Raw genomic sequence first — 50,223 nt, forward strand, 5'->3', positions numbered from 1 at the left:
ATCATAAAAAATGATAATCAAAAAACCGCTCACGGATGTGTGAGCGGTTTTGCTTTTCCTAGATGGCGCTAGAATGTCCACGACAGCGTGAGCGCTAGCCGCTAGCTTGAAGCTAGTGGCGGATACGAGTAAGCAATAAAATTTAAAAGCTATTCACCGCAGCAAATAGGTCTAAAACAAAATCTTTAACTAAAAGGATACAAAAGGAATTCCCTTTTTATAATCCTGATCCAAAAAAGTTTGAAAATGCACGAAACTAAAATGAAATTATTAAGGTGTCTTAAGAGTTTATTTCTATTACTTATTTTTACTATCATTTTTAATTGTGAAGATTCACAAAAAGACAAGTATATAAATATTCATTTCATACAATCTGGTACTAGTTTTCCAGTTTCAATGGATTGTACTTTTAGTGGTAATGAAAATGAACAAATAGGTGATTTATTTTATAAAAAAATTACTGATGTTTTATTTATTGATAAGTTCTATAATGAATATAAAAATTTAGAAGCTGATAGTGAGAATAAAAATCATCCAGATAATAGAATAATGGCATTTGTTCACATAGATGGAAAAAAAACGGATACATTATGTTTTGGAGAAAATCATGGATTAATGATAAACGGAATTAGGGTAAATGATTCTGAGAAACTATTAAAAATGTTGAAAGATAAAATTGAATACAAAACAACTTATAAGTCCTTAGATGAAGCCCCTCGCTCCCGCTAGCTTGTAGCTAGTGGCGGATACGAGTAAGCAATAAGATTTAAAAGCTATTCATATAAAAATGCTCATAAATAAAATGAAATTATCAAAACTTTTTAGAATTTTCCCCCACGCTAGCGCTAGAATGTCCACGTCAGAGTGATCGCTACCGCTAGTTTTCAAAACTAGTGGCGGTAATAGTAAGCAAATTATTAATTTTAATATAGCGTAAAGACAACCATAGTTTAGTTACTGTGGTTGTTTTTTTATAGAATAAAAGAATTTAAAATGTTTAACTTATTGATAAGATAGGTGAAGGCTTACCCTTTTTTGTAAAAATTATAGCGATGTATTAATCTGTTTATTGAGTATTATTTGTTTTCATTTTTAAGATCCTATTAATGAGCAAGTCGCTATCATATCTTCTACCAAAAATTTCGATTTCTAAAAATTTAGGTTTTAAATCTATCGTTACTACTTAAAATTATACATTCAGTAGCTTGTCATAAAACTTCACCAAAGTCTAAACTGTAAAAATAAACGCCCTATCTTCTTCTCAAAACTCCCCATGTTTAGGTATTTCACAACATTGTGAATTGGTTACTTTTAGGTTACCTAATCGAAACACTTTTTACATGAAATTTTCAATCATTTTAGAATACTTTATCTATACCTCTGTATTTCTTTTACTCATCTATAATTTTTTGGTTATGATCTTTTTGACTTTTAAAAATGAATTCATAAGTGAGGCTAAAGAAGTATTTATTCAAAAGAAAAGTATTTTAAAAATACAACAGGTATTGGTAGTTTTGATTTTTATAGGAATGCTAATGTATTATAACTCCAAAGGATATACTGCATCTTTGTCAATTATTCCTTGGATTTGGGGTTTTCTTGCTGGGTACATTTTTAAAATTTCAAGAAAACGTTGGCTAAATGAATTTATAGGTCTGGGAATTTTACTGGCGATTACTATTATCTTATTTTTTAAACAAACAGAACTTATTCAACTTGTAACAAATCTTGGAGTTTTAACTATTAGTTCAACTGTACATATAATATACATCGTTACTGGATTTATCTTAGGTGTGTTTCTTTGGTATAACGCTTCAGACACATAAGAAGAAGTTTTGTGTAATAAGGGTACTAAGCCGCTGATGTAACTTTCGCAAGCTCCTTTTGAAACCAGAGTACAAATTATATGGAAAAGAAATTAATTCCCCAAGGAATAAAAAAATAAGGAAAATCAATTATGATCATCGGGCTTGTTGATATAGAAGGACATAAAAATACTACTATTTTTTCCCACTGTCGCCTGTAATCATAAATGGTAAGATATATTGTATATGGCAACAAACTAACTGTTACCTTAGCAGCTAATAAGTTATACATCATTTACATATAAGCTTTGAATTGGATTCGGGAGAACAACGATTGTTAATTGATGTGTACGCATTAGCAGCATTCCTGTTGCTTTATTCTTGTAGAAAATACTTTAGAAAGAAAACTGTGATTGATGAAATAGATAAGATTTCTGAAAATGAAGATTAAAACAAAAACTGTCACAACAAATATGCTGCAACAGTTTTTAGTACTATTATATATAAGCTGATAAATTATTGAACATAAATAGCTGTTTGTCCATATTGGAAATGAATTGGAACATGTCCAGGATCTGCTTTAAACATGTATAAATCTTCTACTGGTTTTTCAAAGACCATAATGATATCCGATCCACCGAATCTGAATTTACCAAACTCACGTCCTTTGACAACAGTATCCCCCGTAGCAATCAATTTTTCGGCTGAAACTCCATTTGGCGGATTGTCTTTAGCGTACATCATTACACCAGAAACTTGTGCCATTCCAATAGGAATTATGGCAACTTTCCCTACTTTTTCGCCGCCGTTTACTATGATCAATCCACGTGATTGGTTAAATTCATAACCATCTTTAGCACCATCTGGTGTGTCCCATTGTCCTTCTACCATTTCTACATTTAAAAATACTTTTCCTGGAATATCTTTAATTTCTAATACTTCTCCACTTACTGGTGTATGGAAACGGTGATAATCGTAAGGTCCTAAGAAATAATGTACAAATGTTCCTCCGTAAAAATCTTTAGCATGCTCACTTCCATTTAACAATTCATCAATTGTACCAATGGTATGTGTGTGTTTTAAGCGATCTTGTGTAATTTGACCATTTTTTCCCAAGACATTCCCTTGATCGTCTATTTTATAATCTTTTTTAAAGGTACAATCTGCTGGTGCTACTATGGTTGTATTATCGTCTGGTGCTGCAATTGGGCGCAATGGCGAAATTCCTGTTACAGGATCAGCATTGTTAAATTCTCTGTAAAAGAACTCATTAAACGTTGTCCAACTCTCAGAATTATCACTATATAAAGGGTAATTATACATTGGATTATGTCTAAACGAATAATAACTTTCTTTTGTTAATGAAGCTGTAGTTTCTAGGAAACTTCCCCAAGCATTGGCAAAAGCTACTAACCAAGCTGCAAACTCTGGATAACTTTGTAATGAAAGTCCAGACTGTTCTACTTTTTGATCTACCAACCAATAAAATTGACATAATAAATCGTATACTTTTTGATTATATCCATTGGAAGAATCTGTACTTTTCCATGCATTTAGATAGTTTGGATCATCACTTTCATCTGGCACCAAACATACGTACATATCTAAATAATCATAATAATCTTCGATAGTTGTTGGCCAGGCATTTCCATTAAACTCATCATTATACGCATTATATAAATCTGAGTTTAAACTCTCTTTAGCCGAAATATTGGCGGCTTGTAATGATAGTAATAAAGCAGATGCTATTTCTGTCTTTTTTTTTAATAAGGTTTGTAATTCTAATACAATCGGGCTATGCTTTAAGTGTGTGGGGTTTTTCATTGTAAAAAGATTTAATTTTATTTTACTCAAATATAGAAGCAAAATAACTCTGATATACGCGTAGTATTGTCCTAATTAAAAAAGCAAGTAGATTTGCGTACTTTTGAAACTACAAATTTTAAAGATGATTCAGATACGAGAAGCAACATTTAATGACATCACAGCTATTTCCAAATTAGGAAGTACTACTTTTTTAGATACATACTTACCAAATACGCCCAAAGAAGCTGTAGAATCTTTTGTAGAAACTGCATTTGCTACAGATACACTTCGTTCAGAATTTGACAATACAAATATTCACTATTTCTTAATCTTTTCAGACGAAACACTTGCTGGATATGCTAAAATTGTATGCAATGTGTCTACTAATATGGTTGAAGAAACGCAGCTTACCAAACTTGATCGTTTTTATGTTTTAAAAGAGTTTCACGGACAAAAACTCGGTGCACAACTCTTTAATTATATCATAAATTTTTCCAGAGAAAAGCAACAAAACGGTATATGGCTGTACGTATTGATTGAAAATAAACGTGCTTTGCGATTTTACAAAAAAAACAATTTCAAAATTGTAGGTGAATATGATTTTAAAATTTCGGAAACACGATACAATCCAAATTATGTGATGTATTTGTCATTTTAGTATCATTTTTCAAACAGAATTTGTACTACTTTAGGGTCAAATACTTTTCTGGAATGAAAACACGTTTATTGTACCTATTTCTTATACTAGCTATTTACTCTTGCTCTAACTCAGAAGCCACACAATTTGTTTTGTTTGATCAAGAATTTACGTTTACATATCAAGACGCCATAAGTTCTTCGCCAAGTAAATCACATTACTATATTACGAATGAAAAACTTTCTCCAACCGTTCCCAAAGACTGGACACATCCTGTAGATTTTTGAAATGGAACGGTTCATATTCGTATAGAGGTTATTGAAAAACCAAAAGGAAACGAACCTACCAAATGGACGCTTTGTTATATTCCAAACAAAGGAAAAGGCAATATGTACGGCTGTACTTCTACGGTTTTGTTCACAGCAGAAGGAGTCTATGAAAAAGAGGTTTCAATGAACGAATTTTGGGAAAACGAAGCTATTATCTGGTCAGAAGGAATCAAACAAATGGATTTAGTGATTAAAGATGATAGTGGCGGACAAGGACATACACACAAACGCACAGATCATGAAAAATTCTTCCCCACAAAAGTTCGTATTACCATGATTCAAGTAGCAAAAGGGGCACTTATAACCCTAAAATGATACCTTAACAGTTGACAAATACTTTTTTGACCGTATATTGTATTTCTTTAGTGTTTAAATTAAATCTGATGCAAAAAGAAAATCCATCTAAAAGTCTGGCAAATCGGTTGCGTGAAGTATACACTGAAGGTAAATGGGTTACTGGTACAAACGTAAAAGAACAAATTATGAATACATCTTGGCAAGATGCTGTTAAAAGTATTCACGGTTTAAATTCTATTGCGGCATTAACATTTCACTTGCATTATTATATTGCTGGTGTTACGCAAGTATTGGAAGGAGGAACATTAGACATAAAAGATAAATACAGTTTTGATGCGCCACCAATTACGTCTGAACAAGATTGGAAAGATCGTATTGATTTATACAACAACAGTATAATGAAATTTATTTCACTTGTTGAAAATATGTCAGAAGCTCAATTATTTGAAAATTTTGTGTTAGAAAAATACGGTACATATCATCGAAATATAGACGTTCAAATTGAACATGCGTATTATCATCTTGGGCAAATACTTTTAATTAAAAAAATGATTGGGAATTCAGAATCATGAGTTCATAATTCAGAATTCAACTTTCATACTAATTGCATAAATATAAAATAAAGCTGCATACCTTAAAAAACAAAGAAGATGATATTTTACTGACTATTCCTGTGACTGATTGTAAAGTATGCGTTTGTTTTAACAACCAAGATATTGCCATTTTTAAACTCAATAAAAACTGGATTTTATAGGACATCGAATTATTGCTTCCGTAAACAAAAAAACTTCTCCTGTAAAGCTTTTAGAACGTTTGAATTTTAGAAAAGAAGCACATTTTAAGCAAAGTCTGTTCATCAAAGGAACTTGGGTTGATGATGTTGTGTATGCGGTTTTGAAAAGTGAGTGGAATGATAATTAAGGCTACGATTTCTTTTTAATATTTTCAAAATGTAGCGTTTTATCATTTTCTGAGTCTTATACCTCACAAAGGTTCAATACATGACAATTTTTCCAACTAAAAAATACTATTTAAAACTCATCGATAATCAAGCTACAACGTTACATCAGCTAGAAAATAATACCAAAAAATCGCATCGTTTTGAGGTAAGTTCTACCAACAAAAAGTTTTTAGGAATTATTCATGGATATGCTTTCAAATTGATTTGTCCGCATTCTCACTTTGGAATTCTTACCATCATGAACGGAAAAATTCATGAGAAAGAAATGCATGTTGTTTTTGAGTATAGACGTTCTTTTAAAATTATGATGGCAATTTTTATATGCTTTTTTAGCATTCAATGTGTCATTGACTTCTTTTCAAAATCTTCAGAAATCATGAGTTTGCCTTCACTAGGAATGCTAGCACTTATTTTAATGTTACTATTTGTTATTCCAAAAATGCTATTTATTATGGCATCTAGAAAATGTTTAGAAATTTTGCGGAACACATTAAAAATTGAAGAGTTAAAAACAAGCTAACTTATATAAAAGCTAGCACGAGTTTTAAACTCGCGCCAACTTTCATAATCCCTATAAAGTATCCAACTGATTGCTCTTTTTATCGTCACTAATCGTCCAAAAGAATCCTACGAAAAAGAATTGATCTGCGTTTGGACGAAGCGTTCTGCGTTGAAATGTTCCATTAATATCTGGTTGGTTAGCGTATTCATATCCGAAAACATTTCGCACTCCCAATGCATTTGATACTGAGAAGTACAAAATCTTTTGTTGAGAGATTAAATATGCCCAATTGAAACTCAAACTATGGTAATCTTTTGTTTTTTCATTCAAGAAACCACCAATATTTGGGTTTGTATATGATCTTCCTGTAGAATAATTATAGCTAAATCCGACTTGACTCTGCAATTTGTCAATCCAATGCTTAGTCACTAATGAAAAGTTATGTTTTGTTGCGAAATTTGGCATCGCTTCTACAGGATAATTTTCAAACTTACGCGAAGTATCTAAGTACGAATATGAAATCCAATAGTCTACATTTTTAATACTTTTATTGTCTCTCCACCAAAGATCTAATCCAGTTGCATGTCCAAAACCATCATTGGCAAAATCAGTTCCGAACTGTGGAAAATCGCCTGAAAAGGTAATTAAATCATTGTATTCTTTGTGAAATGCTTCTGCACGAAACGTTCTTCCTTCATGTGAATATTGATAGTTTAAAATATAATGTGTGGCATTTTCTGGTCGGAAATTTGTATTAAATTTTAAATAGTTGTTATTCGGATTCTGGTAAAATTGTCCAAAAGCAAAAGACACTTGATCTTTATCTGAAGTTTTATACGCTACCGACAAACGTGGTGAAATTGTAGTTTTCTCTAACAACGATGTATGATCTAAACGAACGCCAACTTTAGCCGCAAAGTTTTTAGAAAAGAAAATATCGGATTCTGCAAAAGCGCCAATTAAATTACTCTTGAAACCATAATCAACTTGAGGAACAAAAGGATTTTCAAACTCTTCATCAAAATCTGTGGTAAAGTATTCAGCTCCAAAACTTAGTTTGAAACGATTGCTAAAGTTCTTTTTCAATTTCCCTTTAAAGTGGAATGAATTTTCTAAACTATTAATTCGATCGTCAATAACACGTACTTTCGATTGATCGCGTGTATAACTCAATCCTGTTGAAACTCCCCAACCTTCTCCAAATACACCTTTGTATGAACCGTTCATGTATAAGTTATTATTATTCAGTTTAAAGCGAACCAACTCATCAACATTGATACTTTCTTGATCGAGTTCAAAATCGGTAATATCGAATGCTGTGTAAAACTTTAAAGTTCCATTTTCAAAATGATGACGAAATACACTTTCTCCTTGTCCACCTTGAAATGGTTTGATCCAATCGTTACGATCTGGAAACAATTCCAAATACGGTGCTAAATTAATATATGACGTACTAAAACTGATTGAACCTTTTTCCCACTTTTCGGTATGTCCAAGTGCGCCACCAACCGTCATCACAGAAATATCTGTTTTCTCTTGATCTGGTTCGTTGATGGTATTCAATTCTAAAACTCCCGACAAAGCTTGTCCGTATTCTGCTGAGTAACCACCTGTAGAAAAGGTAATTCCTTTAAATAAAAACGGCGAATAACGTCCACGTGCAGGAATATTATTTGTGGTGTTACTATACGGCGTAAATACACGAATTCCGTCAATAAAAATTTGTGTTTCTTCGGCACGTCCACCACGTACAAACAAACGACCATCTTCTGCAACGGTACTCGTTCCTGGTAAAGTTTGCAAAGCACCTACGAAATCGCCCAAAGCACTTGCTGTCGTTACAATATCCAATGGTTTTAAGGCAGTTACTTTGGCATTTTCACCAGCTTCAAACGATCCTGCACTCAATATTACTGCATTTAAAGCATCTACATTTTCACGAAGTTGAATCGTCATACTTTTCATTTGTGAAACATCTAATGATAGTTCTTTTGTTTCAAACGATAAAAAAGAAATTACTATAATTTGTGTGCCCGTTTCTTCGGTAGTAAAGCTAAATTCTCCTTTTTCATTGGTAGAAGCGCCATCATACGTACCTTTTAAGTACACATTAGCACCAAAAATAGGTTCGTTTGATTGATCGGTAATAATTCCGGAAACCGTTGTTTGTGCAGTAAGGATATTGCATACACAAAAACCGATAAGTAGTAGTAATTTTTTCATGAGATGTATTGTATTATTGATTGATGATGGCACAAATCTCTTGCAATTTGAAAGACTTCGAAAAAAGGAACTACTCAATTGTCGTAATTTAAGGATGAATTGTAGTTATACTAAATTTAGATATCAAAAATGAAATCAAGCAATTGCGGTTGATTCTAATTGCAGAAAAAATAGAAATATCATATTTTTGAAGTCTATAAAATCCTTACACGCTTATTTGCTTATGAATATAATGGTTTATCTTGCCTGTGCAGTTATTGCAATTTTTATTTATATTAAATTTTTTAAGCCAAAGAGCGATACTGAAGGATTGACACAAAAAGCAGGTAGTGGATTTCAAACCATTGATGATAAATTCAACGCAAAACGCAAAGAAAAACAAGAACGCATTGATCGTATTTTAGAGAAAATCAATGAAAAGGGAATGGCTAGTTTAACGGCGCAAGAAAAAGCATTGTTAGACGAATATTCAAACGCTCAATAGTGGCGTCTATTTTTGGGCATGCATTCGCAGCTTACACCATTGGAAAGGTTGCAAATGTAAAACTGAATCCCGTAAAACTATCTTTATTAGCAATTTTCTGTGCTGTTATTCCTGATGCAGATGTGATCATGTTTCAATTTGGATATCCATATATGCATCCTTTAGGACATCGAGGATTTACACATAGTATCTTATTTGCTTTTATATTGGCATTTTTGATCCGAGCTATCTTTTACAAAAAAGTCAAATACTTCTCCAAGCTTGGTATTGTGCTGTTTCTCATCTTTTTATTGTCTACAATATCACATAGTTTGCTTGATGCACTTACTAATGGTGGAAAAGGTGTTGGTTTCTTTATTCCTTTTGAAAATTCTCGTTATTTCTTTCCGTGTCGACCGATTTTGGTATCGCCGCTCGGTGCAGGGAAATTCTTTAGTGAACGGGGATTGCGTGTATTACAAAGCGAAGTAATCTATATTGGAATTCCTGCTATTAGCTTATTAATTTTAAATTATTTTTTTAGAAAAAAGACCTCATGAAAACACAACTCTTCCTTATCATTTTTATTATCATTACAATACTTGAGCTCTTTTTTGGAAGCTTTGAAGAATATATATACTTGCACTATTTTACAAAACCAGCCATTGTAGTTTCTTTACTTGTATTCTTTGTATCAAATTCAAAACATTTGCCCACTTTTATAAAGCGCTTCACTATACTCGCTTTGTTCTTTTCTTTATTAGGTGATGTTTTATTAATGTTTGTCGCAAACGCTGAAACTTTTTTCATTGCAGGTTTGGTTTCCTTTTTAATAGCACATATCATGTATATTTTGGTATTTCTTCGTAATAGAAATACAAAGATGAACAGTACTCCTTTCATACTGTTACTTTTACTGTATGCCACAGGTTTATTTTGGCTAATTAAAGACGGATTGGGAGATTTGTTAATTCCTGTTTTGGTATACATGTCAGTGATCTTAACGATGGCTACAACTGCATTTTCACAAAAAGGAATGATATTACACGCTGGTTATGTGTATGTATTTGTAGGTGCAATATTTTTCATGTTATCAGATAGTTTACTAGCTATCAATAAGTTTCATAACGAACTTCCACTTTCCAATGTCAGTATTATGGCTACATATGCTTTAGCGCAAATTCTCATTGTTTTAGGAATTCTCAAAAGTTATAAAAAGTAAAAAGTACTATTTTTTTTACTAAATTGCATTGCTTTTTTTGAGAAGCACTGAATTTTATGAGATTTTTAAAAGTTTTTATTGCCATATTCTTATTAAATCTTTCTTTAGATATTTATTTTAATAATGCTAAAGAATTTTATCAATACAGAGTTGTTACCAAACCTTTAATCACTCTTTTACTAGTTTTCTTTTTTTATATAAATAGTCATGCAATGCTATTTCGCAATCGGTTGATTATAATTGGTGCACTGCTATTTTTGTGTGCAGGTGATGTTCTTTTATTACAAGACACTTCTTTTTATTCATTAATAGGAGGATTGACACTATTTTTAATTGCAGTGCTACTCTACTCCTTATATCTTTATAAACAAACTCGATATGATATTGATCGACTAATTCCGTATTTGGCAGTTTCGCTGCTTATTTCGCTCTCTATGATTTACCTAATGTATGATGGTCTAAATAATTTATTAATTCCCGTCATGATTTATTTAGTAACAATATTGAATTTTTTAAAAATAGCTTTCTTACGTTATAAGAATGTAAACATTAAAAGTTACCGCTTGGTATTTGTCGGAATTCTATGTTTCACCTTAGTGCAGATGATTATTGGGCTTAATGAATTTTATAAAACCTTACCCTATACAGATGTATACATTATGCTTTTCTATGGAAGTTCGCAATTACTGATCATTTTGGGAATTTTAGCGATCAATCCAAAAGAAAATGTTCGAAAACAAGAAGACGCTTTTTTAATGTAAAGATGACTGTTTACGCTTTTTATAAGGTCTTATAATTAAACGCGCTTCACGATCGAAACGAATGTAATTGTATACCCAATTGATGAAGACAACCATTCTATTTCGAAAACCGATTAAAAAGAATAAATGCACAAACATCCACACAAACCAAGCAAAAACACCTTGAAATTTGAACTTTGGTAAATCAACAACCGCTTTATTTCTTCCTACTGTTGCCATAGAACCTTTGTCGTAATAACTAAATGGTTTCATTTCTTTTCCATGTAGCTGACGGACTAAATTTTTACCTAAATGCTTCCCTTGTTGAATGGCTGGTTGTGCCATCATTGGATGTCCAAAAGGATAATCTTCACTTTGCATTGCTGCAATATCTCCTAATGCATAAATATTGTCAAACCCTTTTACTTGATTAAATTGATTCACCAAAATACGATTGCCTCTAGTTATCAATTCTTCACCATCCAAACCTGGAATGGTAGCGCCTTTGACGCCTGCGGACCAAATTACGGTAGCCGATCTAAAGTTTATCGTATCGTTTGTTTGTACCCAAACTCCATCATAATTGATAACGCGTAAATTTTTCCAAACATCAACACCTAAGCCTTGCAGATAATCTTCTGCTTTTGCCGATGCTTTCTCGCTCATCGCTGGTAATATACGATCTGAACCTTGTACCAAATTGATTTTCATTTGACGAATGTCTAAATCGGGATAATCTTTTGGTAGAATTCCTTTTTTTATTTCAGCCAAAGCACCAGCCAATTCTACACCTGTTGGTCCTGCGCCTACAATTACAAAGTTCATCAACGCATTGCGTTCTTCTAAATCGGAAGTTAAAATTGCTTGTTCAAAGTTTTCAAGAATCAAACTACGGAGGTTCAACGATTGTGGAATCGTTTTCATCTCCATACTGTGCTTTTCAATATCACTATTTCCAAAAAAGTTTGTTTTAGATCCTGTAGCAATTACCAAATGATCATAACTGAGTTCTCCGATGTCAGTACTAATACATTTAGTATCTGTATTAATCCCTTCTACATTTGCCATGCGGAAGAAAAAATTTGGATAATCTTTGATAATCTTTCGAATTGGATATGCAATAGAATCTGGTTCTAATCCTCCTGTAGAAACTTGGTAGAGTAAAGGTTGAAAAGTGTGATAATTGTGTTTATCAATTAATACGGCTTGTACTTCTTGCTTTTTCAACTGCTTTGCCAGCGAAATTCCTGCAAATCCGCCACCAATAATGACTACTCTTGGGTAGCTTGTTCTTGGTATATTCATAAAAAAAAGGTCCTTTACACTACAAAAATACGGCTTTCTGAAATTTTTTTAAAAAATATGTAACATATTTGTGTAAAGAAACACTCATAAGCAAATAACCATCAAAAATTGAGCAAGAACCTCGAACATAGTTTTGTTACCAAATTAGAACGCAATCAGAATATCGTTCATAAAGTGTGTCGTATATATACCTCAAATAAAGATCAGCATAACGATCTTTTTCAGGAGATTACCATACAATTATGGAAAGCATACCCAAAATTCAGAGGCGATTCTAAGTTTAGTACTTGGATGTATAGAGTTGCGTTGAATACAGCAATTACTTTATATAGAAAATCTAAACGTAGCGTTAAAACACAAGACTATGAAAGTGTCGTTTTTAAGATTAAATCAGAAGATTATGACGATACTGAAGAAGAACAATTGAAATTAATGTATAAAGCAATCAAACAGCTTTCAGACATTGAAAAAGCTTTGATTTTCTTATACTTAGAAGATAAAAATTATAAAGAAATAGCCGAAACAATTGGTATTACTGAAGTCAATGCACGTGTGAAGATGAACAGAATTAAGACCAAATTGAAGAAGATTTTAAATCCATAAGTTATGGAAGAATTAGATTTATTAAAGAAAGACTGGAAAAAGCAAGAGGCAAATCAGCCTAAACTTTCCTACAACGATATTGATAATATGATGTTGAAGAAATCCTCATCACTTGTGAAGTGGGTCTTTTACGTCAGCTTATTAGAACTAGGTTTTGGAATTGCCATTGTGCTTCTTGCCTTATTAATTCAACCCGATATTTTGAACGACTCTAGCATGCCTTCGTGGCTGAATTGGTTCTTTTACGCAACCTCTGCAGTTGTATTTTACTTTATTTACAAGTTTTACATCAATTATAAAAAAATCTCTACAACAAGTTCTATTAAAGACTTGATGAAAAATATAATGGTCACACGCAGAACTGTAAAGCATTATGTAATGTACAGTTTGAGTGTGATTGCTTTTACCGTTTGCATTGCAGTTCCTACGGGATATATAGAAGGTGCTGGCGGCATGGAAGTATATAGTGCTGAAGCTACACTTTCTCAAAATTTAATTTTAGCCATCGCAACAATCATTGCTGCTTGTTTAGTCGTTGCCGTATTTTATGGAGTGTATTATTTACTATACGGGCTCCTAACTAAGAAACTCAAAACAAATTATAAAGAGTTACAACAGTTAAAATCATTAAAATAATCGAAACCATTTCAAATTAACAATATCATCATGAAAAAAATCTTTTTTTTTGGACTCACTGTTATGTTTTGCTTATCGGTAAGTGCACATGACAATACAAAGAGTTTCCAACAACAGTTTGGAACATCGTTAGTACAAAATACAACTTCAAATACTTCAATGTATATGATCAACAATGGAGGATTGATTCAGCTTATTTACAAGTTATTTTACAAAGTTGGACAAACTCTTCACGATTCAGTGAATGATTCTACAGAAGAAGAAACGACTACAAATTAAATTAATTTTCAATCGTACAACATAAAAAAAGGACGCTATATTAATATAAGGTCCTCTTTTTTGCATGCTTTTGGTACTGTATTAGTATTCCCATTTTCGCTTTTCATTGAGTTTTTCCATCGCTTCCAATTCTGCTTGAGGAATTACTTTTAAAAATGAAGGATGTTGCTCAATTGCATATTCTATTTTTTCTATGATATTTGCTACGCTTTCGTTTTCATAATCGATTTCTAGCGGTTCTTTGATTTCCATAGATTGTAAAATTCCTTTCTTTTTGATACGAAGTCCTTTACGATCAAATGAACGTCTAAAACCATCAATTACGATAGGAACCACTACAGGTTTGTAACGTTTTATAATATGTGCTGTTCCTTTACGGATAGGCTTCCAAGGTCTGGTTGTTCCTTGTGGAAACGTAATTACCCAACCATCATCAAGTGCAATTCCAATATTAGAAATGTCACTCATCTTTACTTGCCTGTTGACATCTTCTCCATTAGCTCTCCATGTACGTTCTATACTTACAGAACCAGCATACGCCAATATCTTTGGCAATAAGCCTGCTTTCATAGTTTCCTTGGCAGCTACATAATACAAATTCAACTTAGGATTCCATAAATAACCTACATTTTTAATAGAATCTTCACGACCTTTCAAACTCGCATTAAATACGTGAAACATAGCTACAACATCTGCAAAATAAGTTTGGTGATTGGAAACAAATAATACATTTTTGTCTGGTAGGGAACGTAATATATCAGAACCTTCTATTTTCAGTTCATTAAAACCACGATAGCGTCTATGTGTCATAGTTCCCGCAATTCTAATCAACCATTTTTTTAAAAATAGTATATGTCCGAAAGGATTTCTTTTGAATAATCCCATGTATTTTAATTTTTGAACGAATTACAAAGCTACGAAAACTAATTTGAAATGGCTTTAGAAATGATGTCTTTAACTTCACTTAGCATCATTGCTGTTGCGCCCCAAACTACGTGTTTGCTCAAATAGAACGCTGGAACCTCTATTTTTTTCATGTATGAAGTTGTCAATTCTTTTTGAATTATTGCACTGTCTGAGAGAAAATCTGAGAGCGACACTTCTATAACAGACTCTACTTCTGATGGTTGCGGAACAAAGGTTGGTGTTTCTTGTAAAACGCCAATAAAAGGTTGTACAATAAAATTACTCGGCGGAATGTACGTCGCTGTAATTTCACGGATTACTTCTACATTATGTATGGCAACTCCAACTTCTTCTTCTGTTTCACGCAATGCAGCGGCTTCATAGTTAATATCTTCCGATTCTAGCTTTCCTCCAGGAAATCCAACCTGATTGGAATGCACACCGCTATAGGTTTTACGGAGAATTAGCACGAATTTTGTATCTCCTTCAGCATTTGGATAAAACAATGCCATAACTGCAGATTTTCGCGCATTTTTCATACGGTCTTTCAGATCACTAAGTTCCTGCTCTCGCATTGAAGGTGCCATTTTCAATTGAGAAGAAACACCTGGAAGCGGGATTTTTGCTATTTTTGGAAGGATTTTTTTAAAATTATCAAAATTCATCTATGAAAAAGATTTGCTTTGTATTGATTGTTGCATGCGTATTATTTGGTTGCGAAGATACTAAAACTTCTACACCTGATTCGAAAGAATCACAAAAAACCAATATCTCTGAAACAGCTAAAAAGGCTACAAAAAAAGTTGAAGAGAAGAAGAAAAAAGAGATCAGAATTACCAGCAAAAATGTATTGGATTACATGATTGAGTATGGTAAAAATAATCCCGAACGTAAAGTACGGATCGTGACCGACTTTGGTAATATTGATATCGAATTATATAGCGAAACACCATATCATAGAGCCAATTTTATCATGCTTGCAAAACGCAATTATTTTGAAGGCACACAATTTCACCGTGTGGTAAAAGATTTTGTGATTCAAGGAGGAAACTCTGACGGTTGGAATATTGCTAAAAAGCGACGAAAAATTGGGAAGTATTTACTTCCTCCAGATACCAAAAAAGGATTTAAACATCATAGAGGTGTTATTTCCATGCCTAGCGGCGATATTGATAATGCGTATAAGCTTGCTTCTCCCTTTGAATTTTTTATTGTTCAGAAAAAAGGAGGTACACATCATTTGAATGGAGGGTACACTGCTTTTGGTAAAGTATTCGCTGGTATGGATGTTGTGGACAAAATTGCCAATCAACCTACAGATAAAGGAGAATGGCCTAAGGCAGAAATCATGATTCGTCGTGTTGAAGTATTGGATTAACAGTTTTGGTAATAACGCTCATATATTTTTTTAAATTATTTTTATAATTTCATTAGTTTTGCAGCCAATTTAACATTAAAACTTATGAAAAAACATACAAAAGCATTTTTTATTTTTTTGCTATTTACATCAACTATTTTTGCCCAAATTAATTTTGAAAAAGGGTATTTCATCTCTGAAAATGATCAAAAAATTGAATGTTTTATTAAAAATGAAGGTTGGGTAAACAATCCCAACAGATTTGAATATAGAATTTCTCAAGACAGTGAAACTAAAGTATTATACCCAAGAAATTTTAAAACGATAGTCATAAACAATTCCTTCAAGTTTGAAAAACACACCGTTCCTTTTGATGATGCTGATCGTTCTATTGCTAAACTAGATTATGAAAGGTCTCCTAATTTTAAAGAAATAGATCTTGTATTAAATGTACTTATTGAAGGAGAAGCCACTCTATATTCCTATATTGACGGAGACAAAAAAGCCTTTTTCTACAAACTAGGTGACAATGATATTAAACCATTAATCTACAAGGTATATACAAATGCAAATAATGATATACTTTACAATAAAAGATATCAACAACAATTACTTACTGAATTTTCATGCACAGGAATTACTGAGAAGAAAGTGATTAGAGTTGATTATGATAGAGGCGATTTGCGTTCTTTCTTTAAATATTACAACGAGTGTAAAGGAGAAGCTGTCGTAGAATTTAATAAGCCCCAAAAAGGCACATTTCACCTTAAGGTTTTTGCGGGAGCATACAACAGTAGTGCTATAAGTAATTTAGGAATATCTGCTTTCTTTGCTAACGGAGTGGAAACTGCTACAAACTGGTCACCTACATTTGGTATCGAATTTGAGTATGTATTTCCATTTAATAAAAATAAGTGGTCAGCCTTCGTAGCACCGAATTATAGTTCGTATGAAGGTGAAGGCAATTTTTTAGATTTATCCGTAAGAAGAAAATATAAACTTGAATACAGTGCTATTCAAGTTCCTATAGGTATTCATCATTACATGTTTTTAAAAAATACTTCAAAACTATTTCTAAGTGGAGCTGTGATTGTAGACTTTTTATTAGACGCAAAAGGTAGTGGTAATGTAAATATTGAAAAAGATAGATTTGGGGCTAACGCAGGATTTTCTTTTGGAATTGGATATTCCTATAACAAATATTCTGTAGAAGCTAGATATATTTCAGATAGAAATCTTTTGGATAATGGCTCTGCTTCAGAAGCAACCTTAAAACAATTCTCCATTACTATAGGATATACTATTTTCTAAAAAAACATGCTGTAGAAAATATTGTAAAGAACTGGCGTAAGTCGGTTCTTTTCATTTTTGATAAATAGTAGGCAACTGTATTCTGAATTTTACCACAATCAAGCGAATTGAAATGACCATGAGTACTGTAAAAATATAGATTAAGTCTTCTGCCAAACCTGCATATTTTAAAACAAAAAAGGTAATTCCGCCAATAATACATGCCGTTGCATAAATTTCTTTTCGGAAGATTACTGGAATTTCATTACATAAAATATCTCGAATTACACCACCAAAACTCGCACTCATTGTCCCCAATGCAATACAGATGATAGGATGTAAATCGATAGAAATTCCTTTTTCCACACCAATAATGGTAAAAACGCCTAATCCGATCGTATCAAACAAAAATAGCGATGTACGAAGTCGGTTCAACTTTTTCCTGAAAAGGATCGAAAAGATAACTGCCGCTCCAATAACGTACACATAATTTAAATCGTTCATCCAGCCAACTGGTGTTTTTCCAATCAACATGTCACGCAAAGTTCCGCCACCAACTGCCGTTACAAAAGCAATGATAAAAATTCCAAACGGATCCATACGTTTTTGCATCGCAATAAGTACACCTGAAATTGCAAAAGCAAACGTTCCAATAATATCTAGCGTATAAAAAAGCATTACATATTTTGTGTGTAGAAATTGTAGTCTTTGATAATGATGTCTATAAAAGGAATGGTAGCTTTATCAGATTTTGTTTCCATGACTTGCTCTATTTTGGTTCGCAATTTATTCAACGTATCAAAATCTTTACTCTTTTTAGCAATTAAAAAAGTTTCTTTAATAATACGCATGTCATTATCTGAAAGATTGATTACAGAAGGATATTGCGGTTTGTAGTTGTTACCTAATTCTTCCATAATTGTATGCGAAATAAGCACTTTATTTTTCTTGGAAATTACTGCTGTTCCTGCTGTAATATCGCCCAAACGCTGTCCTTTATCACTCATAATCACACTAATAATGGCTATAAAACCACTCAACAAATTTAGGTCAACAATTCTAAAAAACCAGCGTATCAAATAATCGACAAATGTAGCTTGATAACCATCAATTTTAACCACTTTAATTTTTACAATTTTCTTCCCAATGGTTTGTCCTTCCCACAAGGACTCTAATACTAAGCTGTAAATAAGAGCAGGGAAAACCAATAATGAATAAATGGCAAATCGAGACCAATAATCCATATCAATAAACCATTCAGAATCTTTAAAAATGGCATAAAAACTCTCAATAGCCACATATCCGTAAGCAATTTTTATAATCAGGTCAATAACATGCGCCACAACACGTTCACCAATAGCTGCCAATGTAAAATTGATATTTACATTTTGCGTAGTATTAATTTGTATCTGTGACATATAATTTTTTATTTTAGCGTAACTATGAGAGAAGTTGCATTTATTAAGCAAAATAAGGAAAAATGGTTAAACTTTGAAAAAACCATTTATAATAATAATTTTCAAAATCCCGATGAACTTTCATCCTTATATATTCAGTTAATGAATGACTTGTCGTATGCACAAACATACTATCCTAAGAGTAAAACCATTAGCTATTTAAACCAGCTTGCAGCAGCAGCTTTTCAACGTATTTACAGAACTAAACGTACCAAAACCAATCGTCTTATTTCATTTTGGAAAACGGAAGTTCCACTAATTATGTACAATTATCGTCGTTATGTAATGTATGCATTTTTGATATTTGGCGTTTTTGTTGCTATTGGAGCTGTTTCTGCTGCGTTTGACGATTCGTTTGTTCGTTTAATTTTGGGAGATGGATACGTAAATACAACTTTAGAAAACATCCAAAACGGCGATCCTGTAGCCATTTACAAAAGTGGAAGTAATTGGGGAAGTTTTATTGGTATTACGCTTCGAAATCTGTATGTAGGTATGCAGTGCTTTATATTTGGAGTATTTGCAGGCATTGGTACAGGCTATGTTTTAATGGTCAATGGTGTCATGCTGGGTTCATTTCAGTACTTCTTTTATGATCAAGGTGTATTGTGGGAAAGCGTTCGCGGTATTTGGATTCACGGTGCTATGGAAATATTTGCCATTGTTATAGAAGGTGCAGCAGGCTTGATATTAGGTGCTAGTATCTTGTTTCCTAAAACCTATTCGCGAATCACCTCGTTTAAAATGGGACTTAAAATCGGAATAAAAATATTAATCAGTACGTTTCCTTTTACAATTGCCGCTGGCTTTTTAGAAGGATATGTCACTCGATACTCGAATATTATGCCGAATTCGGTTTCAGTTGGTATTATAATTCTTACCTTAGGAATTATATCATTTTACTATTTAATATATCCACGTATTGTACATAAAAAACTAAAAACACATGTTTCAACTCTATAAATCCAGAGATTTCGGATTATTTTTTAAAGACACTTTTGATTTCTTAAAACTACATGGCGCCCACTTTTTCAAAAATTACTTGATAGTAAACGGCTTCTTTTTGGTAATTTTAATCGGAATGAGCTATCTATTACATAGTGAATTAGCCGAAATGCAAGTCTTAGGGCTATTAGATGAGAATAACGAAGAAGTGCTGTTTGATTATTTGCGAAGACATTCAAGTAGTTTTATAACCTATGGAATTTTCTATGTACTCTTAGGTGCTTTTGTGGGGATATTAAACTATTCTTATGTACCTTTCTACTTTAAGCTTTATGAAAAACATCAAGGTGCAAATTTCTCATATAAAGAAATATCCAATGCCTTGTTTTCTAACTTTGGTAAGTTGATCAAATTTATACTTGCCACCATCTTAATTTCAATTCCTTTGCTTATTGCAACTTCAATTGTCATGGCTATTTTGACATTTACTCTTATTGGAATTCCTTTTATTTTATTTGTGGTAGCTTTTATTTCGCTCTTTTATCATTCTGCTATCATGGAATATATAAAATCTGACAACAAAGGTGTTTTTGATTGTTATGGGTATAGTTTACAGCTTTGTTTTCAAAGCTTCTTCCCTGCTGTAGGAGCTGTCGGTATTTTTATGTTGATTACTGGAGTATTTCAATATGTTTTAGGCTTAACACAAGAAGGTATTTTATATTTTATTGGAATTTCTGTGTATGAAGATCCTACGTATTTAAACGATTTAGAAAAAACTTCATTCATATTCATGATTGCATTTATATTGCAAATTGCCATCTATCTAATCAATTTTATTATTTCTGCCATCATACAAATACATCAAGCTATTGTGTATTATGGTTTAAAAGAAGACCGCGAAAACATTTACACAAGAAGTGCCATTGATCATATTGGGAAAGGCTAACATTTATGTCAAAACTATTCAGAAACATATTTTTTACTTTTCTCATTGTTGGATTTTTTTCTAGTCCACTTCGAGCTGAAACTCTTATATCTTTTGATGAAACTGTTGTTCAACAAACTCCTGTTAAGGAAGACAGAGCATACATAAGTCCTAAAAAATATGACGAAGATTTTAAAGAACGTTATGCTACTGATGAATATCAATATGAAGGCGAAAAAGCAAGTGAAACTTGGTATAGTAGACTCGTAAATTGGTTAGAAGAAACTTAGCAAGAATGGTTTAATTTAGAAACACGTGAACAAGCTTCTGATCTTGTAAAAGATCTTACCAATTTATTCTATGTCATTATCATCATTTTGGTGGTATTCTTTATTGTAAGAACACTTATGAATGGTGAAGGTCGTTGGGTATTTGGGAAACAATCTACACGTCGTAAAATAAACTTTGAAGATGTAGATACTGATATTTTGATTACTGATTTTGATACATTGATTGCCGAAGCCGCCCAAAAAGGCGATTATCGATTGGCAATTCGGTATCAATACCTCAACATGCTAAAAAAGTTCAATATTGCTCAAGTCATTGTATTTGATCCTGAAAAAACAAATCTTGATTATACATACGAAATTACGAATGATGGATTGCGCGAGCAGTTTCAGTACACTTCATACTTGTATAATTATGCGTGGTATGGTGAATTTGATATCAACGAAGCACAATACGAAAAAGCACAAGAGTCTTTTCAAGTCTTACTTAAAAATGTTGCCGCATGAGTAAAAGACTAAAAATATATCTTGGAATCTTAATTGCGCTCATTATTTCAGTTGCGTTTATAGAAGTGTCAAAACCAACTCCTGTAGATTGGCGTGAAACTTATAATGAACGACAAACCAAACCGCTAGATGTAGAAATATTTCACAAAGAAATAGGAGTCATTTTATACGATGGAGAAATCAATGATGTCTACCGAACTCCTTATGAGTTTTTCGCCAATCAATACGATTGGAAAAAATACGAATACAAAATTGAAGGAACATACATGAGTATTTCTCCCGATTATCTTGTAGATCCTTCTTCCATTCATGAATTACTCGATTTTGCTGCAGAAGGAAATACCATTTTTATCTCTTCCAAAGAGATGCCACGTTATTTGAGAGATACACTTGGTTTTTCTATAAAGGATGGTGTAAGATATGCTAGTAAAGCAACTTTATCATTTGCCAATAGACAATTAGCCAACAATACCATTTCAATTGACAAAGGAATCAACAACATTCATTTCTCATACATCGACACCTTAAACACCATGGTTTTGGGGTATCAAAAATTTGAAAACGATTCCACAAATACGAAGTACACCAATTTCATTCAAGTCCCTGTTGGAAAAGGTTCGTTTTTACTGCATACGCAACCTGTTACATTTACAAATTATCATTTATTAAAAGATAATCATCATAAATATTCAGAAGGTGTATTGGCCTATATTCCAAATGAAGATGTCTTTTTTGATTCGGCAAATAAAATAGCAAATGCTCAAAGCCCCCTTAGCGATTCCAGATTTCGTTTTATAGAATCGCAACCTGCATTGCGTTGGGCTTGGTATTTGGCTTTACTCTTTTTAGCTATTTTTATTATATTTAATATCAAGCGAAAGCAGCGTATTGTAAAAGTGTTAAAACCACTTGAAAATACAACCTTAGATTTTACCAAAACTATTGGAAATCTATTCTATGAAACCAAAGATCATCAAAATGTAGTACATAAAAAAATCACGTATTTCTTAGAATATCTGCGTACAGAATATTTTATGGATACGCAAGTACTCGATGAAAAGTTTTGCAAACGCTTACATCAAAAATCTGGAAAATCATTAGAAGAAACTGAGCAACTCATTAAGCTAGTAAAAATATTAAAGAAGAAATTATTTTTTGACGAGTATGATGTCATCCGAATTACAGCCGCCATTGAAAAATTTCGAAGAAAAGACAATTAAATTAGTAAATTACACTATTAAACACATTATATGGACTTTACAGGAGATATTAACGAAGAAGAAGCACAATCAGCAAAAGACGCTCCATTGTCATTTGAGAACAGAATTGATTTGACCGGACTACAAGATGGTATTCAAAAGATAAGACAAGAGCTTTCAAAAGTAATTGTTGGTCAAAAAGGAATGATTGATATGTTGATTACTGCGTTACTTGCCAAAGGTCATGTATTGATTGAAGGTGTGCCAGGTGTTGCTAAAACTATCACGGCAAAATTATTAGCAAAATCGTTAACCGTTAATTTTGGTCGTATTCAGTTTACGCCAGATTTAATGCCAAGTGATATATTAGGAACGTCTATTTTTGACATGAAGAAATCTGAATTTGAGTTTAAAAAAGGACCTGTATTCACCAACATGTTATTGATTGACGAAATCAATCGTGCACCTGCAAAAACACAAGCTGCCTTATTTGAAGTTATGGAAGAACGCCAAATTACTATGGATGGTACTAAATATATTTTAGGAGAACCTTTTATGGTGCTGGCAACACAAAACCCAATTGAGCAAGAAGGAACCTATCGTTTGCCAGAAGCACAGTTAGACCGTTTCTTGTTTAAAATCAATGTAGAATACCCAAATCTTGAAGAAGAAGTAGAAATTATTGCACGTGAGCATGCGTTAAAAGAAGGCAAAAAAGTAGATAAAGTCACGGCGTTTTTAAACAAAGAGCAAATTACCAAATATCAAGCATTGGTAAATGATATCATTGTAGAACCACACTTATTAAAATACATAGCCGAAATCATTATCAATACACGAAGCAATCAATTTTTATATATGGGTGCCTCACCAAGAGCATCCATTGCTATCTTAAAAGCTGCTAAAGCCTTTGCTGCTATGAGCGGACGCGATTTTGTAACTCCAGAAGACATTAAACAAGTAGCTGTCCCAGTATTACAACATCGTATCATCGTTACACCAGAGCGCGAAATGGAAGGAATGACTTCTAAGCAAATTATCAATCAAATTATACAAACTATTGAGATTCCTCGATAAGCTATTGTTCTAAATTATTAGCGAGTGCAAGTCATAAAAGATTTTTTTAAGTCCTTATACATCCAAAACCGTTTCTTTTACGTGTGTTTGGGAATCATAGTATGCTTTATAATAAGCTTTCTGTTTCCACGACTCTTTTATGTTTCTAAGCTTTTATTACTAGTTTTTTTCACTGCTGCCCTACTCGACATTTTTATCTTGTATCGTACAAAAAATGGTATTGTTGGAAAACGACAAGTTCCTGACAAATTTTCTAATGGTGATGAAAATGATGTATTTATCAAACTAGAAAATTATTATACGTTTCCTGTATTTACGAATATCATTGATGAAATACCAGAACAGTTTCAAGTGCGTGATTTTTCTATAAAGAAAAAACTAAAACCTTCTAGCAGTATTGAATTAAAGTACAAGTTACGTCCAACCTCTCGCGGTGAGTATACCTTTGGGAAACGGAATGTGTATGTTACTACTTTGTTAGGATTTGTATCGCGTCGCTTTCACTTTGACAGTGAAATCATGGTACCAACTTATCCTGCCTTTTTACAGCTAAAGAAATATGATTTGCTCGCCATTGGAAACAACTTAACCATGTACGGAATTAAAAAAATTCGTCGCATCGGACATACGATGGAGTTTGAGCAAATTAAGGAATATGTGCAAGGAGATGATTTGCGCACTATCAACTGGAAAGCGACTGCCAAACAGCGTGAATTGATGGTGAATCAGTACCAAGATGAAAAATCGCAACCTGTATATTCTATCATTGACAAAGGGCGCATGATGAAAATGCCTTTTAATGAATTGAGTCTGCTCGACTATGCTATTAATGCAACTTTGGTAATGAGCAATGTAGTCTTAAAAAAGCAAGACAAAGCCGGAATGTTTACGTTTTCCAAAAAGGTTGATAATACCGTCATTGCTGAAAGACGAAGTTCACAGATGAACTTAATCTTAGAAGCTTTGTATAATGTGGGAACGGATTTTTATGAATCGGATTACGGAAGATTGTATGCCAATATTAAGCAAACCATCAAACATCGTAGTCTCTTATTGTTATATACGAACTTTGAAACTGTAGAAGCACTCAACCGCCAATTGCCGTATTTAAAAGGAATTGCCAAAAGTCATTTATTAGTTGTCATCTTCTTTAAAAACACCGAATTGGATCAATTGATCAACAATGATGCTACTACTATTCAAGAAGCCTATGATAAAGTCATTGCGGAAAAGTTTTCTTTTGAAAAACGTTTGATTGTCAACGAACTTAAAAAGTATGGAATTCATTCAATCCTTACGACTCCTGAGAATTTGACTATTGATGCTATTAATAAGTATTTAGAAATGAAGTCTCGTGGGTTGGTGTAGAATAATTAATACACTTGTTTTACTGAAGAAACTTTGATACGTATTCCATCTTCAGAGCCATCGCCTTCTACAATAGTTCCATTGATTTCCCAGAACTTTTGACTGCCTCGACTTCCTTGCATTTTCGCAAAACTCTTTAATCCTCTTAATATTCGAAATACGTATACTTTTGAACCTTTCCTAGGTTTTTGATCGTCAAATCTGTATGCTTTTGCTATTGTATTTTTAATGCTATAGTTTCTCCCATCATATTACAAAAAATAAAATGTTTATTCTAAACAATTATCTACACAAGCAAACACATTTTTAAGCTTCACAAAACTCTAAAATTGTTTTAAAATGAAAGAGTTCATTTTGTGCGATCGTTCTATCTTCTGTTTTATGTTGGAGATCAATAATCATTTTTAAGATTTCGTTTTTTCTTTCAACTCAATCATATTGAATATACCTCCTGCTTTTTCAACAGGCGTATTACATCTGTATTTTTCAGCATGGTCTTTATTGATTAAAGGTCTTGTAAATTCCATTGGATGTTCTCCTGCAATTTTAACACTCATAAATATTGAATCGTTTTGCTTAAAAAATTCAAATTTATAATCATGACCTTTTGGATATGAACTTATAAAATCAGTAAAAATAAAATGTCTAAATGAATAATAGTATGCATCGTCATAAATGATCAAAAAATCATTCTCGCCAAAGTTCGTTTCTAAGTTTTCTTTATCACTTCCTATAAAGATCGTTTTTAAGTTTCTGGAAAAAAGATCAAGGTCATTTTCTCTATTTATTGATGTAAGTCCATTTCTAATTTCAACTTTATCATTTAATAATCCATCTTTTGTGATAACAGTTATTTGATTAGTTTTCTTTGAACAACCAATGAACAGAATAAAAAAGATCATGAGAAGTTTATATCTATTCGTTGTATACATGTATTTCTTATTTGCATGAAACAAAAGTTTTGCATAGTTATTTTACTGTTTATACCTAGTCCCAAGTTAGGAGAAGAAAAGTAATTCTTCCAATAATGTGAATTCAAAGTTTGCTTTCCAATTCTTAAACAACACAAAATCTTATTCTCTTGATAAATCTATCATTTCCTCAAGTACTTCCTACCATTTCCTCTTTACATTCCAATCAAAACATCAAGAGATTTTACGACTTTACTACGTATCAAAATAAAGTTTAATACGTATTAAAATTAACTTTGATACGTATTAAAATAGAAAATGCACTTGAAAAGAAATTCTATTCCCCTTGAAAAAAAAGACAAAAGAAGCAGTAATGTTATAATAATGGACAGGTAAAAAAGTAAGTTTATGAAGTAAAAACAAGCAAGCAATAAAAAAGCGAACTTCGAAAAGTTCGCTTTCACCGTGATTTGTACAACTACAATATATGAACCCTTGGAAAGCGAATTTTCTTGTAGTGTACAATTAACCTAAATCAATAACTAACGAGTGTTTAATTAGAATTACTTTATAGAAGCATACCATATTGTATCAACCTAAAAACTATTGAACTTCCATAAAGTGACAATCATTGCTCTATGTATATAGACGTTATTTATAAAAAAAAGGTTCCTAAAAAGGAGTTATTTTTTTCAACCCTCACGTTATTTATAAATCAAGACTGGCTTAATTTTTATTCACTTTCGGTTTCATATAGCCTTGAGATATGTTTAACATATTAAAAACCATTTTCATGTGAAGAAAAAAAATTAAAAGTTTAGCACTGAACAAGAAGTCTATCAGTGATTTACAATCGAGATCGGTTTCAGGAAAAGGATGAGCAACTGGAATTTGCACTTCCGCAACCATAGTACTAACTTTTGTAGTTAGTTGTTTTGATTGTTCTAATGGTTATTGTAGTAATATTCCATAGGATAACTAGTCCTGTTGTTTTACATTAATTTTGTTTCTTTTTACAATTCGTCCTTCAAAAACTACAGTTAGGTATCTTTTTTTATGAGTACGATGGATTTATTTGGAAATTTGAGTCATCAAACTACACTTAGACTTAGTTCAGTGTTACAAAACAATAAATCATTAATCAATAAATAATCACTCATGAAAAATTTACTTTTAATCGCAGTTTTCTTTGCAGGTCTTTTTACAACAACAGCACAAACAACTTCTAAAGATGGTGTTACAATCACAGTTTCTATTGATGAAATAAAGAACAATAAAGGAAAGGTTCTATTCGCTTTACATACAGAAAGTACATTTATGAAAACGGATCCATTTCAAACAGCAGAAAGCAAAGTTGAAGGAAATACAGTAACCGTTACTTTTAAAAATGTCCCAAAAGGTACATATGCAATTTTATGTGTACATGACGAAAATAGTAATGGACAAATGGACTTTGAAGAAAGCGGAATGCCAAAAGAAGATTATGGAATATCAAACAATCCTATGAGCTATGGACCACCACAATTTGATTCTGCCAAATTTGATGTTAAAGATACAGATGTAAATTTAAAAATCGTTTTTTAACATAGTGATGAGACTTTAAATTTTAGTATTAAAACTCACCAATAAATAAATCAACCAAAACAACATTCATTCATTAATCAAACAAAAAGCAGCACATATATTTGTGCCGCTTTTTTGTTATTGAAATACTTCTTAAAACATGTAATTAAGTTTGTTATATTGTTTTTTACACTGAAAATCAGCACGTTTTCATCTTGTATTCGTCGTGATTTATAAATTATATACTATCATTTATAAATAGCGATTATCTTCACTTTTATGCTGTAAATATTCAAATAAGTTTGGGCATTTATTAATTCAAAAAATATCTTGTACAGTCTCCCTCAAAGGTAAAAGGAGGAACAAATGGGAAAATAATATTTAAAGCAAAAGAAGGAGCTACCTTACCCTAAAAGCTAATTTTATGATAAGAATTTGAATAGTTTCTAGCGAAACGTCAATAGGGTTGAACACAACCTAAATTCAATGACTATCTTAAAATATACACCTGCAATGGTTGCAAATACAGATTGTACTTGCAATTAATTTTTGGCAGTAAATGATTTAACTAAGAAAAGCGATACATTTCTGTCTCGCTTTTCTTTCTAACCAACCTTATAAACTTTAATTAAAACTTAAAACTACTTATCTAACCAAGCATTCATCATCCAAACAGTTTTCTCTTGCTCAGAAATCAAATCGCTCATCATTGCATTTGTTCCTTCATCATTGGCATCTCCTGCCTTTTCTAACAATGTTCTTTCTAATTGTAATAATTCTGAAATAGAAGCTACAATCAATTCCACCGCTTTTTCATCTTTAGAAACATGTTTTCCCACAGGAACTTTAGCATTTTCAATATAATCTTGAAATGTATGTAATGGTTCGCCGCCTAGCGTTAATACACGTTCTGCAATTTCATCTACTTTTACTTGTGTGTCATTATACAACTCTTCAAACTTGGTGTGTAACTCAAAGAATCCTTTTCCTTTGATGTTCCAATGAATTCCACGTAAGTTTTGATAATACACTTGAAAATTTGCTAATAATACATTCAAATCTTCTACTAAATCTTCTGTTTTTTCGATGTCTAATCCTAATATATTTAATGTCATATTGTTACTTTTTTTAATTGTTATTTTCTGATACCACAAAAATATTTAACATTTAACGCAAATTAGTATAAGTTTTATTGATAGTTTTTATATTTTTATCACTCAAATTTATAACAATGACAATCACACAATTACAATATGTATTGGCTGTAGCCGAACACAAAAACTTTACACTAGCCGCACAAAAGTCGTTTGTAACCCAACCCACATTGAGTATGCAGATACAAAAACTGGAAGATGAGTTGGAAATTCAGATTTTTGATCGCAGCAAAAAACCGATTCAACTCACCGAGATTGGTAAAAAAATAGTTGAACAAGCACGTAATATTGTCAATGAATCTGGGAGAATGCAAGATATTGTAGATCAACAAAAAGGATTTATTGGTGGCGAATTTAAGTTGGGAATCATTCCGACAATTATGCCAACTTTATTACCCATGTTTTTGAAAACGTTTATTAAAAAATATCCAAAAGTCAATTTAAAAATTGAAGAACTTACAACAGAAACGATTATTAAAAGACTTAACGAAGGACATTTAGACGCAGCCATAGCTGCTACGCCACTTGGATACGATCAAATTAAAGAACGTGTTTTGTATTATGAACCTTTTGTTGGATATACCACTGAAAATCATCGCTTGTACCACAAAAAGGAAATTGAAACTGGCGATTTAGATATAGACGATATTTTATTGTTAGAAGACGGACATTGCTTTAGAGATGGCGTTATTAATTTATGTAAAGTACCACGAACTACAGTTGACGATCATTTTCAATTGGAAAGTGGAAGCTTTGAAACCCTGATTAAATTATCGAATGAAGATTTAGGAATGACACTTCTTCCCTATTTACATACGTTAGACATTAAGGAATCTGAACGGAAGTATTTACGTCATTTTACAGAACCAAGACCTGCAAGAGAAGTAAGCTTGCTATTTCACAAAAGTGAATTAAAAATGCAAATTATAGAAGCTTTGAGAAGTGTTATTATGGGAATTGTACGAGGTGCCATTGCATTTCACAATGTGCAAATTATTAGTCCAGTACAGCAATAGCAAAAAATAATATATTAAAAAAGCCGCGACGTATCGCGGCTTTTTTTATGGTTTTAAATAGATTAAACATTGATCTAATTGTGGATTTGCTGTAACGAGTAAATTGATCCAAATTTTCAATTCTTCTATCTCGTGAGGCAGCAATCTCTGCAAAGCTTTTTGTAATTCTTTACAAAACAGTGATGGATCAAAACTAACTTTTTTAAGTATAGTTTTTGTGTAATCAAACATCGCTCTTGCCATATTTAACGAGGGTTTAAGTTAAAATTTCTAAGAGTAGTTTTTATCTATAAGCATTTTATTTAGTTCTATAAATGTACAAAAAAAAATAATGTTTACACTTCTACAACAAAACTTTAACAGTCAACTATATTATTCTTTTACTATTTTACTAGTTGTCTTACGTGAGTTTGTAACCGTACTTACAAGGTATACTCCAATCGCAGATCTGCTAAATCAAGCTCGTATTCGTTATTGTTTGATGTAATTATTTTATTTTTTAACAATCTTCCATCTAACGTTCTTACTTCTATGCTTCGAATTGTTTCAGTAGCACTGATAAATAATTTATCACTTGTTGGATTTGAATAGATTTTGATCGTGTCACTTTCTAGGTTTTCTTCAGAAATACTCAATGGATTTGAAATCAAGGTTGAAGATGTATTCGTAGTGATAGGTAAATTGAAGTCAAAATAGATATCTGCGGTATTTTCAAACGTATCACATTCTTCTAATGCTAGCAGTGTTTTGATATTGAAAACAACATATCCATCATTCGTAGCATCGTCAAAAGGCAAATTTATGTTTTCAAAGACAAATTCAACTCTGTTTCCGCCTTTTATGTTTGTCTCCATTTGATGACTACTAGATACTGGTCGTAAAGTAGATATGTCAAAAAGCTAGATCAATTTCACTTGTCAAAGCTATTAGTATTTATGCACTAAAATACCATAAAAAAAGCGTTCATTATCAAATTACAAGTCGTAATTCGATAAAGAACGCTTCTATATTTTATAATTCTTGGTTTAACTAACGGTTATCACCATCAAGTAAGTTTCCTATGCTTCCCAGAATACTTCCTTCTCCTTTACTACTTCCTCCATTTGGTAATGAAGAAATAATTCGTCCAGCCAAACGACTAAATGGTAACGATTGAATATACACCATTCCTGGCCCTTTTAAAGTTGCAAAGAACATTCCTTCTCCTCCAAACAACGTATTTTTAATACCACCAACAAATTCAATGTCATAATCAACATCTTGTGTAAAACCGACAATGCAACCCGTATCGACGCGTAATGTTTCTCCTGGTGCTAATTGTTTTCTAGCCATGGTTCCTCCTGCATGTACAAATGCCATTCCATCACCTTCTAGTTTTTGCATGATGAATCCTTCGCCTCCGAAAAATCCACGTCCTAACTTTTTAGAAAATTCAATTCCAACTGTTACACCTTTTGCTGCACATAAGAATGCATCTTTTTGGCAGATAAACTTTCCTTGATATTCTGTTAAGTCAATAGGAATAATTTTCCCTGGATATGGGGAGGCGAAACTTACTTTACGAACGCCAAATGCTTTTTCGTTTAAGAAAGACGTCATAAACAAACTTTCTCCTGTTAAGATTCGTTTTCCTGCGGAGAATAATTTCCCTAAAATACTTTGTTCTTGATTGGAACCGTCACCAAAAATGGTATTCATACTAATTCCGTCATCCATCATCATAAAGCTTCCTGCTTCTGCGACTACGGCTTCTTGTGGATCGAGTTCTATTTCCACATATTGCATTTCTTCGCCATAAATGTGGTAATCTATTTCATGTGCTGTCATAGTTATTGTTTTTTGATTGCGCTGTATTAGATAGGAAAAAGTACAGTTTGTTACACAGATGTATTATTTTTTCTTTCGAAGTTTAATTCCCCATTCGTATTCAAAATTAGAAACACTTTCTCCCGAAGCATCAAAACCTTCTGCATATAATGTAAGGCTTTGTCCTTCTCCCGTCTTAATAGTTTCTTCTATGGCTGCTTTAACTTTGTCGCCATCATTACATACAAAACGAATGCGTCCGGTGGCTTTTTTGGTAAAAGTTCCTTTTTGCGATCGGACTAACATAGAAATTTTTTCACCTGAGTTTTCTATTTCCTGAATTACCAACACACCTGTAGCTAATTCGGAAGCCATTCCTTGTGTTGCCCAATACAATGATTTAAAAGGATTTTGATTAATCCAACGATGTTTCACTGTAACGGTAGCAGATTCTTTGGAAATTTCTTTTAATCGCACACCAGAAAAATATGCAGATGGTAGTTTAAAAAGTAAAAAGGTGTTTATTTTAGATGTAGTCAATTTTTTAGCCATTGGTTATCTTTCACATTAAGTTCGAGTAGCCAAAATACAAAATTTTAAAAGATTTTAGAGAAAAGGCAAAATTTACTTTCTTTTTCTCTTGAAAGTAAACTTCATTCATAACTAAAAACCTAAATACCTTACATTCAACACCTTAAAGTTGATTAGATTAAAATTTCATATTTTAAGAGTGTTAATAATTTGTTAAATTTAAGTACTATGTTTTGCATAATACCTTTTTTTAGACATATATTTGCATAAGAAAATAATATGCAATGGAATCAGCTTTAACAAAACACGACAAAAATGTGGCGACAGTTTTACATGTAGCGTCGTTCAGTAAATACTTTTTTCCTTTTGGAAATTTTATACTTCCGGTCATTTTGTGGTCCATGTATAAAAAAGATGGTGATTATATAGATCATCATGGGAAAGAGGTTATTAACTTTCAATTGAGTTTGCTTTGTTATAAAATTGCAGCAACCATATTGTGCATTCCATTTTTTGTTGTATTTGGTGCTAAAAACATAAACACATGGGACATTTTTTGTTTCAATGGTATTTCTATTAATGTAGATAAAGGATTTCACTTTTTTGGAGTTTCGTTTGTAGAAATCATTTTAGGATTGGGCGCATTATTATTTTTTGCAGTAAACATTACGTATACCATTGTGGCAGCAATGAAAGCGAATGAAGGTGAACGCTATCGTTATCCATTAACCTATCGATTCATCAAATAAAACCATCACACTGCAGTTTGACTAAGTATAACCTCATCAATCATTATACTTAAACTTAGCTCAGTGTAACATCAATCATCAATCAATCATCAATCATCAATCAAAAAACGAACAGAATCATTAAAAGACACATGAAAACATGAAGATAGAGAACACAAAAGCACAAATGCGTAAAGGCGTGTTAGAGTATTGTATTTTATCCATCTTGAAAGATCAGGATGCTTATGTAGCCGAAATACTTGGAACACTTAAAGACGCTAAAATGCTTGTCGTAGAGGGCACAATTTACCCACTATTGACAAGACTGAAAAATGCAGGTTTATTAAGTTATCGCTGGGAAGAATCTACTTCTGGACCGCCACGAAAATATTATGGACTTACACAAACAGGCCGATTATTTCTTAATGAACTTACTACAACTTGGGACAATTTACAAAAAGATGTATCACTCGTAACACGACAAAAAAATACTAACAATGAATAAGACCATAAATATAAATTTAGCAAATATGTTTTTTCATATTGATGAGGACGCATATAACACATTGCAGCGTTATTTAAACGCCATAAAACGTTCCTTTACAGATTCACAAGGAAGAGACGAAATTCTTGCTGATATTGAAGCTAGAGTTGCCGAACTTTTCGCTGAACGCATGAAGTCTGATAGACAAGTAGTTGGAATGAAAGAGGTTCAAGAAGTTATTGAAATCATGGGACAACCAGAAGATTATTTGGTAGACGATGAAATCTTTGAAGATGAACCAAGAACAGGAACTTCTGAATCAAGAGGAACTTTTGACGCAAATAGAAAGCTATACAGAGACTACGACAATAAGGTTATTGCAGGAGTTTGTGCAGGTTTAGCACAATACTTTGGTATAGATTCTTTGTGGATTCGATTGTTAGCAATTATTATTGTATTTGCAGGAGTTGGATCGCCAATATTGGTATACATAATCTTATGGTTTATTATTCCTAAAGCGACCACAACTAGTGAAAAATTGGCCATGGCGGGAAAGCCGGCGAACATCAGCAATATTGAGCAAAAAATCAAAGAAGGATTGGATGATGTTCAAGAAACACTAAATGATATCAACTTTGAGCAAGTTGGGCAAAAAGCCAAAAGAGGAACATCTTCCTTCTTTGATTCTATAGGACATATTATTGAAACTTTTTTAAAGGTCTTTGGAAAGTTTTTCGGGGTAATTTTTATCGTTGTAGCTGCTTCTATTTTGATAAGTGCACTAATGTCTGCACTTGGTATTAGTTTCTTTAATTTTCAAATTTTTGGAGGTAGAAGTTTCTTCAGTCACTATGACTTGGGAATTTTAAATGAAACTGCTCCTTGGATATTAAGCTTACTTGCATTGGTTGCTATTGGAATTCCTGCAGTAGTATTGTTTATTTTAGGAATGAAGATTTTGGTAAAAAACTCAAAATCTATTGGAGTCACAGCAAAAACAATACTCATTGTATTATGGATTTCTGCTTGTATTGGAATTGCATATATTGCTTCTAGCGCAGCATTACACCAAAATGAAGATGTTACTTTATCATCTAGTAAAGAATTAGCTATTGTTAAAAACGACACTATTAGAGTGAAGATGGTAAATAATGAAGATTTTAGAGGCGCTTTAGAAAGACGTTACTACGATTATAGAGAAGAACGTGATGAAAATGGAAATGTGATCCTACTTTCTCGCTCTGTACGACTTATTGTAAGACCTACATCAAAAGAAAATGCAAGAGTTCGTATTAGCAGAAGTGCAAGCGGACTTACAGAAGATGCTGCTAGACAACGTGCACAAGGAATTGATTACAATTATGTATTTGAAAACAACACCTTAAAGCTTGATGGATATTTTCTGTTTGACAAAGACGCTAAATATAACAATCAAAAGGTAGAAATTGTATTGTATTTACCAGAAGGTGCTATTATAAACCCTCACAAGAACACAAGAACATTTCATAGAAATTATGGAGATACAGGAGACATTTTACCTAGTAATTCAAAACCTGAAGGATATCACCATCAGGTGGTTAATGAAGAATTAGAATGTTTAGACTGTCCTTCATCAAAAAAGAAAAAAAGTAAAAAGCAACCCGCGGAAAAAAGTGATATCATGATCAATTCGGACAAAGTAGATATTAATATCAAAAATAACGATACTGGTGTAAACGTACCTCGTGACAGCGTTTTATCAAACAATACTAATAATTAATAAGACATTGTTCAATATACAACTATTGAACAATGTTGAAAAATCAATCAATCAATCAATCAATCAAATGAGCAGTTCACAATCCATACTAATACTATCGAAACTAATTGAAAGAATTAGTTTTGGTAGTTGGATTGTTTGTGAGTAATTTAAACAACAAAATCATCATCAATCAACAAAAAACACTAACTATTATGATCACAATAGCAAGAATTATCGCCATTACAATTTTGAGTATTCTCATGACTTCCTGCGATTTTAATTTTAATTCAGGAATAAAAGGCAATCGAAATGTTGTTACACAAGAAAGAGACATCGAAGGTGGCTTTACTATTATTAAAGCTTCTGAAGGATTTGATGTATATATTACACAATCAGAAACTACTTCTATTGAAGTAGAAGCCGACGCAAATGTTATTGAATTAATTGCTACTGATATTAGCAATGGAACACTTAGGATTCATACTGAAAAAAACATTGGACGTTGTAAAGCGAAAAAAGTACATGTAAACGTACCAAATATTGAAAAGATTGTAGGTACAAGCGGTTCAGACGTATTTGGGACTTCTACCATTATTGCAGACAATATTGAAATAAAAAGTAATAGCGGAGCTGATGTAAAATTAGAAGTAGAAGCTGAGCATGTAACGTGTTCTAGTTCTAGTGGTGCAGATATCAAAATTGCAGGAATTGCAGATTCATTAGAAGCAGATGCTAGCAGTGGAAGCGATATTCATGCTAAAGATTTGAGAGTCAAAGACTGTAATGCCTCTGTAAGTAGCGGTGCAGATATTACAATATATGTTACAGAGAAATTAGTAGCAAATAGTTCTAGCGGTGGCGACATTAGCTATTACGGAAACCCTGAATCAGTTTCTAAAAACAAGTCAGTTGCTGGCGGTATTTATCAAAAATAGATGTTTTATAAATGTATGATATCACATCAACCCAACCCTAACTCAACCAAAAACCGCGTACAAAGTAATGTACGCGGTTTTCTATTTATACTATTTTATGAATACATTTTTCAACTGAGAAAAGTATCCAATTTAATCGTTTTATGCTTCTACTACATCTTCTATAGACGCTAAATAACGTTCTGCATCTAATGCAGCCATACAACCAGTACCAGCGGCAGTAATTGCTTGACGGTATTCTTTATCTTGCACATCTCCAGCTGCAAATACACCTGGAACATTTGTTTTTGTAGATTTTGCTCCAGCGATCAAATATCCTGTGTCATCCATGTCTAAAATTCCTTTAAACATATCTGTATTTGGTTTGTGTCCAATAGCAATAAAAACTCCCGTTACAGGAATTTCGTATTTTTCTTTAGTTTGATTATTTACCACACGAACACCATCAACAACCATATTTCCTAATACTTCATCTAACTCTGTATTGTAAAGTACTTCTAAATTTTCTGTAGCATTTACACGGTGTTGCATTGCTTTACTTGCACGCATTTCATCTCTACGAACAAGCATAGTTACTTTTTTACAAAGTTTAGCTAAATATGTTGCTTCTTCTGCGGCAGTATCTCCACCACCCACGACAATTACATCTTGTCCTTTGTAGAAGAATCCGTCGCAAGTAGCACAAGCAGAAACACCACCACCTTTTAAACGTTCTTCGCTTTCCAAACCTAAATATTTGGCAGAAGCACCTGTAGAAATAATAACCGTTTTCGCTAAAAATTCTTTTTCTTCAGCTCCATCATTTACATATACTTTGTGAATTCCTCCTAATTCTTTAGAGAAATCTACTTTTGTAGCCACTCCAAAACGCACATCAGTTCCAAAACGAGTTGCTTGATTTTTCAAATCTTCCATCATCGCAGTTCCGTCTGTACCATTTGGATATCCCGGAAAGTTATCTACTTCTGTGGTTGTGGTTAACTGTCCTCCAGGTTCCATTCCTGTGTACATTACAGGTTTCATGTCTGCTCTTGCTGCATAAATTGCGGCTGTATAACCTGCTGGTCCACTTCCTATAATTAAACAATCTAATGCTGTATTTGTATCTGACATATTCTTTTTTCTAATTGTTAAACGCTTTTTAACAAAAGTAGTTTTTTCTGTGAATTCCTTACATAAATTTATCAACAAAATTTACTAAGTGTTTGATATCTTTTTTTAAACTCATAAAAAAAGCAACAATGCCTTGTTAACATTGTTGCTTTCTTATCTTTTTATTTGATTTTTCTATTCCTCATACAATTTTGTTAGCCAAGCTCACCAAGAAGTTTACACCATTATCGATGTTTGTAATTGCATCTGCTTTGGCGGAATTGGAAGCAGCTGCATCGTTAATTTCTTTTAATACTTTGATCGCATTTCCGTTGGTGATCTTACTTTCTTTTATGAATTGATCTACTTCTGAAATACTCATTGATGTTAAACTTGCAATAGTAGTTTTAAATTCTGCGTCTGTTTGTGATGCGGCTTGGTTTGCCAAGCTATCCCAATGTATACCACTCATATTTTTATTTTTTAGTTGTTTCCTTTTATTGCTGATTCTATGTTGAGAAGTTTGTTAAACCCATCTCCGGTTTTAATCAATAAACTGTCTAAGTGCTTTTGTATTTTCCCTATATCAAAATTGGTTTTACTTAAATTCTGAATTTGATTCAATGTATTGACTTCTGTTTGTTTTAATTTTACAGCTGAAGTGATTAAATTTTGTAATGTTGCACTTGCTTGTTGATAGTTAGTGAAATTTGTGTTTAATGACGTCACCATTTGATCGCGTTGTGTATCCAATAGATTATGAAGCGAATCACGTTTTCTATTGATTACTGGCATCACACTTTTTAAAATATTAGTCAATTCTGAATTTATATCAACTCCCGCAGGTATTTTTGATTGTAAGTTTTTGACAAATAAAGGAATGTATTGGTTGTTCATAAAATCATCTACTTTACCTTTTCGTTCTTCAAATAATTTATTGATCAATGCAATATTTAATTGGTGCATTGAGTAGGCTTCGGCAATGACTTCTTGTGACAAGGTTGCTGTAGATGCAGGAATGGATGCACAAGCATTAATACTTATCACAACAAAGACCATCGCTATACTTCGTATAAAAAATTTCATCTGTTCTTTATGGATTAAGGTTAGTGTTCGTTTATTATTGAAAAATAGATTTTATTTTATTGATAATTCCCTGAAGAATACTAAAAATAGCATCTGAAGAAAATCCGCCAATAAGCGCTAAAACGGCATTATTGAAAATACTCAAATCTTGATTTACATTATAAGAAGAAACAATTTCTGAAAGAATCAAGCCTGAAATAATTCCTAGTATAATTAGTGCGGTGTAATAAATGGTTTGTTCGGGTAATAATGTAGCGTTCTTTATACCTTCACTAATACTTCGCAACAAATAAAACATCACTCCTAACCCAGAAATTGCACACAGAAACAGAATATTCAATAGTAAAGATTTTCCGCTATTGCTTAAAATTCCTTTTGATAACGACAAAGTATTTACCTCATCCGATAAGGAAGTACCAATAAATAAAATCAAGAATATAATAGCCAAAATGATTAGGTTTCGGATGATTGGCAATTTTGTCAATAAACTTTTTTTATTGTTCCCTTTAGAAACGATATTGAGATACGCAATAGACTTAGGTGTTGCTGGTGCTACATTTTTTATTAAAATATTATGTGCATTTATCAAATCGCTTATCTTATCGCTTTCTATTAACGAATTTACATCTGTATTGATCGTTTTGCCACTATTCATTGCATACAAAAGCATATTTTCAAGCTCATTTTTGAATTGAATCATTGTTTCATCTGACACACCTTTGGAGATTCCTTTTGGTGGTTCATTGGCTGTTTGATTAGCACTGGAGGTTTTGGTGGTACTGGTCTTAGATTTAGAAGAACCTGTTGGCGTAAACGTCGGTGTTGGATTTGAAGTAGCCATATGATTAATAATTTTGGTCAGTTCCTCAAACTTACAATTTAAAATGCGCATTTGAAAGCTTAGACAAATGCGCATCTTAAAATCAAGGGTTTATACGTAGTTGGGTTTTGGTTTTGGGTTTTGAGTTTCAGTAATATGTTTTTTCTAAATTGTAAATCAGAGTCTACATTGTTAAACTCTCAAACTTTGTTTTTCGTGGATTTATTAATTTGCTTTATGAAGCTTCAAACTCCTAGAATCATTCAAACTTCAAATATTTAATCAAATCTACTTTGGTGGCATTAAAAGCTTTAATTCCTACAACCACAAATACCAAAATCAATAATATAATCGGTGCAATGACAAATGGCCACCAAGGCATCTCAATTCTGTACGCAAAGTTGTCTAACCATTTTTGCATTAAATAGTAGGCAATTGGCAATAGAACAATAATTGAAATTCCTGTTATTTTGATAAAGCTTTTTACCAATTGTACAATAATTTCTTTAACTGATGCGCCTAATGTCTTCCTGATAGCAACTTCTTTTAAACGCTGCTCAATGGTCAATGTAGCCAACGCAAATAAGCCTAAAAGAGCAATGAAGATGACGACCAAAGTCAGAATAAAAAATAGCGTTTGCTGCTTTCTATAGATATCATGTGTTTTATTATAATACTGATCTAAGTAGTAGAATGAAAATGGATAACCAGGTTCCAATTCCTTGGTCCAAAAGCGTTCAATTTCTGCCAAAGCGGCTTCTTTATTTTCTGGTTTTAGTTTAAACTGTACGGTACTCATAGCACCACGAACCCAATCGAAACCTGTATAATACATAAAGAATGCCGGACGGATTTCTTTATCCAATCCAACCATATGATAGTCTTTTAAAACTCCTACAACATTGAATTTTTTTCCATCAATTCCAACTTCTTTGTTCAAAGGATCATCTGCCATTCCCAAACGTTTGGCAGCCGTTTCGTTGAAAATAATACTGTTGATAGTATCTGAAGCAAAGTCTTTAGAGAAGTAACGTCCTTTGGCAATTTTTGTGTTGATCATTTCTAAGTGTCCAAAATCTAAAGGAATAAATTTTACATCAACAACAACATCTTTATAAGCTACATCTAAAGAGATATCGTTATCATCTCCAGGCACTAAAAACGTAGAGGAAATGTCTTCAATATTCGGATTGTTTTGAAATACGCTTTGGATCAACTTATATTGTTTGGTTCTGCTTGATTGAGAATCATTGAATTCTACGACCAAGATTTCTTCTCCCGAAAATCCTAAATCTTTAGAACTCATATATTCTACTTGTGCATATACAACCAATCCACCAATGAAGAAGAATCCTGAAATGACAAACTGCAAGCCTAGCATTACATTTCGCACCAAAATCATGCTTCCACTTCTTGAAAAATTTCCTTTTAAGACACTGATGGTTTTAAAGTTTGACACGTATAACGCCGTGATAAATCCTATCAAAGTAGCAATTCCGATAGCTAATAGAATCACTTGTACAATGATGGTTGTGCTATTTAGGCTCAAATTTTTATTAATAAATGCATTGAATATAGGCAGAAGCAATTCCACAATAATTAAAGCAATAAATACTGCAATAATTCCTTGCACTACAATTTCTAGAACAAACTGTAATTGCAAGTCAGTTTTTGAGACACCTAGCGTTTTCTTTACGCCAACTTCTTTAGCACGTTGACTAGCAGATGCCACTGACAAATTGATAAAATTGATGCTCGAAATTACAATGATTAAAATGGACAAACTCAACATAATGACCAGTAATAAGTAATTTCCTTTTCCTTCTACCATACCATCATCGCCTTGACCGTGTAATCGTAAATCTGTTAGCTTTTCCAACATTGGATAAGAACCTTGCATAGACACATATTCGTCTACCGTAATTCCTTGTGATGTTGCTTCTTTTTGATAGTAGTTATCTACATATACATCGTAAATTTTCTTTTCAACAATAGCAAGATCAGTTCCTACTGGAATTTTATAAAAAGTATACACTCCGTATCCTCCCCAATTTTTACTTTTTGTTATAGGTTTGTGTATCATTGCGTTTGGCATATACACAGAAGGTTTTTGCAATTCATATACTCCAGTAACAATGTATTCTCTTCTACCATATTTGATGGTTTTCCCTACGGATTCTTTTTCACCGAATAACTGTTTTTCTACGTCCGTAGAAAGTGCTATTGCATTTTTTGTCGCCAAAATTGTTTTTGGATCTCCTTTTACAATTGAATGCGGAAAAAATTCAAAAAAGTTTGCATTCGCACGCCCAATTTTAGTTGCATAGATCGATTGGTCTTTGTAACGTAATATTTGACTATCGTATCCTGAGTTTACCGAACAATAGTCTGTAACTTCTGGAACTATTTCTTTTACAGTTTTTCCTTCGGGATTTGTGGCTCCATCATAAATCTGTCCATCTCCCCATTTATGCGCCATTTTGTAAACAATATCTTTTTGCGTATTCCATTGATCGAAACTTTTTTCGTCTTTGTAGTACAACAAAACAATAATCAATCCTACCAGTCCAAGTGTTAAACCACAAATGTTGATGGTAGTGTTTAACCAGTTCTTTTTACTATTACGAAAGAATAATTTTAGCCAAGTCTTTACCATCTTATTCGAATTTCAAGTATTTAATTAAATCTATTTTGGTAGCGTTTACTGCCTTTACTCCTACTAATGCAAATACTAAAACTAATAATACAATTGGAGTGATAATGTATGGCCAAATCGGCATATCTATTCGATAGATAAAATTATCGAGCCAGTTTTGCATCAAGTAGTACGATATGGGTAGTAATATAAGTACTGAAATCAATGTTATTTTTAAGAAGCTTTTGACCAGTTGAAAAATAATTTCTTTAACAGATGCGCCTAAAGTTTTACGTATAGCCACTTCTTTTAAGCGTTGCTGAATAGTAAGTGTTGCTAAAGCAAACAAGCCAAGTAAAGAAATGATAATTACGATTGTAGAAAGAATTAAAAACATGATTTGTTGTTTTTGGTACTTCTCATAGGTTTTTGCAAAATTTTCGTCTAAAAACTTATATACAAAAGGGTAATTATCGTCGATGTTTTCTTTCCAGAAATCTTCTATCGTGGCAATAGTTTGTGAAATGTTTTCTGGTTTCACTTTAAATTGTATGGCAGGAATCCAATCTTTAGAGAAGTCAAATGTTTTCCAGTGAATTAAAAACATCGGATCTATTTTTACGTCAAATCCATCAAAATGATAATCCTTTATAACACCTACCACTTCTAGTGTTCTATCATCTTCATCTCGTATCCAACCGACACGCACTTGCTTTCCTATAGGATCATCATAAATTCCTAGACGTTTTGCGGCTGTTTCATTTAAAATAATGTTTGATACTGAATCAGAAGTGAAGTTTTCAGAAAATGCTCTTCCTTTTAGCACTTCTAGTTTTGCAAAATCTACATAATTAAAGTCTACCAAATTTGATGCTGCATTAAAGGATTTATCTTCGTACTGCAAAGCTGTTCCGTTTACATACCCATCGCCAGGTACAAACATACTCGCTGTGATATCAGTAATATTTTCTTCTTTTGCCAAAGCATCTTTGAGTAAGCTATACTTTTTATATTCATCTTTTATATTGAATACATCTAGTACTAAGGTTTGTTCTTTGTCAAAGCCAAGATCTTTGTTGATCATAAAGGACATCTGATAGTAAATGACCAAGACACCTATTAAAAAGAATCCTGAAATTAAAAATTGCAATCCCAGCATTACATTTCTGGCAATAACTCCTTTTTTACTTCTTGAAAAATTTCCTTTTAAGACTTCAACAGCTTTAAAATTGGCAAGATATAAAGCAGGAATTGCACCAACAATTAGTGACGTGATAATGGCTACACCAATCAATTTTATCAAAATGGGAGGATTTAAAAGTGTCAATTCCTTATCCATAAATTGATTAAAGTAAGGCAATACAAACTCTACCATGATCAATCCCAATAAAAGCGCGACAAAACCTTGTAATACAATTTCAAATACATATTGAAAAATGAGTTGTTTTTTAGACAAACCTAAGGTCTTTTTTACACCAACTTCCTTGGCGCGTTGACTCGCAGAAGCTGTGGAAAGGTTGATAAAGTTGACACAAGAAATAATGATTAACAATATAGACAGCCCTAACAATACAAGTAATAGCTGGTAATTCCCTTTCCCTCCAGGACCTGCATTATTGGCTTTATTATGTAAACGAATCGTTGTCAATTGTTCAAGTAAGACTTCCATGATACCATACTTCTCTCTTACTTCTTCCAATGTCATATTGTTTTTAGCCAATTGTGGTTTTACATTTTTTTCAATGATTACATTATTCATTTTTTTGCGTACAACATCTGGCGTAACTCCTTTTGTAAACCTGCAAAATAATTCGTTCTGAAAATTCCCCCAGTGCAATTCAAATGGTTTACTAAATTGTATCAGCAATTCCGATTCATAATGCCCATTTCCTGGTATTTCGTAAACACATGCTATGACATAATCGTTTCCATCAATTTTTACAATTTCATTAATCACACTTTGTTTTCCTCCTAGCTTTTTAGCTAACGATTTGGAAATGGCAATGTGTTTTCTGTTTTCAGCAAATTTATCTATGCTTCCTTCTATAATTGTAAAAGGAAAAAAATCGAAGAAATTTGGCTCTGTTTCCGTTGCTTTTTCTGTGTATACTTTTTTTTCACCACTACTAAGAACACGGCTTCTGTAAAAAGGAGAAATCAAAATAGTTTCTTCTACTTCTGGAATATCACTCTTAAAAAGAATTGCTTGTGCAGCAGTACTCACATGCCAAATTCCATTTTGTTTTGAAGTATTAGCTACTCTATAAATTTGATCGTTGTCTGGAACCCATTTATTATAACTCTCTTCGTCATTAAAGTATAATAGTACAATTAGTAAGCCTGCAAAGCCTAGCGTTAAGCCTGAGATATTGACAATGAGATTTAGCCAATTTTTTTTGCTGTTTCTAAAAAATATTTTGATCCATGTTTGTAACATAATGTTGTTTTTTTATTGATGAATGATTTATTATTTATGTTACTCAACTAGCACGTCTATATCACGTGTATTTGTTTTTTCTGAGATGATTTCTCCGTCTTTCATCATGACAATTCTACTTGAAAATTGTGCATCGTACGAAGAGTGTGTCACCATAATAATTGTTGCTCCAGAAGCATGCAATTCTGCCAGTAATTCCATCACTTCATTACCGTTTTTACTATCCAAATTCCCTGTCGGTTCATCAGCTAAAATTAATTTTGGATTGGTCACCAAAGCTCTTGCTACTGCGACACGTTGTTGCTGTCCACCAGACAATTGCAATGGAAAATGTTTTGCTCTGTGTGCAATTCCGACACGTTCTAGAATTTCATTGACACGTTTTTTACGTTCGCTAGAAGGTACTTTATTGTAAATCAATGGCAATTCAATGTTTTCATATACCGAAAGCTCATCGATTAAATTGAAATTCTGGAATACAAATCCAATATTCGCTTTGCGCAATAAAGCACGTTGTTTTTCGGAATGCTTTGAGACTTCTGTATCTCCAAATTGATAACTTCCCGAAGTTGGTGCATCTAACAATCCAATAATGTTTAATAAGGTAGACTTTCCACAACCTGAAGTTCCCATAATAGAGACAAACTCTCCTTCTTTTACCGTTAAATTTAGCTTGTGAATCGCTGTGGTTTCTACTTCTTCTGTTCTGTAAACTTTCGTTAAATCTGATAATATAATCATTGTTCGTTTTTTGTTTGTTCGTTTATTCGTTTTTTGATGATGTTTTTATTGTTGATTCGTTTGTTCGTTTCACACTGAGCGGATCTGAAGTGTTGATTGATGTTATGTACTAAAATAATGAGACAAGCTTTTCTATTAAAATATATACAAATACAAGCATTGTTAATTTAAATTTAATTCTTCCATATCTTTAAAATCGTCATAACTAGAAGTGATAACTCGATCGCCTTCTTTTAAACCTTCCAATACTTCATAATAAAATGGATTTTCGCGTCCAATACGTACCGAACGCTTTACCGCTTTATTGTCTGAATTTAATACAAAAACCCATTTTCCGTTGGTACTTTGGTAAAATAATCCTTTTGGAAGTAATAGTGCTTTGCTATTGTTTGATAAAAACATTTTGCTTTTTAAAGACATTCCACTACGAATTCCCTTTGCGATAGAATCAGTTTCAAATTGCAATTCTACTTGAAAACCACCTTTCACAATCTCAGGATCGATCTTTGAAACGCGAATTGGCAATTTTTCTTCGTCAATCGTTACTGTTCCACGAATATCTTCTCGAAGTTTTGAAATATAATATTCATCTACTTTTGCAATTAATTTATAGCCATCCAAAACATCCATTTTTCCTATATTGTCACCTTGATTATAATTTTGCCCTAAAGTTGGATTGAAAGATGCTAATAAACCATCCGCTGGTGCTTTGACTATAAAGTTTTCCTTGTTTTTGCGCAACAATTCTAAACTTTCTTCCATCTTTCTCACGGAAGTATTAATACGTGCCAATTGTACATTGCGATCATTTTTTTCATTAGACACTTTCGTTTTAATTACTTCATTGCGTTCTTTTTGAAATTTATATTCTTGCTCAGATGTTTGATACTGATTACGTGCGATAATTTCCTTTTTATACAAACGTTTATCTATTGAGTACTGACGTTCTGCATTTTTAAAAGCATTGTCGATACTTAATAATTGTTCGTCTAAATTCAATTGTTGATTCTTAATCGTGACGCGAATGTTTCTCAAATTATTAATTTGTTCTACAATTGCCGTTTCCTGCGTTAAATAGTTCAATTCTGCATTCGGATTGTACACGCGCAATAAAGGAACTCCCTTTTTTACTGTTTGTCCACTTTCTACAAATACTTCCGAAACTGACCCACCTTGAATCACATTGATCAATACAGCCTTTTTTGGTTCTACAGTACTATTGAATAATAATACATCTTCAAAGTCACCTTTTGCTACTGTTTTAATAGAAATGGTTTCCCTGTTTAAGTTTACTTGTTTTTTACGTGTAGCACTCATAAATATAATAGCAGCTAGCACAATCGTTGGAATTCCCCAAAACAGCATACGTTTCGTTTTTTTATTTTTTGGTTGAATTTGCTTGTCCATCGTTTTTTAATTTGTTTGATAGATAGAGTGCCATTCCTGTGCCATGAAAAAATAAATTCACAACACTCTAATTTTCAGTATTTTAAAAAATAAATGGATTTTACAAGTGTTCATTTTCGAACATTTTTTTGTTCATTATCAAACATCTTACTAACTATGTAGTATGAGAAAAAAGGAAGCTTCCATATTAATTGTTGATGATGATGATGATATTTTATTCTCGGCTCGTATTAGCTTGAAGAAATATTTTACCGAAATCATCACTACCAACAATCCGAAGAAAATTAGCAATTATATTACCTCTCAAACTTTTGACGTGGTTTTATTAGATATGAATTACCGCATAGGCTTTGAAGATGGAAAAGAAGGATTGTATTGGTTAGAGCAAATCAAAGAAATTAGTCCAGAAACGACTGTGATTTTGATGACAGCTTTTGGAAGTGTAAATCTTGCTGTTGAAGCTATCAAACAAGGTGCTTCGGATTTTATCTTAAAACCTTGGAACACAGAAAAGCTATATAGTATTGTAAATGCTGGTGTAGAATTGGCGCGTTCGAAACGAAAAACTACACAATTAGAAACGGTTCAAAAGCAACTTGATAAAGACTTTCACCAACAAACAGAACATATTATAGGAAAATCTGCTGCGATGAAAAAAGCCATCAATTTGGTCCAAAAAGTAGCGCCAACAGATGCCAATGTATTGATTTTAGGAGAAAACGGAACTGGTAAATATGTGTTTGCCAAAGAAATTCATTTGCAATCTGAACGTAAAAACCATCCATTTATACATGTCGATTTAGGTGCTTTGAATGAAAACTTATTTGAAAGTGAGTTGTTTGGGTATACCAAAGGTGCCTTTACAGATGCACACAAAGATACACTTGGAAGATTTGAACTAGCCGCTGGTGGAACCATTTTTTTAGATGAAATTGGAAATTTACCCTTGCATCTTCAATCCAAGTTATTAACGGTAATTCAAAACAGAAAAGTTACCCGTTTGGGAGAAGGAAACGAGCGTCCAATTGATGCTAGAATTATTTGTGCTACTAACGCACCAATTCATGAAATGGTGAGCGAACAAACCTTTCGACAAGATTTATTGTTCCGAATAAATACGATTGAATTGCAATTACCTCCATTACGCAAACGCACAGAAGATATTGGAGTATTAGCAAATCATTTCTTAAAAAAGTTAAATCAACGCTATCGTAAGCAGTTGACTTCTATTTCTAATAGTGCCATTATTGCTTTGGAAAATTACAATTGGCCAGGCAACATTCGTGAGTTAGAACACATCATAGAACGTGCAGTAATTATTACTGAAAATACCAGTATCGAAGCAGAAGATTTACATTTTTCTTCACGAAAAGTGACGACAAATACACCTGTAACGCTTAACTTAGAGGAAACTGAGAAAATATTGATTCAACAAGCGCTAGACAAACACCATGGAAATATCTCAAAAGCTGCTAAGGATCTTGGATTGACACGTGCTGCTTTGTACAGACGACTTGAAAAACACAATCTCTAAATGAGCAAAAAAATCTACATACAACTCAGCATCCGTATAGTACTTATTGCTTTGAATGCCATACTCATCTATTATTTCTTTCAGAATGGATATGTGATTAATGGTTTTGGTTTTACATTATTGCTTATTTTTCAAGTATTCTTATGTTTTGAATATATAAAAAAGCTCTTTTTAGATATAGAAAAAACAATTGATTGTCTATTAAATGATGACTTTTCGAATAAAATTTCTACGGAAAAACAACAAAATAGTTTGCATGCAAAAGCAGCAAAGCTTCAAGAAAAATACCGTACACAAAACCAACAGCATACTTCCGAACAAGTCATTTTTACAAATATTATTGAGAGTTTAACTATCGGTGTGTTAATTCTCCGGAAGGGTAAAAAAGGGCACATTGAAGTATTTCAGTTGAACAAAGCTTTTGTAGATTTCTTCCAGATTCCAAAGTTTTACAATTGGAATTTGCTAAAAGATAAAATTACACCGCTCATTAAAATTATTGACGTACAACCGTGGAAACGCGTAAAACATACTATTTCTTTAACGGTAAACGAGCAAGTAGAATCATTTTTCTTAAAAACTTCGATTACCCATACCAACGAATTTGACTATTTGATGGTTACAATGGAAACCATTCAACAATTGATTGATAAGAAAGAAAAAGAATCTTGGTATAAACTGATGACAGTGATGTCGCACGAAATCATCAATACCATTACACCGATTAGCAGTTTGGCAGAAAATTTGGATTCGCTTTTGCAAGACGAACCTGACGAAGATACGTTAGAAGAATTATCGCAAGGACTTAAAATCATCAAAAAACGTTCATCACACTTGAACAATTTTGTAAATACCTATCGTCAATTATCAGAATTGCCACTGCCCGACAAAAAGGAAATCAATTTTACCGAAACAGTACAGCAAACACTTAATTTATTCTCACAAGAGTTTAAAGAAAAAGGCATACAACTTCATTTTCAATACGAAGAAAACATTCAGCTTTTAGCAGACAAACAGCAATTAGAACAAGTTGTCATTAATTTAATCTCGAATTGTTTGTACGCACTAAACGATGCTTCCTCACCAGAAATAACCGTGCATGCTAGTTCTGACAATAATCGTGTACATCTAATTGTTTCCGACAATGGAATTGGAATTTCTAAGAAGATTAAAAACAATATTTTCGTTCCGTATTTCACCACACGAAAAGAAGGTTCTGGAATTGGATTAACCTTGACCAAAAGCATCGTAGAAGCCCACGATGGCACGATATTCTTTAAATCTGAAAATGGAGTAACAACCTTTACCTTAAGCTTTCAGAATACTTAAAATACTTTTTAAAAGTAAGATGTTAATTTTATAACGGATAAATTTATCTTTAATAATAAATAGTTTATATTTTTGTTCCATAATATCATGAGTATGTTTTCAAAATCTTGCGAATACGGTTTAAGAGCTGTTATTTTTATAGCAGAACATAGTTCCCAATGAATGATATAACAGCTGTAATCATCCAAAACAATAGATAGATAATACCAACCCCATCCTATGATTTTAAAGTACGTAAAATCAGTCTACCACATTTGATTCACTCTAGTGGTTTTATCTTTGAACTCATTGCTTTCCTGCATTAAAATATGCGCTGGTGATGTCATAAGACCTTGTTTCTTTAGTATTCTGTATACAGAACTCTCAGATATATAATAGTGCTTAACATCTATCATATGATAGGCAAGTTCTCTTGGAGATTTATCTGGTAACTCTAAAGCTAGCTCTATTACTTGATTTCTTACCTGATCAGGAATCTTATTCCAATAACTATTTCTAACTGCTGTTTTAGGAGCTAGACCATCATTTCCCTCTTTTAAATATTGACCATACCATTTGTAGAATGTACTCTTATTGATTCCTAGTTCTTTAAGGGTTCGGTTGCAACCAATCTGTGAACCTTCTACTATTTGGATGATCTCATATTTTTCTGCCTGAGTAAATCGCATATACTTCTTAAATTTTATCCGAGACCATTCAAGCTTTTTTTCAATACACGATTCTTTAAAGTCAGTTCTGCAACGACCTCTTTTAAATCTCTGTTTTCTTCTCGAAGTGCTTTTACTTCACTAGTGTTGGCTTCGCGCATAGCATCGCCCAACAGGCGTTTCTTACCAGCTTCAAGGAAGTCTTTATTCCATTTATAGAATAATGAAGGAGCTATGTTTTCTCTGCGGCAGATCGCTGCTACACTTTCTTCTCCTTTTAAACCTTCTACTACAATACGGATTTTCTCCTCAGAGGAAAACTTACTGCTAGTTTGACGTTTAATGTCTTTGATGACAGCTTTGGCTGTGCGTTTTTTTTGTGTCATGGTGTGAACTTTTTTAAGGATTTTACAATATCTTCAAAGCATGCTTTGAAGATATTAAACTCTCCTATATTAATATCCTTTAACTAGTCCACTTTTATCTGAAAATTTACA

55 protein-coding genes are annotated in these 50,223 nt (G+C 32.6%); 32 read left to right on the forward strand and 23 right to left on the reverse strand.

The window, feature by feature from the left end; all coding sequences use genetic code 11:
• Window positions 1-246: 246 nt before the first annotated feature.
• Window positions 247-729, forward strand: coding sequence for a hypothetical protein (locus MK119_RS20115; protein ID WP_290682724.1), 483 nt, complete (start codon window positions 247-249; stop codon window positions 727-729).
• Between the two features lie 611 nt (window positions 730-1,340).
• Entirely contained in the window at window positions 1,341-1,826 is a 486-nt protein-coding gene (locus MK119_RS20120) for a hypothetical protein (RefSeq protein ID WP_290682726.1), read from the forward strand.
• A gap of 495 nt (window positions 1,827-2,321) precedes the next feature.
• Here MK119_RS20120 and MK119_RS20125 read toward each other — a convergent pair whose 3' ends face one another.
• Window positions 2,322-3,629 (reverse strand): phosphatidylserine decarboxylase, encoded by a 1,308-nt coding sequence (locus tag MK119_RS20125; RefSeq protein WP_290682727.1) that lies wholly within the window; start codon window positions 3,627-3,629, stop codon window positions 2,322-2,324.
• A 124-nt stretch (window positions 3,630-3,753) separates the two neighbouring features.
• Between MK119_RS20125 and MK119_RS20130 the strand changes: the two genes are divergently transcribed.
• The 6 genes from MK119_RS20130 (at window position 3,754) to MK119_RS20155 (ending at window position 6,355) form a co-directional block, all read left to right on the forward strand.
• Complete coding sequence (locus MK119_RS20130) at window positions 3,754-4,269, forward strand: GNAT family N-acetyltransferase (RefSeq protein ID WP_290682729.1); 516 nt, start codon at window positions 3,754-3,756, stop codon at window positions 4,267-4,269.
• A 53-nt stretch (window positions 4,270-4,322) separates the two neighbouring features.
• Window positions 4,323-4,535 carry a hypothetical protein gene (locus tag MK119_RS20135; protein ID WP_290682731.1) on the forward strand — a complete coding sequence of 71 codons (213 nt, stop codon included), beginning with the start codon at window positions 4,323-4,325 and terminating at the stop codon, window positions 4,533-4,535.
• A 102-nt stretch (window positions 4,536-4,637) separates the two neighbouring features.
• Complete coding sequence (locus tag MK119_RS20140; protein ID WP_290682733.1) at window positions 4,638-4,892, forward strand: hypothetical protein; 255 nt, start codon at window positions 4,638-4,640, stop codon at window positions 4,890-4,892.
• A 68-nt stretch (window positions 4,893-4,960) separates the two neighbouring features.
• Window positions 4,961-5,446, forward strand: a complete 486-nt coding sequence (locus MK119_RS20145; RefSeq protein ID WP_290682735.1) for a DUF1572 family protein — start codon at window positions 4,961-4,963, stop codon at window positions 5,444-5,446.
• A gap of 241 nt (window positions 5,447-5,687) precedes the next feature.
• On the forward strand, window positions 5,688-5,795 hold the full coding sequence (locus MK119_RS20150; RefSeq protein ID WP_290682736.1) for a GNAT family protein: 108 nt from the start codon (window positions 5,688-5,690) through the stop codon (window positions 5,793-5,795).
• Between the two features lie 80 nt (window positions 5,796-5,875).
• Window positions 5,876-6,355 (forward strand): hypothetical protein, encoded by a 480-nt coding sequence (locus MK119_RS20155; protein ID WP_290682738.1) that lies wholly within the window; start codon window positions 5,876-5,878, stop codon window positions 6,353-6,355.
• 51 nt (window positions 6,356-6,406) lie between these two features.
• Here the strand turns inward: MK119_RS20155 and MK119_RS20160 are convergent, their stop codons facing one another.
• The gene (locus tag MK119_RS20160) at window positions 6,407-8,560 is read right to left on the reverse strand and encodes a TonB-dependent receptor (RefSeq protein WP_290682740.1); all 2,154 of its coding nucleotides are present in this window, start codon (window positions 8,558-8,560) and stop codon (window positions 6,407-6,409) included.
• Between the two features lie 223 nt (window positions 8,561-8,783).
• Here MK119_RS20160 and MK119_RS20165 point away from each other — a divergent pair, with 223 nt between their 5' ends.
• Genes MK119_RS20165 through MK119_RS20180 form a run of 4 tightly spaced genes read left to right on the forward strand, consistent with a single transcriptional unit; the run spans window position 8,784 to window position 11,006 of the window.
• Entirely contained in the window at window positions 8,784-9,044 is a 261-nt protein-coding gene (locus tag MK119_RS20165; protein WP_290682742.1) for a DUF6576 domain-containing protein, read from the forward strand.
• The gene (locus MK119_RS20170) at window positions 9,044-9,583 is read left to right on the forward strand and encodes a metal-dependent hydrolase (protein ID WP_290682744.1); all 540 of its coding nucleotides are present in this window, start codon (window positions 9,044-9,046) and stop codon (window positions 9,581-9,583) included. Before MK119_RS20165 ends, MK119_RS20170 begins: the two co-directional genes overlap by 1 nt.
• Window positions 9,580-10,245: a lysoplasmalogenase gene (locus tag MK119_RS20175; protein ID WP_290682746.1), complete on the forward strand. Its 666-nt coding sequence runs from the start codon at window positions 9,580-9,582 to the stop codon at window positions 10,243-10,245. Before MK119_RS20170 ends, MK119_RS20175 begins: the two co-directional genes overlap by 4 nt.
• Window positions 10,246-10,301: 56 nt before the next feature.
• Window positions 10,302-11,006, forward strand: a complete 705-nt coding sequence (locus tag MK119_RS20180; RefSeq protein ID WP_290682748.1) for a lysoplasmalogenase — start codon at window positions 10,302-10,304, stop codon at window positions 11,004-11,006.
• On the opposite strand, the gene MK119_RS20185 is transcribed toward MK119_RS20180, so the two are convergent.
• On the reverse strand, window positions 10,998-12,290 hold the full coding sequence (locus MK119_RS20185; protein WP_290682750.1) for an NAD(P)/FAD-dependent oxidoreductase: 1,293 nt from the start codon (window positions 12,288-12,290) through the stop codon (window positions 10,998-11,000). The genes MK119_RS20180 and MK119_RS20185 overlap by 9 nt on opposite strands.
• A 108-nt stretch (window positions 12,291-12,398) precedes the next feature.
• Here MK119_RS20185 and MK119_RS20190 point away from each other — a divergent pair, with 108 nt between their 5' ends.
• Genes MK119_RS20190 through MK119_RS20200 form a run of 3 tightly spaced genes read left to right on the forward strand, consistent with a single transcriptional unit; the run spans window position 12,399 to window position 13,808 of the window.
• The gene (locus tag MK119_RS20190; protein WP_290682751.1) at window positions 12,399-12,893 is read left to right on the forward strand and encodes an RNA polymerase sigma factor; all 495 of its coding nucleotides are present in this window, start codon (window positions 12,399-12,401) and stop codon (window positions 12,891-12,893) included.
• A gap of 3 nt (window positions 12,894-12,896) precedes the next feature.
• A complete protein-coding gene (locus MK119_RS20195) occupies window positions 12,897-13,529 on the forward strand; it encodes a hypothetical protein (protein WP_290682753.1) in 633 nt (210 codons plus the stop codon).
• A gap of 30 nt (window positions 13,530-13,559) precedes the next feature.
• Entirely contained in the window at window positions 13,560-13,808 is a 249-nt protein-coding gene (locus MK119_RS20200) for a hypothetical protein (protein ID WP_290682755.1), read from the forward strand.
• Window positions 13,809-13,889: 81 nt separating this feature from the next.
• Here MK119_RS20200 and MK119_RS20205 read toward each other — a convergent pair whose 3' ends face one another.
• Both MK119_RS20205 and MK119_RS20210 read right to left on the reverse strand, forming a co-directional pair.
• Window positions 13,890-14,693: a lysophospholipid acyltransferase family protein gene (locus MK119_RS20205; RefSeq protein WP_290682757.1), complete on the reverse strand. Its 804-nt coding sequence runs from the start codon at window positions 14,691-14,693 to the stop codon at window positions 13,890-13,892.
• Window positions 14,694-14,731: 38 nt separating this feature from the next.
• On the reverse strand, window positions 14,732-15,379 hold the full coding sequence (locus MK119_RS20210; RefSeq protein ID WP_290682759.1) for a CoA pyrophosphatase: 648 nt from the start codon (window positions 15,377-15,379) through the stop codon (window positions 14,732-14,734).
• A 2-nt stretch (window positions 15,380-15,381) separates the two neighbouring features.
• Between MK119_RS20210 and MK119_RS20215 the strand changes: the two genes are divergently transcribed.
• A complete protein-coding gene (locus MK119_RS20215; protein WP_290682761.1) occupies window positions 15,382-16,092 on the forward strand; it encodes a peptidylprolyl isomerase in 711 nt (236 codons plus the stop codon).
• An 84-nt stretch (window positions 16,093-16,176) separates the two neighbouring features.
• A complete protein-coding gene (locus MK119_RS20220) occupies window positions 16,177-17,382 on the forward strand; it encodes a hypothetical protein (protein WP_290682763.1) in 1,206 nt (401 codons plus the stop codon).
• Between the two features lie 51 nt (window positions 17,383-17,433).
• On the opposite strand, the gene MK119_RS20225 is transcribed toward MK119_RS20220, so the two are convergent.
• Window positions 17,434-18,039 carry a trimeric intracellular cation channel family protein gene (locus tag MK119_RS20225; RefSeq protein WP_290682765.1) on the reverse strand — a complete coding sequence of 202 codons (606 nt, stop codon included), beginning with the start codon at window positions 18,037-18,039 and terminating at the stop codon, window positions 17,434-17,436.
• On the reverse strand, window positions 18,039-18,779 hold the full coding sequence (locus MK119_RS20230) for an RDD family protein (protein ID WP_290682767.1): 741 nt from the start codon (window positions 18,777-18,779) through the stop codon (window positions 18,039-18,041). Before MK119_RS20230 ends, MK119_RS20225 begins: the two co-directional genes overlap by 1 nt.
• 24 nt (window positions 18,780-18,803) lie before the next feature.
• On the opposite strand from MK119_RS20230, the gene MK119_RS20235 reads away from it, so the two are divergent.
• The 7 genes from MK119_RS20235 to MK119_RS20265 all read left to right on the forward strand — a co-directional run bounded on the left by MK119_RS20235 (window position 18,804) and on the right by MK119_RS20265 (window position 25,129).
• Entirely contained in the window at window positions 18,804-19,781 is a 978-nt protein-coding gene (locus tag MK119_RS20235; protein ID WP_290682769.1) for a stage II sporulation protein M, read from the forward strand.
• Complete coding sequence (locus MK119_RS20240; RefSeq protein ID WP_290682771.1) at window positions 19,765-20,712, forward strand: hypothetical protein; 948 nt, start codon at window positions 19,765-19,767, stop codon at window positions 20,710-20,712. Before MK119_RS20235 ends, MK119_RS20240 begins: the two co-directional genes overlap by 17 nt.
• 5 nt (window positions 20,713-20,717) lie before the next feature.
• Window positions 20,718-20,981 carry a hypothetical protein gene (locus tag MK119_RS20245; protein ID WP_290682773.1) on the forward strand — a complete coding sequence of 88 codons (264 nt, stop codon included), beginning with the start codon at window positions 20,718-20,720 and terminating at the stop codon, window positions 20,979-20,981.
• A 117-nt stretch (window positions 20,982-21,098) separates the two neighbouring features.
• A complete protein-coding gene (locus MK119_RS20250; RefSeq protein WP_290682775.1) occupies window positions 21,099-21,485 on the forward strand; it encodes a hypothetical protein in 387 nt (128 codons plus the stop codon).
• A complete protein-coding gene (locus MK119_RS20255; protein WP_290682777.1) occupies window positions 21,482-22,705 on the forward strand; it encodes a DUF4350 domain-containing protein in 1,224 nt (407 codons plus the stop codon). Before MK119_RS20250 ends, MK119_RS20255 begins: the two co-directional genes overlap by 4 nt.
• A gap of 30 nt (window positions 22,706-22,735) precedes the next feature.
• Window positions 22,736-23,761, forward strand: a complete 1,026-nt coding sequence (locus MK119_RS20260) for a MoxR family ATPase (RefSeq protein WP_290682779.1) — start codon at window positions 22,736-22,738, stop codon at window positions 23,759-23,761.
• Window positions 23,762-23,848: 87 nt separating this feature from the next.
• On the forward strand, window positions 23,849-25,129 hold the full coding sequence (locus tag MK119_RS20265; RefSeq protein WP_290682828.1) for a DUF58 domain-containing protein: 1,281 nt from the start codon (window positions 23,849-23,851) through the stop codon (window positions 25,127-25,129).
• Between the two features lie 404 nt (window positions 25,130-25,533).
• Here MK119_RS20265 and MK119_RS20270 read toward each other — a convergent pair whose 3' ends face one another.
• Window positions 25,534-26,031: a hypothetical protein gene (locus MK119_RS20270; RefSeq protein WP_290682781.1), complete on the reverse strand. Its 498-nt coding sequence runs from the start codon at window positions 26,029-26,031 to the stop codon at window positions 25,534-25,536.
• A gap of 1,167 nt (window positions 26,032-27,198) precedes the next feature.
• Here MK119_RS20270 and MK119_RS20275 point away from each other — a divergent pair.
• Window positions 27,199-27,624: a DUF2141 domain-containing protein gene (locus tag MK119_RS20275; protein WP_290682783.1), complete on the forward strand. Its 426-nt coding sequence runs from the start codon at window positions 27,199-27,201 to the stop codon at window positions 27,622-27,624.
• Between the two features lie 620 nt (window positions 27,625-28,244).
• On the opposite strand, the gene MK119_RS20280 is transcribed toward MK119_RS20275, so the two are convergent.
• Window positions 28,245-28,718 (reverse strand): Dps family protein, encoded by a 474-nt coding sequence (locus MK119_RS20280; protein ID WP_290682785.1) that lies wholly within the window; start codon window positions 28,716-28,718, stop codon window positions 28,245-28,247.
• A gap of 116 nt (window positions 28,719-28,834) precedes the next feature.
• Between MK119_RS20280 and MK119_RS20285 the strand changes: the two genes are divergently transcribed.
• The gene (locus MK119_RS20285) at window positions 28,835-29,773 is read left to right on the forward strand and encodes a LysR substrate-binding domain-containing protein (protein WP_290682787.1); all 939 of its coding nucleotides are present in this window, start codon (window positions 28,835-28,837) and stop codon (window positions 29,771-29,773) included.
• 45 nt (window positions 29,774-29,818) lie between these two features.
• On the opposite strand, the gene MK119_RS20290 is transcribed toward MK119_RS20285, so the two are convergent.
• The 4 genes from MK119_RS20290 to MK119_RS20305 form a co-directional block, all read right to left on the reverse strand.
• A complete protein-coding gene (locus MK119_RS20290) occupies window positions 29,819-30,016 on the reverse strand; it encodes a hypothetical protein (RefSeq protein ID WP_290682789.1) in 198 nt (65 codons plus the stop codon).
• A 179-nt stretch (window positions 30,017-30,195) separates the two neighbouring features.
• Window positions 30,196-30,627, reverse strand: a complete 432-nt coding sequence (locus tag MK119_RS20295) for a hypothetical protein (protein ID WP_290682790.1) — start codon at window positions 30,625-30,627, stop codon at window positions 30,196-30,198.
• Window positions 30,628-30,802: 175 nt separating this feature from the next.
• Window positions 30,803-31,600: a TIGR00266 family protein gene (locus MK119_RS20300; protein WP_290682792.1), complete on the reverse strand. Its 798-nt coding sequence runs from the start codon at window positions 31,598-31,600 to the stop codon at window positions 30,803-30,805.
• 63 nt (window positions 31,601-31,663) lie between these two features.
• A complete protein-coding gene (locus MK119_RS20305) occupies window positions 31,664-32,131 on the reverse strand; it encodes a DUF4442 domain-containing protein (protein ID WP_290682794.1) in 468 nt (155 codons plus the stop codon).
• A gap of 263 nt (window positions 32,132-32,394) precedes the next feature.
• Here MK119_RS20305 and MK119_RS20310 point away from each other — a divergent pair, with 263 nt between their 5' ends.
• The 4 genes from MK119_RS20310 to MK119_RS20325 all read left to right on the forward strand — a co-directional run bounded on the left by MK119_RS20310 (window position 32,395) and on the right by MK119_RS20325 (window position 35,998).
• Window positions 32,395-32,859: a DUF4870 domain-containing protein gene (locus MK119_RS20310; RefSeq protein ID WP_290682796.1), complete on the forward strand. Its 465-nt coding sequence runs from the start codon at window positions 32,395-32,397 to the stop codon at window positions 32,857-32,859.
• A 139-nt stretch (window positions 32,860-32,998) separates the two neighbouring features.
• Window positions 32,999-33,343, forward strand: a complete 345-nt coding sequence (locus tag MK119_RS20315; RefSeq protein ID WP_290682798.1) for a PadR family transcriptional regulator — start codon at window positions 32,999-33,001, stop codon at window positions 33,341-33,343.
• Entirely contained in the window at window positions 33,336-35,081 is a 1,746-nt protein-coding gene (locus tag MK119_RS20320) for a PspC domain-containing protein (RefSeq protein WP_290682800.1), read from the forward strand. The genes MK119_RS20315 and MK119_RS20320 overlap by 8 nt, the downstream gene beginning before the upstream one ends.
• A gap of 107 nt (window positions 35,082-35,188) precedes the next feature.
• Window positions 35,189-35,998 (forward strand): head GIN domain-containing protein, encoded by an 810-nt coding sequence (locus MK119_RS20325; RefSeq protein WP_290682802.1) that lies wholly within the window; start codon window positions 35,189-35,191, stop codon window positions 35,996-35,998.
• Between the two features lie 141 nt (window positions 35,999-36,139).
• On the opposite strand, the gene trxB is transcribed toward MK119_RS20325, so the two are convergent.
• The 8 genes from trxB to MK119_RS20365 all read right to left on the reverse strand — a co-directional run bounded on the left by trxB (window position 36,140) and on the right by MK119_RS20365 (window position 46,216).
• Window positions 36,140-37,111 carry a thioredoxin-disulfide reductase gene (gene trxB / locus MK119_RS20330; RefSeq protein WP_290682804.1) on the reverse strand — a complete coding sequence of 324 codons (972 nt, stop codon included), beginning with the start codon at window positions 37,109-37,111 and terminating at the stop codon, window positions 36,140-36,142.
• Window positions 37,112-37,292: 181 nt separating this feature from the next.
• Window positions 37,293-37,562 (reverse strand): hypothetical protein, encoded by a 270-nt coding sequence (locus tag MK119_RS20335; protein ID WP_290682806.1) that lies wholly within the window; start codon window positions 37,560-37,562, stop codon window positions 37,293-37,295.
• Window positions 37,563-37,573: 11 nt separating this feature from the next.
• The gene (locus tag MK119_RS20340) at window positions 37,574-38,176 is read right to left on the reverse strand and encodes a hypothetical protein (protein ID WP_290682808.1); all 603 of its coding nucleotides are present in this window, start codon (window positions 38,174-38,176) and stop codon (window positions 37,574-37,576) included.
• 34 nt (window positions 38,177-38,210) lie between these two features.
• The gene (locus tag MK119_RS20345; RefSeq protein WP_290682810.1) at window positions 38,211-39,017 is read right to left on the reverse strand and encodes a hypothetical protein; all 807 of its coding nucleotides are present in this window, start codon (window positions 39,015-39,017) and stop codon (window positions 38,211-38,213) included.
• A 238-nt stretch (window positions 39,018-39,255) separates the two neighbouring features.
• Window positions 39,256-41,652: an ABC transporter permease gene (locus tag MK119_RS20350; protein WP_290682812.1), complete on the reverse strand. Its 2,397-nt coding sequence runs from the start codon at window positions 41,650-41,652 to the stop codon at window positions 39,256-39,258.
• A gap of 1 nt (window position 41,653) precedes the next feature.
• Window positions 41,654-44,068 (reverse strand): ABC transporter permease, encoded by a 2,415-nt coding sequence (locus tag MK119_RS20355; RefSeq protein WP_290682814.1) that lies wholly within the window; start codon window positions 44,066-44,068, stop codon window positions 41,654-41,656.
• A gap of 39 nt (window positions 44,069-44,107) precedes the next feature.
• Window positions 44,108-44,809, reverse strand: a complete 702-nt coding sequence (locus MK119_RS20360; RefSeq protein WP_290682816.1) for an ABC transporter ATP-binding protein — start codon at window positions 44,807-44,809, stop codon at window positions 44,108-44,110.
• A 162-nt stretch (window positions 44,810-44,971) separates the two neighbouring features.
• Window positions 44,972-46,216 carry an HlyD family efflux transporter periplasmic adaptor subunit gene (locus MK119_RS20365; protein WP_290682818.1) on the reverse strand — a complete coding sequence of 415 codons (1,245 nt, stop codon included), beginning with the start codon at window positions 46,214-46,216 and terminating at the stop codon, window positions 44,972-44,974.
• Window positions 46,217-46,379: 163 nt separating this feature from the next.
• On the opposite strand from MK119_RS20365, the gene MK119_RS20370 reads away from it, so the two are divergent.
• Both MK119_RS20370 and MK119_RS20375 read left to right on the forward strand, forming a co-directional pair.
• The gene (locus MK119_RS20370; RefSeq protein ID WP_290682820.1) at window positions 46,380-47,750 is read left to right on the forward strand and encodes a sigma-54 dependent transcriptional regulator; all 1,371 of its coding nucleotides are present in this window, start codon (window positions 46,380-46,382) and stop codon (window positions 47,748-47,750) included.
• Entirely contained in the window at window positions 47,751-49,079 is a 1,329-nt protein-coding gene (locus MK119_RS20375; protein ID WP_290682823.1) for a HAMP domain-containing sensor histidine kinase, read from the forward strand. It abuts the gene before it with no gap.
• A gap of 245 nt (window positions 49,080-49,324) precedes the next feature.
• Here the strand turns inward: MK119_RS20375 and MK119_RS20380 are convergent, their stop codons facing one another.
• On the reverse strand, window positions 49,325-49,747 hold the full coding sequence (locus tag MK119_RS20380; protein WP_290682825.1) for a helix-turn-helix domain containing protein: 423 nt from the start codon (window positions 49,745-49,747) through the stop codon (window positions 49,325-49,327).
• Between the two features lie 14 nt (window positions 49,748-49,761).
• The gene (locus tag MK119_RS20385; protein ID WP_290682826.1) at window positions 49,762-50,112 is read right to left on the reverse strand and encodes a transposase; all 351 of its coding nucleotides are present in this window, start codon (window positions 50,110-50,112) and stop codon (window positions 49,762-49,764) included.
• Window positions 50,113-50,223 lie beyond the last annotated feature (111 nt).

Source organism: Kordia sp., assembly GCF_022447245.1.
In the GTDB taxonomy this organism is placed as follows: Bacteria; Bacteroidota; Bacteroidia; order Flavobacteriales; family Flavobacteriaceae; genus Kordia.

Coding starts and splice junctions, on each gene's coding strand:
- MK119_RS20290 (WP_290682789.1), bottom strand. CDS start 30,016: ATGGCAAGAGCGATGTTTGATTACACAAAAACTATACTTAAAAAAGTT.
- MK119_RS20225 (WP_290682765.1), bottom strand. CDS start 18,039: ATGCTTTTTTATACGCTAGATATTATTGGAACGTTTGCTTTTGCAATT.
- MK119_RS20370 (WP_290682820.1), top strand. CDS start 46,380: ATGAGAAAAAAGGAAGCTTCCATATTAATTGTTGATGATGATGATGAT.
- MK119_RS20295 (WP_290682790.1), bottom strand. CDS start 30,627: ATGGAGACAAACATAAAAGGCGGAAACAGAGTTGAATTTGTCTTTGAA.
- MK119_RS20230 (WP_290682767.1), bottom strand. CDS start 18,779: ATGTCACAGATACAAATTAATACTACGCAAAATGTAAATATCAATTTT.
- MK119_RS20375 (WP_290682823.1), top strand. CDS start 47,751: ATGAGCAAAAAAATCTACATACAACTCAGCATCCGTATAGTACTTATT.
- MK119_RS20155 (WP_290682738.1), top strand. CDS start 5,876: ATGACAATTTTTCCAACTAAAAAATACTATTTAAAACTCATCGATAAT.
- MK119_RS20355 (WP_290682814.1), bottom strand. CDS start 44,068: ATGTTACAAACATGGATCAAAATATTTTTTAGAAACAGCAAAAAAAAT.
- MK119_RS20235 (WP_290682769.1), top strand. CDS start 18,804: ATGAGAGAAGTTGCATTTATTAAGCAAAATAAGGAAAAATGGTTAAAC.
- MK119_RS20130 (WP_290682729.1), top strand. CDS start 3,754: ATGATTCAGATACGAGAAGCAACATTTAATGACATCACAGCTATTTCC.
- MK119_RS20200 (WP_290682755.1), top strand. CDS start 13,560: ATGAAAAAAATCTTTTTTTTTGGACTCACTGTTATGTTTTGCTTATCG.
- MK119_RS20165 (WP_290682742.1), top strand. CDS start 8,784: ATGAATATAATGGTTTATCTTGCCTGTGCAGTTATTGCAATTTTTATT.
- MK119_RS20185 (WP_290682750.1), bottom strand. CDS start 12,290: ATGAATATACCAAGAACAAGCTACCCAAGAGTAGTCATTATTGGTGGC.
- MK119_RS20195 (WP_290682753.1), top strand. CDS start 12,897: ATGGAAGAATTAGATTTATTAAAGAAAGACTGGAAAAAGCAAGAGGCA.
- MK119_RS20300 (WP_290682792.1), bottom strand. CDS start 31,600: ATGACAGCACATGAAATAGATTACCACATTTATGGCGAAGAAATGCAA.
- MK119_RS20340 (WP_290682808.1), bottom strand. CDS start 38,176: ATGAAATTTTTTATACGAAGTATAGCGATGGTCTTTGTTGTGATAAGT.
- MK119_RS20135 (WP_290682731.1), top strand. CDS start 4,323: ATGAAAACACGTTTATTGTACCTATTTCTTATACTAGCTATTTACTCT.
- MK119_RS20210 (WP_290682759.1), bottom strand. CDS start 15,379: ATGAATTTTGATAATTTTAAAAAAATCCTTCCAAAAATAGCAAAAATC.
- MK119_RS20240 (WP_290682771.1), top strand. CDS start 19,765: ATGTTTCAACTCTATAAATCCAGAGATTTCGGATTATTTTTTAAAGAC.
- MK119_RS20145 (WP_290682735.1), top strand. CDS start 4,961: ATGCAAAAAGAAAATCCATCTAAAAGTCTGGCAAATCGGTTGCGTGAA.
- MK119_RS20305 (WP_290682794.1), bottom strand. CDS start 32,131: ATGGCTAAAAAATTGACTACATCTAAAATAAACACCTTTTTACTTTTT.
- MK119_RS20140 (WP_290682733.1), top strand. CDS start 4,638: ATGTACGGCTGTACTTCTACGGTTTTGTTCACAGCAGAAGGAGTCTAT.
- MK119_RS20380 (WP_290682825.1), bottom strand. CDS start 49,747: ATGCGATTTACTCAGGCAGAAAAATATGAGATCATCCAAATAGTAGAA.
- MK119_RS20120 (WP_290682726.1), top strand. CDS start 1,341: ATGAAATTTTCAATCATTTTAGAATACTTTATCTATACCTCTGTATTT.
- MK119_RS20220 (WP_290682763.1), top strand. CDS start 16,177: ATGAAAAAACATACAAAAGCATTTTTTATTTTTTTGCTATTTACATCA.
- MK119_RS20255 (WP_290682777.1), top strand. CDS start 21,482: ATGAGTAAAAGACTAAAAATATATCTTGGAATCTTAATTGCGCTCATT.
- MK119_RS20175 (WP_290682746.1), top strand. CDS start 9,580: ATGAAAACACAACTCTTCCTTATCATTTTTATTATCATTACAATACTT.
- MK119_RS20350 (WP_290682812.1), bottom strand. CDS start 41,652: ATGGTAAAGACTTGGCTAAAATTATTCTTTCGTAATAGTAAAAAGAAC.
- MK119_RS20285 (WP_290682787.1), top strand. CDS start 28,835: ATGACAATCACACAATTACAATATGTATTGGCTGTAGCCGAACACAAA.
- trxB (WP_290682804.1), bottom strand. CDS start 37,111: ATGTCAGATACAAATACAGCATTAGATTGTTTAATTATAGGAAGTGGA.
- MK119_RS20125 (WP_290682727.1), bottom strand. CDS start 3,629: ATGAAAAACCCCACACACTTAAAGCATAGCCCGATTGTATTAGAATTA.
- MK119_RS20205 (WP_290682757.1), bottom strand. CDS start 14,693: ATGGGATTATTCAAAAGAAATCCTTTCGGACATATACTATTTTTAAAA.
- MK119_RS20260 (WP_290682779.1), top strand. CDS start 22,736: ATGGACTTTACAGGAGATATTAACGAAGAAGAAGCACAATCAGCAAAA.
- MK119_RS20160 (WP_290682740.1), bottom strand. CDS start 8,560: ATGAAAAAATTACTACTACTTATCGGTTTTTGTGTATGCAATATCCTT.
- MK119_RS20270 (WP_290682781.1), bottom strand. CDS start 26,031: ATGATCTTTTTTATTCTGTTCATTGGTTGTTCAAAGAAAACTAATCAA.
- MK119_RS20245 (WP_290682773.1), top strand. CDS start 20,718: ATGTCAAAACTATTCAGAAACATATTTTTTACTTTTCTCATTGTTGGA.
- MK119_RS20365 (WP_290682818.1), bottom strand. CDS start 46,216: ATGGACAAGCAAATTCAACCAAAAAATAAAAAAACGAAACGTATGCTG.
- MK119_RS20115 (WP_290682724.1), top strand. CDS start 247: ATGCACGAAACTAAAATGAAATTATTAAGGTGTCTTAAGAGTTTATTT.
- MK119_RS20360 (WP_290682816.1), bottom strand. CDS start 44,809: ATGATTATATTATCAGATTTAACGAAAGTTTACAGAACAGAAGAAGTA.
- MK119_RS20310 (WP_290682796.1), top strand. CDS start 32,395: ATGGAATCAGCTTTAACAAAACACGACAAAAATGTGGCGACAGTTTTA.
- MK119_RS20315 (WP_290682798.1), top strand. CDS start 32,999: ATGAAGATAGAGAACACAAAAGCACAAATGCGTAAAGGCGTGTTAGAG.
- MK119_RS20215 (WP_290682761.1), top strand. CDS start 15,382: ATGAAAAAGATTTGCTTTGTATTGATTGTTGCATGCGTATTATTTGGT.
- MK119_RS20250 (WP_290682775.1), top strand. CDS start 21,099: ATGAATGGTGAAGGTCGTTGGGTATTTGGGAAACAATCTACACGTCGT.
- MK119_RS20320 (WP_290682800.1), top strand. CDS start 33,336: ATGAATAAGACCATAAATATAAATTTAGCAAATATGTTTTTTCATATT.
- MK119_RS20345 (WP_290682810.1), bottom strand. CDS start 39,017: ATGGCTACTTCAAATCCAACACCGACGTTTACGCCAACAGGTTCTTCT.
- MK119_RS20335 (WP_290682806.1), bottom strand. CDS start 37,562: ATGAGTGGTATACATTGGGATAGCTTGGCAAACCAAGCCGCATCACAA.
- MK119_RS20180 (WP_290682748.1), top strand. CDS start 10,302: ATGAGATTTTTAAAAGTTTTTATTGCCATATTCTTATTAAATCTTTCT.
- MK119_RS20385 (WP_290682826.1), bottom strand. CDS start 50,112: ATGACACAAAAAAAACGCACAGCCAAAGCTGTCATCAAAGACATTAAA.
- MK119_RS20275 (WP_290682783.1), top strand. CDS start 27,199: ATGAAAAATTTACTTTTAATCGCAGTTTTCTTTGCAGGTCTTTTTACA.
- MK119_RS20280 (WP_290682785.1), bottom strand. CDS start 28,718: ATGACATTAAATATATTAGGATTAGACATCGAAAAAACAGAAGATTTA.